Genomic DNA, 57,671 nt, shown 5'->3' on the forward strand with positions numbered 1-57,671 from the left:
GTGAGCAAAAGCATAAGAAAGAGGAAAAAGAAAAGCTGGAGCGAAAGAAAAAATCGGAGAAAGAGCGTCTTGAAAAACTCGAACAAAAGAAAGAAGTGCAAGAAAAGGAAACAGAAGAAAAACAACAAGACCAAGAATTAATTGCAAAGACCTTGGAAGAAAAGGAATCCTCCCAAGTAGAGAATGAATTAACGATCACGGAAGAGCAACTGAAACAGTTAGTAATGGATCCTTATCTTGGCTAGATGAAGCATCTTGTATAGAAATCTTTATTAAATAATAGTTTCCATGCTAATTGAATACCCTATATATTATATACATGTTCTGTGAGATATAAAGTAAAGCGATAATCTATTTCTAATTTACGGATAATTTATGTGAATATGTATATGAAGAAACAGAATGGTAATTTTATGTAGAGACAGTCTGAAAGTAACAATATACGAGCATTGTGTTTTTGCTCGCATTTGATAAGTAGGGTTGTCTCTTTTGTTGTATTAATTTTTATTGTAATACTTTTATTGTATTAATATTTTATTGATAATCGCTTTGGCAATTTTTATTTACGTATACTTGCAAGCGATTGTATGAACAAGTAGGTGGATTGCTATATTCGCTAGTAAACGTGCTCTCGCTTGGTTTCACAGGTAACGGTAACGAATTGACCTTTTCAACGACAACACGTATAATGTTTTGTAAGAATATAAATCAGATGTACCAAATATTAATCTGATTGACTTGGATTTGAAATTGAATAGTATACAAATAAGTAGTTTAACATCGACACATAGAGAAAGGATTATCACATGAAAACAGTAGTTATCGCAGAAAAACCTTCTGTAGCACGCGATATCGCACGGGTATTGCATTGTAATCAGAAAATCAATGGAGCACTGGAAGGAAAACAATATATTGTTACGTGGGGCTTAGGACATTTGGTTACACTTGCTGACCCAGAAAAGTATAAACCTGAATATAAAGAATGGAAGATGGAACATCTTCCGATGTTACCGGATCGAATGGAATTAGTGGTGATTAAACAGACAGCAAAACAATTTCAAGCAGTGAAGACGCAGATCTTTCGTAAAGATGTAGGCGATATCATTATCGCTACGGATGCGGGAAGAGAAGGGGAACTGGTTGCAAGATGGATCATTGAGAAAGCTGGCTGTAAGAAACCAATGAAGAGACTTTGGATTTCTTCTGTTACGGATAAAGCAATCAAAGACGGTTTTGCGCATCTAAAAAGTAGCAAGGAGTATGATGCCTTATATGATGCGGCAGTTGCAAGAGCAGAGTCCGATTGGTTGGTCGGAATGAATGCAACACGTGCTTTGACATGCAAATACAATGCGCAGTTATCCTGCGGTCGTGTACAAACACCAACGCTTGCCATGATTGCAAAACGAGAAGAGGAAATCCGAAAATTTCAACCTCAATCTTATTATGGTTTGCATGCAAAAGCAAATGGCGTATCGTTCACATGGAAAGATAGAAAAACAAACAACACAACATCATTCGACAAGGATAGAATGATGAATATCCTTAAAAAAGTACAAAATCAGAAAGGAACTGCAACTATTCTACAGGTGAAGAAAACGTCGAAAAAGACATTCGCTCCAGCGTTGTATGACTTAACGGAATTACAAAGAGATGCGAATAAACGATTCCATTTCTCAGCGAAGGAAACGTTGAACATTATGCAACGTCTGTATGAAAATCATAAGGTGCTAACCTATCCAAGAACGGACTCTAGATACATTACTACTGATGTAGTAGCTACAATTCCAGAGCGTCTTCGTGCATGTGCGGTAGGTCCTTATAAAAAATTGGCAGGAAGATTAGCGAATACATCAATCAAAGGAAATGGAAGTTTTGTCAATAATAATAAAGTATCCGATCATCATGCCATAATTCCAACAGAACAATTTGTCCAACTGGATCATATGACGAATGAGGAAAAGAAAATATATGATCTTGTAGTTCGTAGATTTTTAGCAGTCCTTTACCCACCGTTTGAATATGAGGAGACAACTGTAGAATTTGAACTAGCAGGCGAACTTTTTGTTACAAAAGCGAAAGTTGTAACGAAGCTAGGATTTCAAGAAGTATATGTGGCGGATCAGGAAGAGAATTATATGGACTTTGATGACGAGGAGACGGAATCGAACCTGAAGGGACAATTTGTCCGAAACGAGAAAGTGCAAACTTGGAAAGCAGGCGACCAGATTGAAGGTGTACTTGTAACAATTTCAGAAGGGAAGACAAAACCACCTGCTTATTTTACAGAAGCAACGTTACTTTCCGCTATGGAGAATCCAGTGAAATACATGGAGCATTATGAAAAGGAAGCGGCTAAGACATTGGGAGAAACAGGTGGACTTGGCACTGTTGCAACTAGAGCAGATATCATTGAGAAATTATTCTCTAATTTCCTAATTGAGAAAAAAGGAAATGAAATCTTCATAACATCAAAAGGAAAGCAGCTACTTACTTTAGTACCTGCACCATTAAAGAAACCAGAATTAACGGCAGACTGGGAAACGAAACTGGGTCAAATAGCAAAAGGAACTATGAAAAAAGCAACATTTATGAAGGATATCCGTTCCTACTCTATGGAACTTGTGGAGGAGATCAAAGGCGGGGAAGGAACCTATCGCCATGATAATCTAACGAACAGTAAGTGCCCTGTTTGTGGTAAACGAATGTTGTCTGTAAAGGGGAAAAACAGCCGTATGCTTGTCTGCCAGGATCGTTCTTGTGGATATCGAGAAACGATTGCTCGAACAACGAATGCACGCTGTCCAGTATGTCATAAGAAGATGGAACTATGCGGAAAAGACGATGCAAGTGTATTTGTCTGTGCTTGTGGTCACAAAGAGAAGTTGTCCGCATTTCAAGAACGGCGGAAAAAAGAAGGTGCGGGTGTTTCCAAAAAAGAGGTTGCTAATTACTTGAAAAAACAACAGAAGGAAGCAAACGAACCAGTAAATAATGCATTTGCAGATGCATTTGCAAAATTGAAGTTATAACCTTGTTCAAACATGCCATACTGGTGTCATGATTCATTTGCTAAAGTATAGTTGTAAACAAAACAAGACAAGTCGAGACATATATGTAAGAAGGATTCGTCTTATACAAGGCGGTTTGTGTTATGCGCAACTATGCAAGACTTATGAAAGGGCAGGTTATTAATATGATTGAATCAAGATGCGGTATTGTTTGCAGTAAATGCGAGTATAGGGATCAATTTTCTTGTAAAGGCTGTGTAAATATTGAAAAGCCAATGTGGGGAGAATGTAAGATCAAAAAATGTTGTGAGTCAAAGAAAATTACACATTGTGGATTGTGTGAGAAATTCCCTTGTGAGGACCTGATTACATTTTCTTACGATAAGGAACAAGGCGATCATGGTGCAAGAATTGAACAGTGTAGATGTTGGTACAAAGGAGGAGATGACTCATGCCAATTATAACGCCAAACTTTGTTTTTAATGGTCAATGTGAAGAAGCAATACAACTATATCAAAAAGCATTTCAGGCAGAGGTTACGGTACTTCTTCGTTATTCGGATGCTCAGGTTCAAGATCTGCAAAGAGAATTGACACAAGTGGAACAAAATTATATTTATCACGCAGAACTTACCATAGGTAACCAAAGAATAATGATGGCAGATAATTTACCAGAATCTTATATTGCAAGCGGAATGTCTCTAACAATAACGATGGATACGAAAGAAGAGGTTGAGCGAGCATTTCGTGTAATGGAAGAAAAAGCTACCATCATCTTACCACTTCATCGAACAACCTATAGCTCGTGTACTGTAAGTTTTGTAGATCAATTTGGATTTCGTTGGGTTATTATGACGGAGCAGGTGGAACGTTAACGATAGCAGATCTAATTAAAAATTATAAAAGTATTAAAAAGATTGACAAATTGAACACAGTAGAGTAGAATCATAAAAAAATAAGAATGGCATTGAGAAGGAAGAGTATATAGTCCTGGATTTCAGAGAGAAGATGGTTGGTGCAAATCTTTAGGAAAGGAATATAGAAGGCGCCTTTGAGCTGTGTGTTGAACGAGTGATCAATTAGACATTACCGGAGTTCCTACCGTTATCAAAGGAACAGCATACGGAGAAATCCTGTGTTGATGGAGAGCAGAGAAATCTGAAGTTAGGTGGTACCACGGACAATATAAACGTTCGCCCTAAGCATAATTGCTTAGGACGGACGTTTTTTTTACGCGAGCAACGAGCCAAAGTCCAACTTTCTATTAAATAAACCCTCCGGTGGATGCGCACTCGTTCTAACTAACGCTCTCAATAACACTCTTATGTAGATATGGATTCATTAGTAAAATAGAAAGGCTATGGGGAATAAACCACATAGAAGGTGAGAAAAATGAGAACATTTACAATGGATGAGATGATTGCATATTGTAATCAGTATGGCTATATTTTTCAAGGAAGTGAAATCTATGGTGGATTAGCGAATACTTGGGATTATGGTCCTCTAGGAAGTCGACTGAAGAATACGATCAAGGATGCATGGCGTTATTATTTTATTCAACGTCGTAAGAATAGTTATGAAGTGGATGCGGATATCCTTATGAATCCAATGGTATGGAAAGCAAGCGGACATCTGGATGGATTTTCGGATCCCTTACTGGATTGCAAAGAATGTAAAACAAGACACCGTGCAGATAATTTAATTGAGGAATTTGATGAAAATGCCCATGCGGATGGAATGTCACAAAATGAAATGTTATCTTATATTCGAGAACATCAAATTCCATGCCCTGTATGTGGAAAAAGTAATTTTACCGATATTCGTCAGTTTAATCTGATGTTTGCAACGAAACGTGGGGTAACAGAGGATTCTTCCAATACCATTTATCTACGACCAGAGAATGCACAGGGGGAATATGTGAATTTTGTAAATGTACAACGAACAATGCGCGCAAAATTACCATTTAGCATCGGACAAATAGGAAAAGCATTCCGTAATGAAATTACCCCAGGAAATTTCACATTTCGTACGATTGAATTTGAACAAATGGAGTATCAAACATTTTGTAAAAAGGGCGAAGATGAATCCTTATATGAGTATTTTAAAGAATACGGTTTAGAATTCTTCCAGTATCTTGGCTTAAGTAAAGAGCATCTAAGATATCATGATCACGAAAAACTAGCACATTATGCAAAAGCAGCATGCGATATTGAATATGCCTTTCCATTTGGTTGGGGAGAGATTAATGGTACGCATAATCGTACAGATTTTGATCTGACCAGACACCAACAATATACAGGGAAAACATTAGAATACATGGATCCTATTTCAAATGAACGATATATTCCATACATTATTGAATCTACGTATGGTCTTGATCGTCTTGTATTAGCCGTTTTATTCGAAAATCTAGTAGAAGAGGATCTAGAAGAGGGAGATACGAGAGTTGTTCTTAAAATCAAACCATTCTTAGCACCAATTAAGGTGAATGTATTACCATTGATTAAAAAACGTCATGCAGATAAAGCAGAAGAAATCTACACGATGCTTACGGGTGTAATGATGGCTACGTATGACGAAGCAGGGAATATTGGAAAGAGATATCGAAGGGGAGATGCAATTGGTACACCATTTGCAGTTACCATTGATGATGACACATTGGAAAAGAATACCGTTACTGTACGAGAACGTGATTCCATGAAGCAAGTAACGATACCAGTTGATGAATTAGTAGTTTATCTTCAAGAAAATATGAGATAGATAACAGTGGGAGGAAGGTTCGAAACAACAGAACCTTCCAAAATACTGTTTTACACCCTGTGGTTTCAATGCCAATGTAACTATAGAAAACGCCTTAAATCAATCATAAAATCCTCTTCGATGTGAACGATCTTTCTTGCAAGAGCTTTCACTTCTTCAGAAGCCGCAGGATATTGATTCAGATATTTACAAACGGATTTAATCCCCATATTACAACCGTCAGTCATTAAGTCAGCGATTTTGGGATCTGCATTATCCGTCATCAGTTTCATATTGGTTTTTAACCATGACATCGCAGTTGCAACAGGATTGGGCTCTTTTCCATCATCATGATATCGCTGTAAGAGTTGGTCTAATTCTGTTTGTAAGGTAATGTGCTCTTTCCTTGATTTTTCTAATGAGTCTTTGAGATCATTATTTTGTGCATGATCCACAACCTCATCAATACTTTTAATTGCCATTTTAAGTCCTGCATCACACTCATCAAGTAGATGAAGCGAATCTTCTTCAATCATATTGATACCTTCTTTCTAGTTCGTAACTGGTTGGAATGCGAAAAGCCTGATGAAAAGGAGTCAATCACTATTAAACAAAGCTTTTGGCAGATTATATAGAATCTCATATATAGTGTTTGAAAGAAATGAAAAAATATACACATTGTAGTTCTATGAATTGGATTTGCAAACGAGTGATGATGTGTTCGAAATTGTATTCCTTGAGGATTTCCTGTATTTAGTCTAGATATTGTTTACATGTGTATAGTATGAGCATTTTGTGAAATGATGATAGGGATTGATGATAGAAAAATGGACCAAACATACACAGGGAAAGAAAAACGTGTTATAGTATAAGTAGCTCATACATTCATGAGAATATTTAGAAGGAAATGAAAAAAACAAGATGTTTTATTGAAAGGAGCCTGTGTTTACAATGGGAACAAAATGGAATTTGGTTTTTCCTGGAGGAAAGAGAAATGCTCTTACTTTCAGTTATGATGATGGTTTGATCTTCGATCGTCAGTTGGTACAATTATTTAATCAATATCAGGTCAAAGGAACATTTAATCTGAACTCTGGGGAGTTTGGACGAGTTGCTGTTGATTATCAGAATGGTGTAGAAGTAGAAGATTCAACCATAAAGAGTGAGGAAGTAGCAACATTATATGAAGAACATGAAGTTGCTTCTCATACAGTGTCCCATCCATCATTAACGAATATGGATACAAGTACAATGGCATATGAAGTGATTAATGATCGGAAAAACTTAGAGGACTTGACGCATCAATTTGTCACAGGTTTTGCTTATCCATACGGTACATACAATAATGAAGTAGAGCAAGTTTTAAAAATGTGTGGTATTGAATATGCTAGAACAGTACAGTCAACCCATGGCTTTGATTTACCTGCTAATCCATTGGAATGGAATCCTACATGTCACCATAATGATGAGCAATTGATGGAATTGGCAAAAGAATTTTGTGAGAAGAAAGATCCATATGGTAGAATTCGTGTTTTTTATGTTTGGGGACATAGCTTTGAATTTGGAAGAAATAATGACTGGTATAAGATGGAGAATTTACTTGCATATATGAAGCCATATTTTCCAGACATCTGGTTAGCAACGAATCATGAGATTATGGACTATTATCTTGCTTTTAAACAAGCAAAATATACAGCTGATGGGAATAAAATCAGGAATACAAGTGGGATTGATCTCTATTTCTCAGGAGAAGAAGGAATCTTCTGTGTTAAAGCATTTTCGGAAAAGGAACTTTAAAATCATATAAAAAGCCACCCTATGGACTGGATTGCGATAAGTCTATAGGGTGGCATTACTTATGTGTTCTGTTATTATTCTTCTGACTCAATCTCTTTTTCATGTTGCTGCGGATTTCCATTATTGGAGTTGTTTGAACCATTATGACTAAATACATTGATTCCCTTTTGGAAAGGTGAGAAGATGAAACCAGCAACCACACCTAATAAAGTTGCTGCTACAACAACTAAAACCTTTTCTTCTTTGGACCAGGAACGATTTACGAATTCTGCGATACATTGTTTCATAAAATACACCTCCGATTATTTTTGTAATGAAAAGTCGATTTTAAGTTTCGTGTTCAACATAAAATTGACTTTTCATAATACAACGATTACCATACAATTTATGTCCTCGTATTATAAAACTAGTATTATTTTAAAACATTTCTAGCAATTATTCAATAGATAACGCAGAATCAATGGGGATTAATGTGCCGAACCGCTGCAAAGGGAATACCATTCGCAATCACCACAGATTTCTTTGTGTTTACCTGGCTCAAGAATATTTTTCTTTACAGAATCAAGAAAATCGGAGATGGTAAGGACTTGATCTTTTTCAAGATGGCAATACTTAAGTACCAGTAGGTCGTACCGCGTCACTTTCTCTTGAGAACGACATTGGTGGACTTCGTGATTTGCTATATTATGGGGGCAGTGGTTACATAAGAAATCAACATTTGCATGTAACTTGATTTTTTTTTGTGGCTCTTGTTGAATCTGTTTCACAAAAGAAGTCATATAATCGGTAAACTCTTTGCTATACCCTTTTCCTTGATAAAATTGTATACAAAGCCCATGATGGGGGCGAAGGTTAGGAATCATACCCTTACCTCTACTTGCATTAATTCAGGAAGAGTTTTTCTTAACCGAAGTGTAAGGAAGGTTGCAGCTAGAATCTTAATCGCATCCCCTGGCAAGAATGGATAGACACAATAAACAAGTGAAGTGGAAAGGGAGAACTTCATCACATTCATAAACCATATGGTACCAACAATATAACAAAGCATCATGCCAATAATCATAGATAAAGAAAGCTTCCACCATGTATATCCCAATTTTTTTGTAAGAAAACCGACTGCAAATGCGGCGATTATGTAACCGATAATATAGCCACCTGTTGGACCAATGACACAACGGAACCCACCTGTGAAACCTGCGAATACAGGAACGCCAGAAGCGCCTAATAAGACATATATGAATACAGAGATTGTCCCATGCTTAGGGCCGAGTAAAGCACCTGCTAGATAAGCACCGAATAAGGCTAAGTTTATGGGTACCATAGGCAATGGAATCTGAATCTGAGAACAAACAGCTAAAAGAGCTGCAAATAGAGCACTCATTGTTAAGTATTTGGTTTTGTTATTCATTGTTATTCCTCCGATTGTATGTATGTAATCCAAATTATTATATCTGATTACGTATAATGTTAACCATAATAAAGCATTGGTTTACGATAGTATAACGCGAAAAAAACGGTTTGTCAACCTTATAATATAATTGGTTAACAAACCGTTTTGGTCTATATTTTAGTCATTGAACAAAAGCCTACAGCAAAATTTCTATAACAAAACTTTGAATCTGTAGTTTTGAGCCCTATGTATCACTACAAACCCATATGTTTACTCTTTTCCGTTCCAGCAATACGTACAAAGTTTGCATGGCTCAATTCCAACTGATTCAATCATATCATCTAGACGATGATAGCGAAGGGAAGTGAAATTCAATTGTTTTCTGATCTCTTCTAACATTGCCTGATAACGATCCGATTCTGGATTCGCATATTCATCCAACGTATTCTCGGCATTATCTCCTTCTTTATCTGCAATAATTCTTCTAGTAATCAGATCCATTTCTGAAGTGGAACGAGAAAAATTCAGGTATTTACAACCGTATAGCAATGGTGGACATGCAGGTCGGATATGAACCTCTTTAGCACCACTTTGATATAAGAATTCAGTCGTTTCCCTTAATTGTGTTCCACGTACAATAGAATCATCGATTAATAACAGACTTTGGTTTTGAATTAAGTCATGTACTGGTATTAATTTCATCTTTGCAATTAAATTTCGTTTGCTTTGAATGGTAGGCATAAAAGAACGAGGCCAAGTTGGGGTGTATTTGATAAAAGGTCTCGAGAACGGGATACCAGATGCATTCGCATACCCAATGGCATGTGCAGTACCGGAATCTGGAACACCTGCAACAATATCAGGGGTAACGGTATCGCGGCTAGCTAACTTTTCTCCACAATGATAACGCATTTTCTCTACGCTGATTCCTTCATAAGAAGAGGAAGGATATCCGTAATAGATCCAGAGAAAGGTACAGATCTTCATATCTTTTCCTGGTGAACATAGAGTACGTACGCCTTCAGGAGTGATAACAGCGATTTCACCTGGACCAAGTTCTTTATATTCCGTATATCCTAGATTTAGATAAGCAAAACTCTCAAAGGAAGCGCAGAATGCATCTGCTTTTTTCCCTATAGAGACAGGTGTACGTCCATAACGGTCTCTTGCTGCATAGATGCCTTTTGCTGTCATAAGGAGCATTGTCATGGAACCTTCAATCAGTTCCTGTGCATATTGAATACCTTCAACTAGATTCTCCTTTTGATTGATGATCGCTGCAACTAGTTCCGTCGCATTAATATCTCCACCGCTCATTTCAAGAAAATGTGTATGTCCTGTTTGGAAGATTTGTTCCACGATCTGATCTGTGTTATTGATCTTTCCAACGGTTGTAATGGCGAAGGTGCCATGATGGGAACGAACAATTAACGGCTGTGGTTCGAAATCAGAGATACAACCAATACCGAGATAGCCTTCCATGTTATTCACATCCTTTTCAAATTTCGTTCGAAAAGGAGAATTCTCTATATTATGAATGGCACGATTAAATCCAGTCTTACCGTATACTGCTAAACCACCTCTTCTTGTTCCAAGATGAGAGTGATAATCTGTTCCAAAAAATAAATCAAATACACAATCTGTTTTTGATGCAACACCAAAAAATCCACCCATAATAAACCTCCAGTTAATTTTATTGTATATGTTCATGTAACGATCTCTTGCTCTTATAATGCAATCATGTTAAATCCATAGAAAATACGTGAAATCTACAGAATCTATTTAATTTTATTAGATGCAAGACAAGAAAACAACCTTTTTATAAGTATATACTAATTAATCATGAATCTTATTAATTTTACTTATGAATAACTGAGTTGATAACGAAGTTTATAACTAAGAAATTTGGTTTATGGTGAATACGGAAAGAAAGATCCAATAGTAAGAAGTTAAGTATATTAAACAGAAAGATAAAGTAAACAAAAAATAGAGTAAACAAAAAATAGAGTAAACAAGAAAGATAGTAAGAAAGTTTAAATAAATGAAAGAGAAAGTTTAGATAGAACGATCAATAAAACGTATTACCAAAAGAACCATTTACAAAATTAACAGACTTAATAGAAAAGAGGATTACCGGTTTTATGGCAATCCTCTAATAAAATCATACGATATTGAAGGAAAGAAACAATCTATTCTACTGTTACTGATTTTGCAAGGTTCCTTGGCTGATCAACGTTCAATCCACGATGAACAGAAGTATAGTAAGCAATTAACTGTAATACAACTGCTGCAGTAAATGGAGCAAACTGATCATCTGTCTTTGGAAGGATGATATGATGTGTACATAAATCATCATCAACTGGCATTTCTCCGTTCGTAATCAGAATAACCATAGCACCTCTTGCACGAACTTCACGGATGTTAGAGATCATCTTTGCATAGACATGCTCCTGTGTTGCTAAAGCAATAACAGGTACTTGATCGGTAACAAGAGAAAGAGTACCATGTTTTAATTCACCAGCAGCATAAGCTTCCGAATGGATATAGCTAATTTCCTTTAATTTTATTGATCCTTCACAAGAAAGAGCGTAGTCTAACCCCCTACCGATGAAGAAAAGGTCTTCTGCAGAAGTAAGACAATTACTGATTTCTTCAATCTTTTTATCATAGCCAATGGTTGTTTCAACTGCAGTAGTTACCTCTTGTAATTGTTTTAGGTAGGAAGCATATGTCTCCTCGTCAATCATACCGCGAATATGAGCAAACTTGAAAGCAATCATATAGATGCTAGATAATTGAACGGTATAGGCTTTTGTACTTGCTACAGCGATTTCTGGGCCTGCATGTGTATAGAAAACGTAGTCGCTTTCTCTTGCAATAGAAGAGCCTTTTACATTAACAATGGATAATGTTTTACAACCCGCTTCTTTGGATAAACGAAGAGCAGCAAGCGTATCTGCTGTTTCACCTGACTGAGAAATCGTAATTACAAGAGTATTCTTATCTAAAATTGGATTATTATAACGGAATTCAGAAGCAATCTCAACCGTTACAGGAATTCGTAATAATTTTTCGAACATGACTTTACCAATCAGTCCGGCATGCATAGCTGTTCCACATCCTACGATTATTACACGGTTAATTCCTGTAAAGACATCATCATCAATTCCATCTTCTTTGAAATCTAATTTCCCGTTCTTAATACGAGGAACGATGGTATTATGAAGAGCAGTTGGTTGTTCATGGATTTCTTTTAACATGAAGTGAGCAAACCCACCTTTTTTAGCAGAAGTGATATCCCAATCTACATGAAGCATCTTTGGTTCCATTTGATTTCCTTCAAGAGTAGTTACTTCAATTGATTGACCATCTAATTTTGCAATATGGTGTTCTGGTAAAACAAAGTAATCCTTGGAATATTTGATCAATGCAACCATGTCAGAAGCAATGATGGATCCTTGTTCTGCTTGGCATGCAACCAAAGGACTGCCATTACGAATCGCGTAGATTACACCAGGTTGATCTTTGAACAGGATACAGAATGCGTAGGCACCGTCTAGGATTGTTGTTGCTTTCTTGATCGCTTCATAAGCATCTCCCTCATAGAGATCATTGATCAACATAGCAGCTATTTCAGAATCCGTCTGTGAAACAGGATGTTTTCCTGATTTCGCAAATTCTTTCTCAATCTCATGATAATTTTCTATGATACCATTATGAATCAACGTAACATTACCAAAAGTATGAGGATGGCAGTTTGTATCGGATACCCCACCATGTGTAGCCCATCTTGTATGCCCGATTCCGCAAGTTGTTTGTTTATCAGCAATACTAGCTACTTTCTCTATTAGATTAGAAACTTTTCCAGTTGTTTTGATCGTTTTGATGGTTTCGTTTTGAAAGAAAGCGATACCAGCACTATCGTAACCTCTATATTCTAATTCGCTTAATCCATTTAATAAAACTTCAGTGGCATCTAAATTGCCTGAAAATCCAATAATTCCACACATAATACAATCTCCTTTTCAATTTGAATTAAATATTAGTCAATTCATATTCCTCTATATCAATAAGGAGCGTACAAAAATAAAACCTAAATGAAAAACTTCCATAGGATAAATAGGAGATATGAAAAAAGACAATAAAAAATAAAGCTTGGTTATATCTCTTTGTTCCCTGATTACTCAAGTATTTGAAGATATATATCGCATCCAAGAATACGAAAAGGTCCCCGCCGAATTTTCGAACACCTTTTACCTCGTTACCCTTTGCTTTTTCCGCCCAGGCAAAGGTACATGGCGCTAAGTTTATCAAGTTCGGATTATACAAGATAATATCACGACTTGAAGACATTTCTGTCAAAATAACAATCAATGGGCTAGATTGGTCTACTTTTTATAATTCCCCCTTATAATACCAGAAAAAAGGTATTCGATCCTATATAATATGTATATGATGGATCCAACTAGACTGGTACTTATTTTGTAACAATTTTTTGTTACAATCACCTTACAATATAACAGGTTTCCGTTGTAAAGTCAATATTCGCATAAAATGGTCATAGAATTGTTTCTATTGTGTTTGAAAATTCATTCATTGTATGGTACACTAACCATGGTTTCCGATAATGGAAATCAATTCATAATTATTGGAGGTGCATATGAACGAAGATAAAAAACCACTTATTATCTTAACAGGACCAACTGCAGTTGGAAAAACTGCACTATCCATACGCCTTGCAAAAGCAGTGAATGGAGAGATTATCTCTGCTGACTCGATGCAAGTATATAAGAAGATGGACATTGGTACTGCAAAGATTATGCCAGAAGAGATGGATGGTGTGAAGCACTATCTAGTGGATGAATTAATGCCGGATGATGAGTTCAACGTAGTGAAATTCAAACAGTTAGCTTTGACATATATGGAAGAAATCTATGGAAAGGGAAAGATTCCAATCATAGTAGGTGGAACAGGGTTCTATATTCAAGCGATATTGAATGATATCGATTTTACTGAAACAAATGAAGATCATTCCTACCGTGAAGAACTACAAAAGATTGCAGAAGAAAAAGGTGCTGCATACCTATATGAACAATTAAGAGTGGTGGATGAAGAATCCACAAAAATCATTCATCAGAATAATGTAAAGAGAGTGATACGTGCACTAGAATATTATCACCAGACGGGAGAGAAGATTTCTAGTCATAATGAAGAACAGAAACAGAAACAGTCGCCATATCAATTTGCGTATTTTGTATTAAACCATAATCGTGAAATATTGTATGATCGAATAGAAGAACGAATCGATTTAATGATCAAGCAAGGACTAGTTGATGAAGTCACTTCATTATATAAAGAAGGATATCGACGAGATCTTGTTTCTATGCAGGGACTTGGCTATAAGGAAATCCTAGCGTATCTTGAAGGAGAATGTAGTCTTGAGGAAGCTATCTATATATTGAAACGAGATACAAGACATTTTGCTAAAAGACAGATTACTTGGTTTAAGCGAGAGAATGATGTAATCTGGCTAGATCGTACGCAATATCATGATGATGAGAATGCAATCTTATCAAGAATGTGTGAGATTTTAAGAGAAAAAAATATAATTAACTAAGGTTTTTGTTATGAAAACAGTTAGGAGAAAACAGATGGAACAAATGAAAGAGATGTATAAAAGCTTAGGTATACAAGAAGAAGTGCTTGAATTTTGTGAAACAATTGAGAAAAAACTGCAAGAGAGATTTTATAATATTGATAAAGTTGCTGAGTTCAATCAAATGAAAGTAATTAAGGCAATGCAGGAGAATCATTTATCGGATGTACACTTCTGTGCAACTACAGGATATGGGTATAATGACCTTGGTCGTGATACGCTTGAGAATATCTATGCTTCCGTATTCCATGCAGAATCAGCTTTAGTACGTCCACAGTTAACTTGTGGAACCCATGCACTTACCGTTGCGTTATCTGGAAATCTTCGCCCAGGAGATGAAATTCTGTCCCCAGTAGGAAAACCATATGATACCTTAGAAGGTGTTATTGGAATACAACCATGCAAAGGTTCATTAGCGGAGTATGGAATTACTTATCGACAGGTCGATCTTCTAGAGGATGGAGCATTTGATTACGAAGGAATCAAAGCAGCCATGAATGAACGAACAAAATTAGTGACCATTCAGCGTTCCAAAGGCTATCAGACGAGACCAACACTTTCAGTAGCTAGAATTGGAGAATTAATTGCATTTGTTAAGGAAATTAATCCAAATGTAATCTGTATGGTGGATAATTGTTATGGAGAATTTGTTGAAACAATCGAACCGACAGATGTTGGAGCCGATCTATGCGTTGGCTCCCTAATCAAGAATCCAGGAGGTGGACTGGCACCAATTGGTGGATATATTGTTGGAAAAGAAGAATATGTAGAGAATGCAGCATATCGTTTGACTTCACCTGGTTTGGGTAAAGAAGTTGGTGCTACACTTGGTATTAATCAACAATTGATCCAAGGATTTTTTATGGCACCACAAGTTGTGTCAGGCGCATTAAAAGGAGCAATATTTGCAGCAAACATCTATGAAAAATTAGGTTTCTCTGTTGTTCCAAATGGATCAGAGTCCAGACATGATATTATTCAGGCAGTTACACTTGGCTCCGCAGAAGCAATCATTGCTTTTTGCAAAGGTATTCAAGCAGCTGCTCCTGTAGATAGTTATGTTACACCAGAACCTTGGGCTATGCCAGGATATACGTGTGATGTAATTATGGCGGCTGGAGCATTTATTCAAGGTTCATCGATTGAATTAAGTGCAGATGCTCCAATTAAACCACCATATGCCGTGTATTTCCAAGGTGGGCTTACCTGGTATCATTCGAAGTTAGGAATTATGATGTCTTTACAGAAACTATATGAAAAAGGATTGTGTAAGCTATCCTAACTTGTCGATGAAATTGTGTATACAAACATGCAAATTTGTGTTAAAATGTATGTTGGAGTATGACTATTCGTTAGTCTGCAAATGAAGTAGGGACAAGTTAAGAAAATGATAATGATGGAGATTGATTAAGATGCGAAATTCTGCCAAAAACGGTTGGTCATTATTTTTATTGTTATTAACAGGCATTGTGCTTGGAGGTTTTATTGGCTGGGTTGCCAAAGATGTAAAGTATCTGACCTGGTTGAATTATGGACAACAGTTTGGATTTAGCGAACCATTTCAATTGAATCTTGGAATCCTGAAGGTTACATTCGGGTTGACAATCAAGATTACAATGGCAAGTATTATTGGGGTATTATTAGCGATTATTGTCTATCGAAAGATCTAATGTAGATAGAACTTTTGCATAGAAAGAAAGCTATTTGCTTGATGAGAATCCTTAGAAAAGGAAGGATTATATGAAGCAAAAAGAGCATTTAACAGTAAAAGAATTACCAGTAACAGAGCAACCTTATGAAAAATGCGAACGCTATGGAGCAGCCAGTTTATCGGATGCAGAATTACTAGCGGTCATTATACGCTCGGGTTCGAAAAGGGAACGGGCAGTTGATGTTGCGAGTCGCGTCTTAACGAATCGAAAGACAGAACAGGGGATTGTATCCTTATGCCAGTATACTATGGAGGAATTATGTAAGATCAATGGTATTGGCAAAGTGAAAGCAATACAATTGCTATGTCTCGCTGAAATCAGCAAACGAATGGTGAAGGCAACCTATGGAATGAAGATTCGATTTTCTTCCCCGGAGGCCATTGCGAATTATTATATGGAACAGATGCGGCATCTTAAAGTAGAACAAGCTGTATTACTGTTCTTAGATACCAAGTGCCAGTTAATTCGAGATATGGAACTATCAAAAGGGTCAGTGAATGCTTCGATTACGGCACCACGAGAGATATTTTTGAATGCACTAAAGTATGGTGCAGTCTATATTATTTTGATGCATAATCATCCCAGTGGAGATCCTATGCCAAGCAATGAGGACATTCAAACGACCAAACGAATACGGGAAGCGGGTTTAATAATAGGAATCAAACTTATGGATCACATTATTATTGGTGATACTACGTATGTAAGCTTAAAAGAACAAGGGTATCTTGAGTAGAAGCCCGTTCAGTTTGGAAGGAGTAATAGTAAGTGGCAGCAAAAACTTATGGTATAGACTTAGGAACTAATACAATAAAAGTATACAAAAAAGGAGAAGGCGTTGTCCTTCATGAAAGAAATATTATTGCAATCGAAAACAAGAAGAATGTACTTGCCGTTGGTGATGAAGCCTATGAGATGAATGAAAAGGCTCCTGTATCCATTAAAGTAATATCTCCTGTTAGGAATGGAGTAATTGCTGATATCGGGAATATGCAGCGCTTACTAACGTATACCATTAACAAATTAAATGGTGGTAAGAAAAGTACAAGTTCATTTTTTATTGCAGTACCAACTGATATTACAGCTGTTGAGAAAAAATCATTTTATGATACAGTATTAGCATCGAATTCAAAAATCAAGGATATTAGTATTGTAGAGAAAAGTATTGCTGATGCATTGGGAGTTGGACTTGACATTACCAATGCAAGAGGTGTTATGGTAGTGAATATTGGTGCAGATACCACAGAAGTATCTATTATATCGTTAGGTGGTATTGTATTGAGTAAGTTGATTAATATCGGTGGTAATAAATTAGATGAATCAATTAAATTATATGTTAAGAAAAAATATAACCTTGCTATTGGAAGTAAAACAGCAGAGACAATTAAGAAAAATCTAACATTTGCATTACCAGGAAGCAATGAGTCCATCTCCGTTTTTGGACGAAATGTAGTGAATGGTTTACCGGCACAAATGGAGATTAATTCAGAGATGGTTTATGATTCCATTCGAGAATATCTTCATACCATTGTGGATGCGATTAAGGTGATTCTTGAGAGAACTCCTCCAGAAATCTCTTCTGACATTATTGAATCTGGTATTTATGTGACAGGGGGATCTGCAACAATCAAGGGGTTGGATCGATTAATTGCGGAAAATACAGATTTGAAAGTTAATATTTGTGACAAAGCAGACAGTACCGTTGTTGAAGGGTTAGGCAGAATAATTGAAGAACCTGATTTAAAGGAACTGGCTACCAATGTGAAACAAATAATCAATAGACGATAGACAAGGGAAGTCGAGGGGGACGTTATGAGACGTAGAACAAGGTTTTCGCTTGAACCAAAATATATCTTAGCAATTTGTTCCGTACTTTGTATTATTTTGATTTTTGTATCAGTACGGTATGAGGATAAGATACAGCCAGTTAAGAATGTAGTGACAGGGGTATTCACTCCAATGCAAAAAGGTATTAATACGGTTGGAAATTGGATCACTGATAAGATGGAACTTCTGAAGAATATTAAAGATTTGCAGAAAGAGAACAAAGAACTACAGGAACAATTAGCTGAAACAACGTATGAAAACAGAATATTACAACAAGAAGGATATGAACTTGATACATTACGTGATCTCTATGAGTTAGACAAACGCTATCCAAGTTATCCGAAAGTTGCAGCAACAATCATCAGCAAAGATACGAATAATTGGTACAGTCGTTTTGTTATTGACAAAGGTTCTGATGATGGTTTAAAAGTTGGAATGAATGTATTAGCTGGGAATGGACTTGTTGGTATTATTATTGATGTTGGACATAATAATGCAACGGTTCGCTCCATCATTGATGATGCCAATAATGTAAGTGGTATGTTTTTGAAAACGAATGATCAATGCAATGTTAAGGGAAACCTGGAATTGATTGATAATGGTATGATCGAAGTACAGGGAATCGATAAAGATGCAAAAGTAAAAGATGGGTATGAGGTTGTTACTTCAACAATCAGTCCAAAATATCTACAAGGAATACTCATTGGCTATGTATCAGATATTACGTTGAATTCGGATAATTTGACAATGTCAGGTTATCTAACTCCTGCGGTTGATTTCTCTAACTTAACAACTGTACTTGTTATTACAGAATTAAAAGAAGCTTTATACTAGAAAGGATATTGATCAATGAAACGATTTTTCATGTTTTTTATCACCATTATAGTATGTTTCTTATTACAAAGTACAGTATTTCAAGCACTATCATTAGCGGGCGTAGCGCCAAACCTCCTTCTTATTGTTACTGTTGCTGCGGGATATATGTATGGCAGAACAAAAGGAATCTATGTAGGGTTGGCATGTGGACTTTTAGTAGATATCTGTTATGGTGATATTATTGGATTATTTGGATTGATGTACATGTGTATTGGATATCTGAATGGATATGCACATAAGATTTATTTCCGTGATGACTATACAATGCCAATTATCTTAGTATCAATCAGCGATTTCTTATACGGTTTCTTTTATTATGTTTTTTTATTCTTATTAAGAAATCGTCTGAATTTTTTCTTCTATTTGCGAAGGATCATTTTGCCAGAATTGATCTATACAGTAGTCGTATCGATTGTACTATATAAGATACTTCATATACTGAATGTAAAGTTAGAGCGTTCTGCGCATAAGGAGGTTTAGGTGTGTTTGATATATTTATGGAAAAAGTAAAACGACTTTTTCAGTCGCGATTACTTCCTATTGTAATGATCTATCTTCTGTTATGTTTCGCTCTTGTTAGTCGAATCTTTACGATCCAAATCGTTGATGGAGAAGAACATGAAGTAGAAGCACAGCAAAAGATTACAAAAGAGAGAGAATTGAAAAGTACAAGGGGTAATATACTAGATCGCAATGGAGAACTTCTTGCATACAATGAAGTGTCTTATTCAATCACGTATGAAGATACAGGTGAATTGACGACCAATGCAGAGAAGAATGCAATGATTTATAAATTAATTAGGATTATTGAAAAGAATGATGATGTTCTAGCAGGAGACTTCTTTATTCAACTTGACAAAGATGGTAATTTTACTTTTCAAAAAGATGGGAGTTCCGAACTTCGCTTTAAACGAGATGTTTTCTCTTTGAGCAAAGTTGACCAGCTGACAGACGAACAAAAAGCAATGAGTGCTGAAGAAATCTTTAACTATATTCGATACGGTTCTGAAGAGAAATCAACGAAGATGTATGACATATCCGATGAGTACAGTACGGAAGATGCTTTGAAAATCATGATGATCCGTTTCAATATTCTTATGAACAAATACTCTAGATATTTACCAATAACAATAGCCACCAATGTGAATGACGAGACAGTTGCAACTGTTAGAGAAAGTATGGAAGAACTACCTGGAGTTGATGTCTTATCCCAAACACACCGTGTGTACAATAAGAGTGAATACTTTGCTCATATTTTAGGATATACAGGCCTAATATCACAGGAAAAATTAGAAGAGCTAAAAGAAGAGGGAAATGAGAATTATAGTGCAACGGATCAAGTTGGTATTACAGGTGTAGAAAAAGAATTTGAAGAGTATCTACATGGCGAAAATGGTAGTGAGACAGTTGTAGTCAATGATCAAACTCGTGTATTGGAGATTTTAAATACCAATGAACCAAAAGCTGGAAATGATGTATATCTTACCATCGATGCAAAATTACAGGAAACCTGTTACAAATTGTTAGAAAGACGATTAGCAAGTATCATTCTGAATGCATTAAAGAATAATGACAAGATGACAATCTATGATGTTTATTATGCGTTGATCAACAATAGCGTAATTGATATAACAGCATTGAATAATGATGATAGTACGAATCTGGAAAAACAGGTATACAAACTGTTCGCTTCACAACAAAAGGTTGCATTCAAAAATCTGAAAAAGGAATTATCTATATCAAATACGACGCCTAAGAAATCATTATCGGATGATATGATTGAATACATGGATTACATCTATAGTATGCTAAAAAAACAGAAGATTCTTCTGATCTCCGATATTCCTGATGGAGATGAAACGTTAGCTGCTTATAAAAGTGGAAGTATAAGTATGAGCAGTTTTTTGAAATATGCTGTTTCCAATAATTATGTTGACCTATCAAAATTAAATGTTAGTACTGAATATTATAGTACGGAAGAATTATATGAAAAACTATTGGATCTTATTATTGATACGTTAGCAGATGATAGCAGTTTTAACAAAATTATCTACCGTGATTTGGTATATTCGTACAAATTATCGGGAAAAGAAATTTGTCTTTTATTATTTGACCAGAGTGTGATAGAATATGATGAGAAGGCAATCGATGGTTTAGTGAATGGTACATTAACCCCATCATCCTTCATTCAGGCGAAGATTCGTAATCTAGAAATAACACCTGCACAACTTGCACTGGAGCCATGTTCGGGTTCGGTTGTTGTAACAGATGTAAAGACAGGAGAGTTATTGGCTTTGGTAACTTATCCAAGTTATGATAACAATATGCTTGCGAATCAAGTGGATTCTGCATATTATGCAAAACTGACGAATGATTTATCTTACCCATTGCTTAATCGTCCATTACAGACACGAACAGCACCGGGTTCTACGTATAAGATGGTTTCATCAGTAGCTGGTTTGGAAGAAGGTGTAATTGGACCAACGGAGAAAATCCAGGATAAGTATGAATTTACCGCAATCAAACCAAGTCCAAAAGACCATACAAGAAATTCACATGGAAAGATTGATGTGCCGAATGCCTTAGAGGTATCTTGTAACTATTTCTACTATGAATTGGGATATCGGTTAAGTCTAGATTCTGCTAAAAATTATAAGAGCCAATTAGGTTTGGACAAATTGAAAAAATATGCAGAGATGTTCGGATTTGGTGAAAATAGTGGAATTGAACTTCCGGAGTACGAACCACAAATTTCTAATTTTGATGCCGTTCGTTCTGCGATTGGACAAAGTGAAAATAATTATACCCCATCTCAAATCTCAAGATATGTTACAGCTATTGCGAATCGAGGAACGGTATTTAATCTTACAATATTTAAAGAAGTACAAGATTTGAATAAGAAGGTTATTGAGAAGAATAAAGCAACGATATTTAATAATGTTGAAATCAGTAATACGACCTGGAATTTAGTACAGGAAGGTATGTACAAAGTTGTAAATGGAGAAGATAGTTCAATTAAGAAACTATTTAAAGATATTGATGTAGAAATTGCTGGAAAGACTGGTACAGCCCAACAAGATAAAAAGAAACCAAATCATGCTTTGTTTGTTTCTTATGCACCATTTGATGATCCAGAAATCTCTGTTACTGTAGCAATACCAAATGGTTATACTTCTAGTAATGCTGCGGAATTAGCAAGAGATGTTTATAAATATTATTACAAGCAAGATGGATACAAAGATATGTTAAAAGGCAAAGTTGACCTACCTGAACTAAGCAGTGGCATTTCTGACTAGACTTAGAATTCGTTAGACACCATTCTGGTAGAAAGATTTTTCTACCAGATATTTTGAAAGGAGTAAGTTGATAGATGGATAATTCAGTTATGATTAAAGGGAATCAATCAGGAATAATTGTTGTATTAGATCCTGCTCTTGATTTTACAGAATTAAAATCAAAAATAGCTGAGAAGTTCAAAGCGTCAGCAAAATTTCTTGGGAATGCTAGTGTTGCCGTTACATTTGAAGGAAGAGAATTGACAACAGAAGATGAAAGAGAGATTCTAGATATTATTGCAGAAAACTCTGAACTTAATATTATATGTGTAATTGATTTGAATGAAGAACGCGAGAAGATATTTAAACAATGTTTAAATGATAAGTTGATGGAACTGTCCAATAACACTGGACAATTTTATAAAGGTAACTTACGATCTGGACAAGTTTTGGAATTTGAAACAAGCATTATCATTATTGGTGATGTAAATGCTGGTGCTAAAGTGGTTTCAAAAGGGAATGTTATTATTTTGGGAGCACTGAAAGGCAACGTATTCGCAGGAGCATCTGGTAATCAGAACAGTTTTGTTGTTGCGCTTTCCATGGATCCTGTTCAGATTCGTATAGGAGATATTATTGCGAGATCTCCAGATGATAAGTCTAAGGAAGTTTCAAAAGAGGCGAAGATTGCATATGTAGAAGAAGGTAACATCTACATTGAATCAATTAGTAAGGATGTTCTTAATGACATTCGTTTGTAAGTTTTTGAATGTATCTATAATATGATGCAAGGTTCAAAAGGTCATTTCGCGTCTTGTTTGGATAAAAGGGAATGACGTGTGACTCTCTAAACATGAGCAAGTAGCGTATATGCTACTTGTGATCCTTACATCATAATATTTGTGTTATAGAAACATTTCATCATTAGGAATAACAAAAAGTTTGGAGGAAGATTTCATGGGTGAAGTAATAGTTATAACGTCAGGAAAAGGTGGCGTTGGTAAGACGACTACCACAGCTAACGTAGGTACAGGTTTAGCAAAATTGAATAAAAAGGTTGTATTGATTGATACAGATATAGGATTAAGAAATCTTGATGTTGTAATGGGACTTGAGAATCGTATCGTTTATAACTTAGTTGATGTTGTGGAAGGAAATTGTCGAATTAAACAAGCATTGATCAAAGACAAAAGATATCAAAATCTATATTTATTACCATCGGCACAAACAAGAGATAAGTCAGCGGTGAGTCCGGAACAGATGAAAAAGTTAGCAGATGAATTAAAAGAAGAGTTTGATTACATACTAATGGATTGTCCAGCAGGAATTGAACAAGGGTTTAAGAATGCAATAGCAGGAGCAGACCGCGCATTAGTAGTAACAACACCAGAAGTTTCGGCAGTTCGTGATGCAGACCGTATCATTGGTTTGTTGGAGGCTAATGAGATTAAACAAACACATCTAGTTGTGAATCGATTACGTATGGATATGGTAAAACGTGGCGATATGATGTCAAGTGATGATGTTGTTGAAATCTTAGCAGTTGACTTGATTGGAGTTGTTCCAGATGATGAAGGTATTGTAGTTTCTACAAACCAAGGAGAACCATTAGTAGGAAATGAATCCCTTGCAGGACAAGCTTTTATGAATATCTGTAAGAGAATTACTGGAGAAAGCATTCCTTTCTTAGATTTAAATGGTAAAGCGTCATTAATGCAACGTTTGGCAAGTATATTTAAAAAATAGAGGAGGAGAAAAGACCAATGGGTATTGCAGATTTATTTAAGAAAAAAGCATCTGGCAATGTAGCGAAAGATCGATTAAAACTTGTGCTGGTATCCGATCGTGCAAATTGTTCTCCTGAGATTATGGAACAGATGAAAAATGATATTATAAAAGTTATTTCAAAATATGTGGAAATTGATGAAGAAAAGTTAGATATTGAGATTACACAAACTGACTCTGAGGAAAATAACGGCAAAGTTCCTGCCTTGATCGCGAATATTCCTATAAAGGACCTGAAATCTCCACGAAAATAAGGATGATTATTAATGTTTGATTTTAAACAATATGACTTTAAGAGAATGAATTATTCATTAGTCGTACTAATTCTTATACTGGTAGGTATAGGAACCTATTTAATACAACTAGTAGAGCCATCAGACGGGAAAAAGCAGATTCTTGGACTTGTGCTTGGCTTTATGGCAATGTCTTTTGTTGCTGTAGTTGATTACCATTATGTATGTCGCTTTATATGGTTTATCTATTTAGCGAACATTATTCTATTAGTTATGGTGTTTATACCTGGTATAGGTAAGACACAGTTTGATACACAACGTTGGATTAACTTACGTGTTTTTGATTTACAACCTTCAGAAGTATGTAAGATCATGATGATTATTGTACTGGCACAATTTTTTACTGATCGTAAAGATAAGATGGATAAGATTTCAACCGTAATCTTATCAGCAATCATGGTTATTTTACCGGTATTGTTAATACTGAAACAACCTGATTTATCTTCTAGTATGGTTATGTTATTCGTTTATGTGATCATGATCTATGCTGCTGGACTAAGTTATAAAATTATCGTGCCAATTCTAGCGGTGGGTATACCAGGTTCTATTGCTTTATTCTGGTATATTCAACAACCTTATCAGAAATTACTTGGAGATTATCAACAAGGTAGAATCTTATCATTCAAGTTTCCAGAAAAATATCCAGATCTTGTATGGCAACAAGAGAACTCTGTTGAGTTAATTGGATCAGGTCGATTGTATGGAAAACTATTTTCTGGGCAATCATTAGAGTTAAAGAGTAAAAGTCTACCTGTATCAGAAAGCGATTTTATCTTTTCTGTAGTAGGAGAACAATTGGGCTTTATTGGTGGTTGCGTCATTATTGGTTTACTAGCAATTGTAATCTTTAAGTGTTTGTCTGTAGCAAGAACAGCAAAAGACCGTACTGGTATGTTGATTGCAACTGGTATATCAGCTATGCTTATGTTCCAAGTATTTGCTAACATTGGTGTATCAACTTTTATCTTACCTAATACAGGATTACCATTACCTTTTATCAGCTATGGATTAAGTTCATTGGTAAGTTATATGATTGGTATTGGATTTATATTAAATGTAAGTTTACAAAGAAAAAATATAAGGGGGTAAATGCATATGAATATTGGAATGATTGCACATGATGCAAAAAAGAAGTTAATGCAAAATTTTTGCATTGCCTATCGTGGTATACTAAGCAAGAACGAACTATATGCGACAGGAACAACAGGAAGATTGATTGAAGAAGTTACCAATCTTAATGTTCATAAATATCTTGCGGGACATCTTGGTGGAGAACAGCAATTAGGTGCACAAATTGAGCATAACCAGATTGATATAGTTATCTTCTTAAGAGACCCATTAACGCCAAAGTCACATGAACCGGATGTTAATAATGTGGTTCAATTATGTGATACACATAACATTCCATTAGCGACGAATCTAGCAACTGCCGAATTGCTGATCAAAGCTTTGGATCGAGGTGATCTGGAATGGAGAGAAGCGTTACGATGAGACTTAGTAGAAAAATAAGAGTAGTTGGTTCCCTGTTGGTGATGTTATCGCTGACAGGGTGTTCTTCGTCTACAGAAGCACTTATGAAATATAAGGATAGTAATACTAGTACAGTAGCATTATCTGTAAGAAACGATGAGATTGACGATTATGGAAATCTATTCAGTGAGAATTTATGTGTAATACCTTTGAAGTCAGATACAGATAATGATGGAAATCTTACTGCCGAAGCTACACTTTTAGTTAATAATACAGATAAGAAAGTCCTATATGCAAGTGATATATATGAAAAATTATACCCTGCAAGTATTACAAAAGTATTGACTGCTTTAGTGACAATTAAGAATGCTGATTTATCGGATACGGTAACAGTTAGTTATGAAGCTTCTCATATTACAGAAGTCGGGGCGAGTCTATGTGGACTTAATGAAGGAGACAAGATTGTACTTGCGGATTTGCTTAATATATTCTTGATTAGTTCAGGAAACGATGCTGGTATCGCGATTGCAGAACATGTTGCAGGTAGTGTTGACAAGTTTGCTGATATGATGAATGAACAGGCAAAAGATTTAGGAGCTACCCATTCCAACTTTGTGAATCCTCATGGATTACATGATGAAAATCATTATACGACTGCATATGATATATATCTAATCTTTCGAGAAGCATTAAAACTAGAAACCTTTGTAGATATTATAAGTACCAAATCATATGAAGTATCGTATCAAAATAGTAATGGAGATACGATCAAGAAAAATTATACAACAACAAACCTTTACCTAAAAGGAAATGAAGCAATGCCAGACGGAATCACTGTAATTGGTGGAAAGACTGGTACAACGAATAAAGCAGGATCATGTCTTGTTTTGTATTCGAAAGACAAATCAGAGAAGGAGTATATCTCTGTTATCCTAAAGTCAGACTCGAAATATAGTTTGTATTCACAAATGTCTTACTTATTAAAATTTATCTATAAATGATGAAAAGGTCATGATCACTTTTGTGCAAGCACAACGTGACATGACCTTTTGACCTTTGCATCATATAATAGTTGTAAATTCTTATGACCTACTTTATAATAAACTCATAGACTTATGGTAATGGAGCATATAATACAAGTAACGGTGGCAATGTTATTAATATTTGAGCATCACATAAGGAGGAAATTCTATGGTTCAGATTATTGTTGGTGAAAAAGGTAAAGGTAAGACGAAGGTAATCATTAACCAGGCAAATGAAAAGATCTTACGATCAGAGGGCTCCGTTGTATACATAGACAAGAGTAACAAACATATGTATGAGCTGAACAACAGACTTCGATTGATAAGTGTAAAAGATTACTTTGTAGAGAATTACAAGGAGTTCATTGGCTTTATCTGTGGTATTATATCACAGGATCATGACTTAGAATGTGTTTATGTTGATAGTTTTTTGAAAGTTGCTCATATTGATGAATCAGAAGTTGAAACCGTAATTGAAAAGCTGAAGATGATTTCGGAACATTTTCATATTGATTTTGTTTTGAGTATATCAATTGCTAGTAAAGATACACCATCAAGCTTAGTAAATGATGTTTTGGTGGCATTGTAGAACAGAACGAATGTGGAATAGGATATAATAACTTAACGTAAGTGATATGTTCTATGAATGTACGTATAAAAGAGCAGATTCTTAATTTTGAGAATCTGCTCTTTTCGTATGAGTACAATGGGGAGAGTAATTCGGATGGTATTTAATCGTTTCGAAGTCTTCCAAAGAAACTTAAGGCATAAAGACCACATATACCAATAACTGCGTAGATGATTCTTGATACCAAAGTCATATCTCCAAATATTACGCGTACAAGGTCAAATCCTAAAAAACCAATTAAACCCCAGTTAATCGCTCCTATTATTACTAGAATGAGTGCAATATAATCTATGGTTTTCATAATATACCTCCTTTATCATTCTAGAGTTAGTATATCTAATTTAAAAAGAATTATACATTTGTATAAAAACATTTACTAAAAAAATACAAACAAATCTAGATTAAACATTCGATATAAAAAATAATAACTTTTATAACGAATTACATGGATAACTTTTTCATCGAACTATACAATTTCATGAATATATGATACAATAGATATAATGATTTGATTGACAAATACCAACAATATAGGATAGCAGTGAATAATTTAGAATATTTATTCATTGAATTAGGGAAAAGAAGATATCTAGTAAATTTGGCTTATTAACCAAGAAATACATATCTTTTGAACCTTAGTATTGTATTATTAAATTAACAAATGTTATACATTGGAGCAAATATGTATTATAAATATTCAGATTATTTAAAAAATAGATACGGAACGAAAGTATATAAATTACCTGTGAATCTGCCAATTACATGTCCTAACCGTGAACATGGGACTGGATGTACATTCTGTGCGGATGTGGGAACTGGTTTTGAAGCACAAGAAGCGGAAATGACTGTGGTAAATCAGTTGTTGACCAATAAAGAACATATTGCTAAACGTTACCATGCTGAAAAATACATTGCTTATTTTCAGAATTATACGAATACGTATATGCCATTAAAACAATTTAAACAATATATGAGTGCAGCTGCAAAGTTTCCCGATGTTGTAGAATTATCGATTTCAACTCGACCTGATTGTATTGAAGAGTCCTATCTTCAGTATTTAAAGGAGATTTCAGAAGCGCATCAAATATCAATAACGATTGAATTAGGCTTACAGACGGTAAATTACCATACGTTACAGAAAATAAATCGAGGACATACTTTAGCTGAATACTTAGATGCTGTTCTAAGAATCGCAAAGTATGGTTTTTGTGTGTGCACACATATAATATTAAACCTTCCTCAGGATACGATGGAGGATGTAATAGAAACAGCAAAAGTTCTTTCTGTATTACCTGTTCAGATTGTTAAGTTACATTCCTTATATATCGCTAAAAATTCTGAGATGGCAAAAGAATATATGGCAGGAGAGATCACAATCTGTTCCAAAGAAGAATATATTACACGATTGCGTATGTTCTTGGAATATGTAAGACCGGATATGGTTATAGAACGACTGTTTTCAAGAATCCCAGAAGAAGATTCGGTATTTAGCAACTGGGGGACAAGTTGGTGGAAGTTGCGAGACGAATTTGAGGAAGAGATGCAACGAAATGAAAGCTACCAAGGAAAACAATTTCGATATATCAATGGGTCTGCACTAAAAAGAGGAGGTTACTTACATGAGTCGTAGAAGCAGGAAAGTGGCCAAGTATCGGAGACCAGTCAATATAAACATAGGAGTAATCATATTTTTTGTCTTATTTGTTTATATTGGCATTAATGTAATCTTGTATATGAAAAAAGATCATTTGGCAATCTATGAAGTAGTTGAGAAAACAATTGCCGATGATAATACTTGCCAAGGAATTATATTACGAGAAGAAGAAGTTGTGAAGACTACACAAGCTGGATATGTGAATTACTATATAAAAGATGGTGAAAAGGTTGGAAAAAACTCGGTTGTGTATTCCCTTGATCAGAATGGAAATATTGCAGAATCACTTGCGCAATCCAATGAATCTTTGCGCTTATCTGCAAAAGATATTGCTAGCATTCGTTCTGATATCAGTAATTTTAAAAATACGTATACAAGCAATGATTACACAAGCGTCTATGATTTTAAATTCAATCTGGAAAATCAGATCTTAGATTGTTTGAACAATTCAAATATGAAAAGCATTGAAGATTTATCTTCTTCAAAGAAGTCAGGAACAATTTTTGATATTGTAAAATCAAAAAAGAGCGGTATCGTAACATATTACGCAGATGGTATGGAAGATTTAAAGGAAGATGATGTGAATCTGGATACTTTTAATACCGAAGAATATGAGAAGAGGATGTTACGAAGCAATGATTTGGTAGAAAAGGATAGTCCGGTTTATAAGATCGTAACCAATGAAAAATGGACTTTGATTTTGAACATTTCAAAGGAGCAGTTTGAAAAATTAGCAGAAAAGACAGCCGTTAAGATTACCTTTAAAAAGGATGATCTGACAGTAACCGCACCAGTAACTTCCTACCAAAAAGGTGATGGCTATTTTGCAAAGCTAGAATTCAATTCATATATGCTTCGCTATGTAGAAGATCGATTTGTTACGGTTGAGTTATTATTAAATTCTGCAAGTGGATTAAAGATCCCTGTTTCTTCTATAATAGAAAAAGAATTTTATAAAGTACCAAGAGACTATTTTACAAATGGTGGTGATTCTAGTGAAATCGGCATCGTGAAGGAAACCTATACGGAAAAGGGAGAAAAGAAATTCACATTTATCCCTACGGAGATCTATTACCAAGATGATGATTTTGGTTATGTTGATACAGCAGTTGTGAGTGCAGGTGATGTGATCAGTAATGTTGATACGCAGGAAACTTATACCATATCAGAAATGGATAAGTTAGAAGGTGTCTATAATGTAAATAAAGGATACTGCGTATTCCGTCGTATAGAAAAAGTATATGAAAATCAGGAATATTGTATTGTTAAATCCGATACAACATTTGGATTATCCGAATATGATCATATTGTATTAGAGGCTTCTATGGCAGTTGAATCCAATATAATATACTAATAGAGTAGATGTGACGTTCAGCCACAGGAAAGGATGAAGTAAGAATGGTAAAAGAAAACTTAGCGTATGTGGAAGAACAGATTCAAAAAGCTTGCGACAAGGTGGGAAGAAAACGTGAAGAAGTTACCCTAATAGCTGTCAGTAAGACGAAACCAGTTGCGTTAATCGATGAAGCAATCGACTATGGAATACAAGAGTTTGGTGAGAATAAAGTACAAGAAATTATGGACAAATTTGATACCGTCAAGGCTCCTGTTCATTGGCATATGATTGGTCATCTGCAACGGAATAAAGTAAAATATATCGTAGATAAAGTTTGCTTGATCCATTCTGTTGACTCGTATCGGTTAGCAGAGATGATTGATCAGGAGGCTGAAAAAAAGGGTGTTATCAGTAATATACTTCTTGAAGTAAATATTGCGAAAGAAGATACGAAATTTGGTGCAATGGAAGAAGATGTTCCTGGTTTAGTGGAGCAAATTGCAAAACTTCCACATGTACGTATTAAAGGACTTATGACAATTGCTCCTTTTGTGGAAAATAGTGAGAAAAATAGGGTCCATTTTAGAAATTTGCGAAATTTATATGTTGACATCAAAAACAAAAACATTGATAATGTTGATATGAAGATTTTATCTATGGGAATGACAAATGATTATGAAATTGCAATTGAAGAAGGTGCAACAATGATTCGTGTTGGTACTGGAATCTTTGGTGAACGTAATTATACAATATAAAAAAGGAGATATGTTATGGCTAATATATTGAAAAATTTTCTTGGCTACTTAAAGTTAGGAGAAGATGATGATTATGATGATTACGTAAATGATTATGACGAAAAAGAAGAAGAACGAGAAGAAAAGAGAAGAAGCAGACGTGAAAGTTCTGAGGAACGGATGGATGCTAGACCAGAAAGAAGTTCTCGTCTTGAAAAGATGCCAACGCGTTCTTATATTAATAAGGATAAGGATGATGAAGAACTTCATATTCCAGTATCAGAAACAAGAAAAGAACGGACACAACGTCTTGAAAGAGAACGAGGAAGTGCAAACAAGGTTGTTCCAATTCGAACAACTGCTAAGGGACTTGAAGTATGTATTATGAAACCTACTTCATTTGAAGACTCACAGGATATATGTGATATGTTATTAACGGGACGAGCTGCAGTTGTTAATTTAGAGGGATTTGATCCTCTAGAAGCACAACGTATTATGGACTTTATCTCAGGTTGTGTGTATGCAATTAATGGAAAACTTCATCAGATCTCGAGATACATATTCATCTTTTCTCCAGATTCTGTTGATATTTCTGGAGATTATCTTGATCTGGTACCAAATGAAAGCTTCGGAGTTCCAACCATCAATAAAGAATTTTAAGGAGTTATATGAGTAATTTAATCGTTAATTCACTGTATGTATTTTTTATTGTATTAGAAATAATTCTCTTTATCTACTTTTTTACTAGTTGGTTTCCGGTACACACTAAGTTTAAAGAGTTCTTGATTGTGCTTTTAGAACCTATATTAGCACCAATTCGGTTTTTATTGAAACATTCTATTTTTAATACAAAAATGATTGATTTAGCTCCAATGATTGCCTTGGTTGTTATTTTGTTTTTTCAAAATATATTTTATTATTTAAAACTGTAAGCAGAGGTTATGGAATATGACGAAAGAAGAAGAATTGCTTTGTAAACGATTAAAAGATATGGCTTATCAAACCTATAATAAAGGCTTTCGTACGTATTCAGACTTTTTGAATTTGAATGAAATAAGCTTGTTATTAACAAGGAAAAAGGAAATGCCAGACGTAGAGATGGATCTATATGGTGGTTACGAGGATGCGGAGAGAAAGATGGTTTGCTTCTATCATGATACAGAACGTGAATCTTATGAGAGAACCTTTCCTATTTATTGTGTAAAGATTAGCCCACGAAGTGAGAAATTTTGTGATGATTTAAGTCATAGAGATTATCTAGGCGCATTACTTAATCTTGGCATAGAACGATATACAATTGGTGATATCATTATTAAGGATAAGTATGGTTATGTATTTTGCAATGAGACGATGAATTCCTATATCATACAAAATCTTACCCGTATAAAACACACCGACGTAAGATGTACACAAGAAGATGATGGTTTGATAAATATTACTCCACAATTTAAAGAAATCCGTGGTACCGTTGCTTCCATCCGATTAGATGCAATTTTGTCATTAGCATTTAATGGATCAAGAAGTAGTTTGAGTAGTTTAATTACAGCTGGAAAAGTGTTTATCAATAGTCGTTTGGTTGAATCCGTTAGTCACAATCTTAAAGAAGGTGATGTAGTATCCGTTCGAGGATATGGTAAATTCATCTACCAAGAACAACAAAATCAGACAAAAAAAGGACGATATTTTGTCGTATTAAAGAAATACTGCTAGGAGGCATACAAATGTTAACACCAATTGAATTACAAAGTAAAAGTTTTAAGTCCGGTATCGGTTATGATCGTAAAGATGTGGATGCATTTATGCGGGAAGTACTAAACGGATATGAAAAATTATATAAAGAAAATGTAGAATTAAAAGATAAGATCGGTGTTTTGAATGAAGGTATACAATACTATAAAACAATAGAAAAGACCCTTCAAAAAGCATTAGTTTTGGCTGAACAAACAGCAGAAGAAACGAAGCAAGCGGCTCTTAAGAATGCGAAAGCAATTGAAAAAGAAGCGCAGGGAAAAGCAAATCTGATTATTGCAGATGCGAAGCGTGAACTTGCACATGTTAACCAAATGATTACTGGTTTAACCCAACAGTATGAAAGTTATAAAGTTCAATATAAACAGTTAGCTGCTGCGCAGATTGAACTATTACAATCACCAACATTTGAATTAACCTTAATGAATGGTGAAACATTAAAAACAAGTTATACCAATCCGGTAGATCTTAATTTAGCTTCTGAATTCTATCCAAAAGAGAATCCTATAAAAGCCCACAACGAAGTAGCGAGAAACAGCGAAGAAAAGACTGACATAGCAAAATCTACAATGCAATCTGAAGCTGAAAAGTCTCTTGTAGAACATACTCTTGCAGAACAAAAAGAAACATCTGATAAAGTAGAAAAAGCAGGAGAACTCTTTACACAAGAAGAACTAGAAACATTTGCAAAGATATCCAGATATGTGAATACAGAGAATATGGAAGAACTAAAAGCTGATTTTGGTGTAGATCAAGGTGTGATTATGCCATCTTTGAATGAAACAACGGATAAGCAAAGTGATGCGATAGTAGAGACTACAGAACAACTGAACATAGATCAGAGGAATATGGACCAGACTAGTAAAGATCAGTCAGCTATAGAGCAGACAACTACCGATTCTGCCTTCACTTTTGTTGAAGAAGGGGTATCTACTGAACCAATTATTGATAAGTCAATGGAAAAGAAGAGTCCAACATTAGAATCTGAGTTTGAATTTATAGATTTTGAAGTAAATCTTGATTAATAGAGTGATTTTCTTACTTGGGAGTACAACGATAGGGAAGAGACCGGCGATAAGGGGGATATGATGCAGAATATATTACAAGTAAATTATGAAGATACATGGTGTTACGATATTATCTTTCATGAGTCTTACGATACCTTGGGAGATGAAATAAAAAAACTTAATTTGTCAAATCGAAAGGTATGTATTGTAAGTGATTCGAATACAATGAGATACCAACAGGAAGTACGGGAACAAATCCAAGGTTTCGTAGGGTCAGTGGAGACATTTGTTTTCCCTGCGGGAGAAGAAAATAAAACGTTGGATACGGTAAGACGTTTATATGAACACTTAATCTTAAAAAAATTTGATCGTAATGATATCTTATTTGCCCTTGGAGGCGGTGTTGTAGGTGATCTGGTCGGTTACACTGCAGCTACTTACCTACGTGGTATTCGGTTTATTCAATTACCAACTACTTTACTTTCAATGGTTGATAGCAGTATTGGTGGAAAAACAGGTGTTGATTTTGATGCGTATAAGAATATGGTTGGAGCATTTCACCAACCAAAGTGTGTCTATATGAACCTTTCAACATTGAAAACTTTACCACCAGAACAATTTGCGTCAGGTATGGGTGAAGTTTTAAAGTATGGATATATACAAGATGCTGCATATTATCATTGGCTGATTGAACATCATGACAAAATCATGTCACATGACTATGAAACGATGAAAGAAATGGTGTATCATAGCTGTTATTGCAAAAAAATGGTTGTTGAACGGGATCCTTTGGAAAAGGGAGAACGTGCGCTTCTTAATTTTGGTCATACCTTAGGCCATGCAATTGAAAAGAAGATGAATTTCCAGCTGTTTCATGGACAATGTGTAGCAATTGGTATGATTGCAGCTGCGTATATGTCTGCTAAACGTGGATATATTACAGAACATGAGTTAGAGGAAGCGATATCTGTAATTAACTCGTTCTCTTTAAAAGTAGGCGTGGATACAATTGATTCGAAAGAAGTAGTGGAAGCAACGAAAAATGATAAAAAGATGGAAGCTGGTAAGATCAAGTTTATCTTGTTGCAACAGATTGGTAAAGCCATAATTAAACAAGACGTCACAGATGAAGAGATGCTTGCAGCTGTAGAATATATTAAAAAGCTTGCCTAATTAGGGGGCAAGCTTTTTTTGGAGGAATTTGTAGAATGAAGAAGAAAATGACAGGTTTAATCTGGGTTATCTTACTAGTAATTATCGATCAAATCACGAAGATTGTATCAAAAGCAAATTTAGAAGGAACCGATGGGTTTGATGTAATAAAAAAAGTATTTAAGTTTGTCTATCATGAAAACAGAGGGATGGCATTCGGAATGTTACAGAACAAAATCTGGTTGTTTGTAATATTTACTGTAATCGTTGTTATTGCACTTACGTATGTGTATTTCAAGTTACCAGAAGAAAAACGGTATCTTCCTATACAGTGGATTCTAATCTTTTTGGTAGCTGGTGCGCTAGGAAATTGTATTGACCGTGTGGTTAGAGGCTATGTGGTTGATTTCTTGTATTTTGAATTAATTGATTTCCCTGTCTTTAATGTGGCAGACTGTTATGTTACGGTTTCCTGTTTTGTTTTGGTCTTACTGTTCCTATTCTATTACAAAGATGAGGATTTGGAATTCTTATCAAAAGACAAGAAGGTTCAAAAAGAAAGTTAGGCTGTAAGAGAGGAATCTATCGCATTGAGTAAAGAAAATATAAAAGAAAATATAAAAGTAAATATTAAAGACAATATAGAAGAAATTAATAGTAATAAGAATGTTGATAAGTCTGTTCAAGAAATTTTATCTGAAGATCTGGAGAATCAATTAGATGAGGAAGACTTGATTGATCTTGAGTATGCTAGAGAAAATCAGGAAAATAATTTGATACAAGATACCTCCAGTACTATTACTTTTACAGTTGATGAGGCAACAAAAGGGATAAGAATTGATAAGTATCTGGCACAAGCATGTGAAGAAAAAGATATAACCATATCTCGTTCATATCTTCAAACATTAATCAAAGAGCAAGCAGTTTGGGTGAATGGAAAAGTTGTAAAAGCAAATTACAAAGTCTGTGTAAAGGATCAAGTAGTTTGTACTATACCTCAACCTAAGAAATTAGAGATTGAACCAGAAGATATTCCTCTTGATATTCTCTATGAAGATAATGATATTATTGTAATCAATAAGGGAAAAGGCATGGTTGTACATCCTGCTGCCGGTCATTATTCTGGTACAATTGTTAATGCATTGCTTTATCATTGCAGAGATAACCTGTCTGGAATAAATGGAGTGTTACGTCCTGGAATTGTACATCGTATCGATATGAATACGACAGGTGTTATTGTTGTATGTAAGAATGACAAAGCGCATACTTTTATTGCGGAACAATTAAAAGTTCATTCCATTACACGAAAATATGAAGCAATTGTATATAATACCTTTTCAACAATGGAGGGAATGGTAGAAGGTCCAATTGGCAGACACCCAATAGATCGAAAGAAAATGTGCATTAATCACAAAAATGGAAAAGACGCAATAACGCACTATAGAGTTATTGAAAATCTAGGGAAGGGATTTGCCCATGTGGAATGCCAGTTAGAAACAGGACGTACCCATCAGATTCGTGTTCATATGGCAAGTATATCGCACCCGCTATTAGGTGATGATGTATATGGACCAGCAAAATCAAAATACAAATTGCAAGGACAAGCTTTGCATGCCAGAGTCCTTGGTTTTATTCATCCGACCACTAAGGCGTATGTAGAATTTGAAGCACCCCTTCCAGATTATTTTGTTGAACTATTAGAAAAATTGAAGTAATATACTAGCACATCCTAGACGATTCTTAGAAATTTGACAAATACTATCTATTCATGTAGAATATGGTTATTAGTAAAGCTCTTATAGGTCTGACTTGTGTGCTATAGTTGAAAGGATAAATCCGTATCCGTTTTCTTATGAATACAGACCGAAAGGAGCTAGTATTCAGAGAAAGTATGGGGATATGTGTGATGAAAGAGATACGTCTGCATGAAGGTGAATTAAATATCATGGAATTACTATGGTCGAATAAATCACTAGCTGCAAAGGATATTGCGAAGATCATTAAAGAGTATATCGGTTGGGAGAAGAATACCACCTATACGGTGATCAAACGTTTGATCGATAAAGGAGCGTTGATTCGTGAGGATCCAGGATTTCTATGCAAAGCTGCTATTTCAAAACGAAGTGTACAGAATATAGAAACGAAAGCTTTGATTAATCAACTATATAGTGGTTCGTTAAGCAAATTTATCGTAGATTATCTTAAAGAACAAGAGCTGTCAAAAGCTGAAATTATGGAATTAGAACGCATCATTAGTGAACAGAAGTTTTGATTGAAAAAGGAGGGTCAAAAAGATATTATATATCTTTTTGACCCTCCTTCATTTTATTAATAATTATTTATATTTTAACAATTTTTATTTAATATTTGGTTTGTATGATAGATACATAAACAAGTTGAAGAACAAGAAACTGTATGATTTGAAGAAAGGACGAATATAATGTGGAAAAAATTATTTAGACAACGTAAAGTACAAACCATTATGATTTTTTTGGTTATATTGTTATGTACAGCATTATTAAATGGGGCAATGACCATATTAACATCCATTGATGAACCTTATGAACGACTGAAAAAAGAATGTCATACACCGGATATCACCGTGTTCTCCTATTCAGAAGAGAAGGAAGGAGCTAATCGGCTAGAACAACGATTTAAAAAACTATCTTCCGTTGAAAAAGTTATCTCCATTCCATATTCCTATATTGAGGATGATATGTATGTAGGTGATCAAAAAGTTGAAGCTTTCTCTGATCTTGTCAAATATGACAAAGAGGTATATGGTTCCATTCGTGTAATTGAAGGAGATGGAGTCATTAAAGAAGGGGATAAATCTTCTTGTTTAATACCAGCGTGTGTTAAGAATGAATTTGATTTAGAAATTGGAGATACGTTAACGGTAAAAAATCCTCAGGGAGACATCAATTATATCATTCGAGGCGTCTTTGTAGAACCATATTCAACTTCCACAGCGTTTGATTCTGCAATACTTATTGATGAAGTACCTACCGTATGTAAGATACAATATCTTTTAAAGATTTATGCGAAAGAAGGTTCTACCGCAGAGGATGTAAAGAATGATTACCAGGAACAATACCCAGAGCAATTTGTTGGTTTTTTGGAGAGTGTAGATGATGTAATGTCCAACGGGTTGATTACAATTAATATTGTAGCTGCTGTCTTTTTAGCAATTGGTTGTATCATGTTGGTCGTAAGTTGTCTGATTATAAACTTTATGATTCGCCATGCCATGATCACCGATGCAAAAACCATCGCTGTGTATAAGACGATTGGCTATCAGACCAATGATATACTTAAGATGTATCTAACCTTTTATTTCGTAATCGTTCTTTTCGCAAGTACCCTAGGTATATTGGTTTCAAAATTAATATCCAAAGTGATACTTTCTGGTATATTCGATAATATTGGCGAAAATGCAGCAATTAATAGTATTCGTACAGGTATCCCTTGTATAATTATTGTACTTGTATTTGTCTTAACTATTATCTTCTTAATTATTCGAAAAACAAAGAATATAAAGCCGGTTTACGCACTTAACGGATTGCAAAGTACCAATACGAAGAAAAAGAAGATGCACGGAAATGTAAATACTGCATTTTCTCCCTTTGGTATTGCAATACGTAATATCGTAAGGGATAAAAAGGGAATTATTGGAATTTTAATTACAGCTATTGTTACGGTATTTAGTATAAATTTTGCTATGATCTCTTTGGATGTTGCATTTTCTCAAAAAGAAAAGAATGATTATTGGCTGGGTATTGATGCGTCAGATGTTATTATTAATGTAACAGATTCAAGCCAATATGATTATGTAAAATCCATTGTAGAAAAAGATGAACGTGTGGAGAAAGTTCTAAATGTTGTTCAAGATGAAAGAATTTTATTTGATTGGAAAAAGGGAGTTGCATCTCCAAGTTTATCAACTTTTATCTATGATGAGTACGAGACGGTTCAATTACCAGTGATTGAAGGACACAACCCAAAAACAAAAGAAGAAATTGCCATATCCACAAAAGTAGCAGATGATTTTGGAAAAGAAATTGGTGATTATATCGAATGCTATTTGGGATATCAGTATAAGAAAAAATTTCTAATCACAGGTATTTTTCAGACATACTACCAGCTAGGAGATGCATGTCGATTACGTAGCGATTCTTACACCGCAGACGATATACCATTAAACTATAATTCCTGTTCTATTTACCTTAAATCTAAAGAGGACCAAAAAAATTTCATACATGATATGAAAGAAATCTTAGGTAATAAAGGACAGGTAATGCCAAGAACAGAAGCATTTTCATCAATAATGAACATGATCATTGCTCCACAAATCAAAGGAATCCCACCTGTTATTCTATTGGTTTTCCTTATCGGTGGAATCAATATCTTCTGTATCGTTATGCTAAAGAATGCCAATAACGAAAAGAACAATGGCATTTATAAATGTATCGGTTATTCTACGAAAGATTTGCTGTTGTCAAACCTATATTATGTTGGAATGATTGGTCTTGTTGCCATCATTATTGCAATTCCATTAACGATTGCGTCCTATGGAAGCATAATGTCACTTGCTTTACAGGTATTCGGATTTAAGAAATATCCAATTACGTTAAATGTGATTCATTTGCTCATTACAAATGTAAGTTCGTTCTTGTTGTTTATCTTAAGTACAGTAATATCAAGCCGATCCCTGCATCATGTTGATGTAAGAGATTTGATCATGGATTAGAAAAGGAGACGTTTATCATATGAAAAAAACAATCATTCAAACACAGCTGTTATGTAAAAGTTTTATAACCGATGGAGAGATTAATAATATCATAAAAAATATGGATTTAAATATATATGAAGGGGATTTTACAGTTATCATGGGAAGTTCTGGCTCTGGTAAATCTACACTACTCTATTCATTAAGTGGTATGGACCAAGTTACAACGGGAAAAGTTTTCTTTGATGGCGAAGATATTACCCGAATGAAAGAAAAGGAAATTACGAAATTACGTAAGGAAAAATTAGGCTTTGTATTCCAGGGTATCAATCTGATTCCAAATTTAAATGTATATGAGAATATATTAAGTCCAACATACAAAACAAAAAAAGACCGAAAACAAATTGAAAAACGCATTCAGGATCTTATGGAAAAATTGGAATTAACAAATCATAAGAGTAAATTTCCAAATCAAATGTCAGGCGGACAGAAACAAAGAGTTGCAATTTGCAGAGCACTGATTAATGAGCCAAAAGTATTATTTGCAGATGAACCAACAGGTGCATTGAATTCCTCACAAGGGGATAGTGTGTTAGATATCTTTACGAAAGTACATGGAGATGGACAATCCGTAGTTATGGTTACCCACGATCTGAAAGCCGCATTACGAGGAAATCGAATTCTTTATATCAAAGATGGTAGAATAGATGGAGATTTAGCCCTAGCAGAGTATGGAACAGATGATCTTGCTCAAAGAGAAGAAACGGTGTATAAATTTTTGAAGGCAAAGGGGTGGTAAAACACGATTCCTTATGGTAAATCGTACGGTATGATGCTATACTAATACTAAGAATTGTTATGATGTTACGTTATTACCTTAGTATATTGTAGGTTATTCAAAGTGCATGATACTATGCTATAAGGAGTGATTTCCATTGAATACGTTGATTAAAAAGATTACAAATTGGGGAAGAGAAGACCTACAGGTAGAAGCGATTCTACTTGTTGGGTCTTTTGCGCGTAAACAGAACAAGATTGATTCGGATCTGGATGTTTGCATTATTACAGAAGAAAAAGAAGATATGTTACATACCCTTTCTTTTATCCATACTTTTGGTGAAGTGAAACGATATGTTTTAGAATACTGGGGAGAATGTACATCTGTCCGTGTTTGGTATGAAGAAGGTGCAGAAGTGGAATTCGGGATTGTAAAACCAAGTTGGTATTCCCTTCCACTTGATCAAGGAACAAAAAGTGTCTTGCTTGATGGCTATGAAATCCTAGTAGATAAAAAAAATGTCTTATCGAATACGAATTTTCCGGTGAAACCTTTTCATGAAACGATGGAATTAAGTGAAATATATAATGAAGGATAATAAAAGATAAAACTAGGATAAACCACAAAGTATAAAAGATAATTAAGGGAAAGTCACAAAAGATACAACTAGGTGAACAATAAGAGAAGAATGGAACAAGGAGATTGTTATGTCACATACAATATTGATCATTGAGGATGAAAAAGAACTGGCTAGTATTGTTGCAGCCTATCTAAAAATAGAAGGATTTCAAGTAGAAATTGCCAACGATGGAAAATCTGGATTAGAAGCATTTCATCGTTTCAATCCCAGTGTGGTGTTATTAGATATTATGTTGCCATTATTAGATGGAATCGAAGTATGTAAGGAGATTCGAGCAGTCTCAGATGCCTCGATTATCATAATTTCTGCTAAGAATGGGGAAATGGACAAAGTTATTGCACTTGGAATAGGAGCGGATGATTATGTCACAAAACCATTTAGTCCAATTGAAGTAGTAGCAAGAGTAAAAGCGCAAATTCGTCGTTACGAAAAAATGTTGCATCAGGAAAAGGAAGAAAATCCTTCTACCCTCGTAAGTGGGGAGTTGATGTTAACCAAATCGTCCTATACAGCAACGGCAAAAGGAGAAACGTTGAATCTTACAACGAAAGAGTTTGATATGCTTTATTATCTTGCATCGAGTCCAAATCAAGTATTCTCAAAAGAACAGATCTACGAAGCCGTTTGGGGGTATAATGAGTGTGGTGATGATAATAGTGTTACAGTATACGTGAATCGAATTCGTGAAAAGTTAGACCATTATGGCCTTAATTACATAAAAACGGTTTGGGGAGCTGGATATAAGTTCTTCCCACAATAAACCAAAAGAGGAGAAAGACAGGGAATGTGGGGTACCTGTAAGGGATAAGATGAGGAAAGATACGATAAAAAAATGGAATACCATGACTGCTATTGTATTGATTATGGTCTGGGTTCTGAGTATTGGAAGTAGCGTTTGGCTGTTTATTCAAAGTGATTTTACAATCTATATGAATGATATCCGTATTCAATTGGAGATGGAGAAAGAATCCATAGAAGAAGGAATCTATGAGAAGGGTACCTATCCTTATCTTGTATTTGATTTAGCAGGAGAGGTAGTATATGCAGATGATGAATTTGATTATCTGCCGGGTGACCATGTGATTGCAGAAGAGATGCTTCAGAATGATAAGAGCTTTGCAAAGAAGTACAATGGAAAAGAAAAATGTCCACTATTGTTAAATGATAAGAATGGCGTTTGTAAAGGTTTTGTTGTATATCTAGTTTCAAAAGAACAGCTAAAAAATGCAACCTATAAAAAGAATAGCGAAAAATGCTTCTTCCCGTTGGTTTTGGGGAGTCTTGTTAGTCTGTTTCTAATCTTGTTTCGAACAAGGTATTGCAATAAAAGGATACTAAATCCCTTACAGAAAATCAGTACTTCTGCCAATGCTATTATTGCCGGAAATTATGATGTGGAAGTACATCGCATCTATGAAAGTGAACTTCAAAGTAATGAGATTGGTGATTTGACCTATTCCTTTGAACTAATGCGTGATGAATTAAAGGAAAAACAAATGTCTGAGCAAGCATTACGGAAGTCGCAACAGGAATTGATCTCTTGTATCTCTCACGATCTTCGAACACCAATATCAACAATTAAAGCATATGGAGAGGGACTCCGTGATGGAATAGCTGGCAGTGAAGAAGAAAGAAAAGAATTCTTGACCATTCTTTTGAATAAAACCAATCTATTGGAAGAAATGATTACAGAATTGTTGGAATACTCCAATACCCAATTAAATCAATTAAATATTGTACGAAAAGATATTTATTTTCAAACATATATAAAAGAAATTGCAAGAGAGTTGCGAATCTATGCAGAACAACAAGGGTTTACATTTAAACAATCCATTATACTAGAGGATTTTCTGATTAATATTGATGAAAAAAGAATAACAGAAGTCCTATATAATCTGATCGAAAATAGTATGAAATACAGTGACAAGACGAATGGTGTAATAGAGTTTTTGGTAACACGGGAAGAAAAATATGTTACATTCCATGTGAAGGATAACGGAATTGGCATTGGAGCGGATGATATTCCTTACGTATTCGATAAATTCTATCGAGCTGAAAAATCTCGAAGTTCCAATGTTCCTGGTTCTGGACTTGGCTTGTCCATATGTAAATATATTGTAAATCAACATAATGGGGACATCTATTGTCGAAGTAGAAAGTCACAAGGAAGTGAGTTCTGGTTTACAATTGGTATATAACGTTACGAATGATGAAGCCAGTAGAATGGTTGATTCCTTCTAAAAAATCGTGTATACTCTTTTCGATACGATACGATAGATAGAAAGAGGATTAGATTATGAATATTGTTTCTTTATTAGCTGGACCTATTATTGGAGGAGTAATCGGATATTTTACGAATTATATTGCAGTTAAGATGCTTTTCCGTCCTAAGAAAGCAATCCAGATTGGATCTTTTACGTTACCATTTACACCTGGTATCATACCAAAGAGAAAACCTGCTCTTGCACATGCCATAGGACAAGCAGTAGGGAATAATCTTGTGGATGAGGAAGAATTAGCGCAAGTTTTTCATTCTGAAGCGATGAAAGAAACCATTGTAATGGGTATTCGCAATGCAATGGATCAAAATCTCCTTCACGAGACGATTCATGAAGTGGGGCAAACTGTATTTCGTGAAGATGAGTACATGGAGAAGAAAGAACAAGTTGCAGAATGGATTACCAATAAGATCACGGAAGGTTTTTTGGGAATGGATGTGGGCAACTTAATCGCAACGGAAGGAGCAGCTGCAATACAACAAAAAGGTGGTATGCTTGCGATGTTCATTAATCAGGATATGATTGCTTCACTGGCAACACCTATTGGGAACAAGGTTGATCAATATGTACAAGAACAAGGAAAAGAGAAAATACGAGCTTATGTAGCCAATGAAATTACAGAAGTAGAAGGGAAAACGCCAGGAGAACTATTGAATATATCAGATTCTACAAAGGTAGACAATATGATTTCAGCCATATATGATGCCTTTGTTGAGGAACAAGCATCTAAGATTGCAGGCACATTTGATATCCAAGGTATTGTAGAAGAGAAAATCAATGCAATGGATGTTTCGGAATTAGAGACATTGATTATGTCTGTTATGAAACACGAGTTGGGAACAATCGTGAATTTGGGTGCTATAATTGGGTTCTTAATTGGGTTACTTAATTTATTATTCTAATACAGAAGAAAAGAGGCTGTTTTATGTGGATTGTGTTTGCTTTTTGTTCAGCCATATTTGCGGGATTAACAGCAATTCTTGCTAAGTGTGGGATTAAGAACACCGATTCAAATGTAGCTACTGCATTGCGAACGATTATTGTACTCGTATTTTCGTGGATTATGGTAGGAATTACAGGAAGTTACGAAGGAATAGATGCAATTGGTTTGAAAACATGGGTGTTCCTGATTCTTTCTGGTCTTGCTACAGGTGGTTCCTGGCTTTGTTATTTTCATGCATTACAAATCGGTGATGTGAACAAAGTAACACCAATCGATAAATCAAGTACCATTATTACTATGATTCTTGCAGGGGTGTTCTTACAAGAAGGCTTTCCTATTATAAAATGCTTTGCAATCCTAACAATTGGAATTGGCACATATCTAATGATCCAAAAAAAGAATGACGTTAGGATTCGTGTGGAAGAAGAAAAGAGACAAACGCGTAGTTGGATTTTTTATGCTTGTGCTTCTGCATTATTTGCTAGTTTAACGTGTATTCTTGGAAAAGTAGGTATAGAAGAAATAAACTCAAATCTTGGTACTGCTATTCGAACTGTGGTTGTTCTTGTAATGGCATGGATTGTTGTATTCGTTACAAAAAAGCAACACACCATCCGCATGATTGATCGAAAGAGTTGGCTATTCCTTGTATTATCAGGATTTGCTACAGGTGGTTCGTGGCTGTGCTATTATCGGGCATTACAGACGGGAGAAGTAAGTATTGTTGTACCAATTGATAAACTCAGTATCTTAGTCACCATAGCATTTTCCTATTTTGTTTTTGGTGAAAAGTTATCCCTAAAATCTGGATTTGGTTTGTTCTTGATTATAGTTGGGACATTCAGTTTACTTATATAAGGTACAGAGAGCAAAGCAGATTTTCATTCTTGTAAAACAGGATTTTACCCAAATAACAGGAGAAAGCGTTATTCATAAGGAGGAGAAGGATATGAATCAGTCTGATCTGAAAAGAAATTTGTATATGCTGCATGGTCCTTTAGCAAATCAAGGCTATGATTGGTGGTGGCATTCATTTACAGCATACCATGAAAAAACAGGAGAAGCGAAGGCATTCTATATTGAATTCTTTCTGATTAATCCTACATTAGCACCAGAAAGTGTTGTACTTGGACAAGATCCAGATAATCAAGCCGCGGGTATAAAACCAAGTTATTGTATGATTCATGTTGGGACTTGGGGAAAGGATCATAAGCAGTTACATGCATACTATCCAGTGGCAGATGTAAAGATGAAAGAAGATGTGTTGTCTTTAGAAGTAGATGGGAATCAATTAACCGAGCAGTTTACATGCGGTAAAGTACTTGTTACAGAAGATATGGCAATGCAACATCCGGAATATATGAGTGATGCCGGTGAAATGGAGTGGAATCTAAAGATTCATAAGAAAATCTGTTATAATGTAGGGTATGGTGCATCAAAATTTTTCCGATCTTTGAATGCGTTTGAGATGTTCTGGCATGCAGAAGGTATGAAAACCGAATATGAAGGTACGATCTGTTTTAATGGAGAATACTATCAAGTTATACCTGAAAAAAGTTTCGGATATGCAGATAAAAATTGGGGTAAGAACTTTACAAGTCCATGGGTTTGGATCAGTAGTTGTAATTTGTATAGCCACAGAAGAAAGGAACGGTTAAAAAATTCCGTCTTCGAAGTAGGTGGAGGCAGACCGAAGGTATTTGGCATTCCGATGAATCGTAAATTACTAATTGATTTTTACTATGAGGGGAAAGAATATGAATTTAATTTCTCAAAGTTCTGGATGCTTGTACGTACAAAATTCCATTGTTATGAAACAGCAAACTATGTTCATTGGAAAGTTAAAACGGAAAATGCAACGCATATACTTATTATTCAATGTCGATGTCGAAAAGAGGAGATGTTGAAGATTAATTATGAAGCACCAGATGGCTCTAAGAAACATAAGAATCTTTGGAATGGCGGTACTGGGGAAGGAAAATTGATCCTATATAAGAAGCAAGGAAATTCAAGAATCTTAATCGATCGCCTTACCTTCCATAATGCTGGTTGTGAATATGGTGAATACGAATAAACTTCGAATCCTAGGTTATAAGCTACGGAAAGAACTTGGAGTGCAATGGTAGTAGCGTTTGAAAATACGGGCAAAATAGTTGTTGTCAGTAAAACCACTTTGAGTTGCAATCTCTGTAATCGGTAGTTCTGTATTCTTAAGAAGCAAACTAGCGTGATGTAAACGAAGCTTAATAACATATTGCATCGGTGATATCTGATAAGTATTCTGAAAAATTCTTGAAAAATGTCGTTCGGATAGATATGCTATCTGTGCAAGCTGTTGTACTGTAAGGGTTTCCGTATAGTGATTTTCAATATAGGATACCGCATTTGCAATATAGATTAAATCATGATGATCTGTCTTTTCAGGAAGTTTATAAATCCTGGAAAGGTAGATGATCAAATGCAGAAAACAAGATTTCAGCATTTCTTGCCATCCTTCTTTTCGTAATCGATATTCCATCATCATCTCTTCAATCATATGAGATACCTTCTGATATTCTTCAAAATTCATTCGTAATTTACTCTGAAATTCATATTCCTTTGTTATGTAAGGCTCTAGGACAAAAAGAGCATGAAATCCTCTGGATCGCTTTATATCGCTTTCTTCTGGAAACATAAGCTCTGGGTGAAACATGATGTTACAGAGTCGAAACTCTTTGGAGTTACGAAATCCATGAGCAGTATTACTTCCGATAACAAAGATATCGCCTTTCTTAATTTCATAGGATTCTTCTTCAACCACATGTATCGCTGAGCCCTCCATAACAATAACAAGTTCTGTAAAATCTTTATGTGTATGCATAAAAAAGTCACCAGAATGATGTCCATATTGAATAAAAAAGGGGAATTTATGGTTGGTTGTGAAAAAATCTAATTTCATCTCGTACATCGGCTGAACCTCCATGACCGTTTTATGCTATTCTGTGTCTGAAAACTCGTTGTAGGTTACTATTTATGAATGATACACTATATACAGTATAGTGCTAGTATATATAGAAGTCAAACAGAAGCTTATTAGGAGGAGTACATATGATATATCAAAATCCAATTGTGAAAGGGTTCTACCCAGATCCGAGTGTATGTAAAGTAGGAGATACGTTCTACATGGTTTGTAGTTCCATGCAATATTTTCCGGGCGTTCCGCTTTTTCAAAGTAAGGACCTTATAAATTGGGAGCAGATTGGACATTGTCTTACTAGAGAAAGTCAAATTGCTTTAACAGGTGTTAATAGTTCCGGTGGTGTATTCGCGCCAACCATACGCTATCATGAAGGACGTTTTTATATGGTTACGACCAATGATACAACACATCAAAATTTCTATGTATGGACAGATGATATTATGGGAGAATGGTCGGAACCAAATTATGTGGATCAAGGTGGTATCGACCCTTCTTTGTATTTTGAAGATGGTAGGACATATTTCATGAGTAATGGAAGCGACGAAGATGGTGTACCTGGAATTGTTCAATGTGAAATTGAGATTGAAACAGGAAAAAAGCTTTCGAAAAGTAAGACCATTTGGCAAGGTTCTGGTGGAAGATACTTAGAAGGACCACATTTGTATAAGATCAATGGAAGTTATTATCTGTTAGCAGCGGAAGGTGGTACCGAGTATGGTCATATGGTGACCTATGCAAGAGGGAATTCAATCTTTGGTCCATTTACTTCATATGCATCGAACCCAGTCTTAACGAACCGTAATCTTGGTGGATATGAAATCCAGGGAATTGGACACGGGGATCTTATAGAAGATAACCATGGAAATTGGTGGATTATCTCTCTTGGTTTTCGACAAATTGGAAGATGGGATACATTCCATCATCTAGGTAGAGAAGTATTCCTTACTCCAGTAACCTTCCAAAAAGATGGCTGGTTTATTGCAGGTGAGCAGGGTACAACACAAAGAACAGTGGATACGGATCGCATCTCTGATTCTGTAGTACAAAAGAAAGTAAAGTCTGTGACATTCGCAGATACAGACTGGAAAAAGGACTGGAGTTACTTACGAATCCCAACGGAAGAAAATTATCGAATTCAAAAAGATAGGGTTCAATTACATGGTACAGATGTAACGCTGGATCAAGCAGATAGTCCAACGTTTCTTGGATTACGACAGAGAGAATTCTGTGCAAAAATCACCTGTGATGTCCAAACAGATAGTGGGGAAGCTGGAATTACATGTTACATGGATGAAAATCATCATTATGATCTTGCAATTCGTGAAAAAGACAAAGTGTTCGAAATTATCGAGCGATTGAACATAGGAAACATTAAATCCATTGAACATATTGTTATACAGAAGGGTTCGAAGATACGATTCCAAATCGTGGCGGAGAATTCAAAATATCATTTCTATTGTATACAGGAAGACAAAGAAAGTCCAATTGTTTTGGGAGAAGGGTTAACGAGATATCTATCTTCTGAAGTAGCGGGTGGATTTACTGGCGTTATGATTGGTCTATATGCTTCCGATCAAAAGGAAGGATCATTTGCAAACTTTACGAATTTTACTTGTGAATATGTATAAGCAAAGTTAGGAAACACTTAAAAGTAACAAATACGAAAAATAACAAAGATCACCCATATCTTTCAATGGAAAGGTATGGGTGATCCTTTACATTCCTAAATTAGATACAGAAAGGTCCTTCTTCTGTTTGAATTTCACAACTGCATTCTCCTTTTGTCGTTCCACATACTTGTGTGCTTTCAGGTGTACATTCAGGATTACGTGCTAATTCGGTATTATCACAGCGACGGTTTTGTAGTTCACATATTGGATTTGGTGCAACTTCAAAACGGTAATCACAGCCTTTGCTGTTGATGTAACGATCAATCACAGCATGACTGGCTACTCTACACACTTTTTCATTGACAACATCCTGGTAGCAATAGAATGGATCATCTGCTTGTAATGTACACAAAGGAACGATACATTCACCGAGTTGCGTATTACCTGTTGTAGTTTCAATAACGGAACGAACGTAATCAATATTTGGACGTAAGCAGAGAAGTTCAGGGAAGTCTCCACAAGGGATAACCTGCTGCCATTCTTTACCTTCATATTTGCAAAGAAGGTCTTTCGCCTTATGCAAATGAGCAATTTCTTGAACGAAACATTCTTCCCATAAGCAACGGATTTGTTTATCACATTCTGTTTGCATACATGAATAATACAGATAACATTCCGTATATTCATGCATTAATAATTCTTCTAACCATGTAGCAGTGGTATCTTTCAAGCTTTCGTATTGACTAACATGTTGTTCTTCGATCATACCAATTTCTTGATATAGACGACGACCAAGATCAGACTTATCATATAAAGATGCAACATTCATATAATAATTCATTGTTTGTTGTTCGGCTGCTGTAATGATGCCGATATTTAATTTCGTTAAGATGGAAGCGGTATCATTATTTACATAAGGGAAGATACTATCCTTTGGATATCGGTGTTCGGATATGGTAGGTCTAGCAGGTGTAATTTCCGTATAGCCACCAACTAATTTTTTCGGACAAATTCCATATTCATAATCAAGCAAGTTCGAATAACGGTAGAGATGATCAAAATCCTCTAATAATGCAAAGTTTAATGCATTTCTTACGAGACAATCTGGTTCTTGTTTTGCTAAAACGGAAGTAAGATCGACAGCAAGTTGTTCATACGTGATTGTATGCTCTAATATGGATTCGTTCTTTGGTTTCAAACAGCTGATTCGTTTTTGCTGCTGTTGCTCAATACGCCTTACTAGCGCTAATTCTCTACGTAAATCATTATCGGTACAATGACGGGAAAAATTCCGTGAAAACCATTGTGCTTCAAATTCCGTACCATTCATTAAAACAATTCGGCATTTGGTATAGGGATCAGTAGTTTCTTTGTTATATGGACAAGGATAAATGGTATCCCAGTTCATAAATGTCTTCTCAATTGGTAACGGTTTTTCTTCAAAAGGATTAAAACTGCTCATAAGTTCCCTCGATTTTGTGTTCCTATACATTATATGTTCAATCCGAGAAATGGTGAAATAGACTGGAAAAATGATATGTATTGTGATACAGTGTAAACGAAATTAATACGATGAAGGACATGTAGGTATAAAACAGAAAGGTTGGTAGGTAGAATGAAAGTCATTGCGCATAGAGGATTTAGTGGAATATATCCAGAGAATACGATGTTAAGTTTTGAAAAAGCAGTGGAAGCAGGCTGTGATGTGATTGAATTAGATGTGCAGGAAACGAAGGATCATGTACTTGTTATCATTCATGATGAAACGATTAAACGAACGACAGATGGAGAAGGCTATGTAAGAAAATATACCTTTGAGGAATTACGAAAATTCAATGCTGCTTCTATTAAGAAAAACTTTGATTTTTTACCTATTCCTAGTTTTGAAGAATACGTTGCATGGGCTAAGACAACTTCTGTTACAACCAATATTGAACTGAAAAATAATCGGTTTTATTATACAGATCTAGAAAAGAAAGTAATCGACTTGTTGCAATCGTATGATATGCTGAACCGTGTTATGTTCTCTTCCTTTAATCATGTTTCCATGCTGAAATGTAAACAACTTGCACCAGATGTGCCATGTGGATTTCTTACGGAAAAAGAGATTGGGAATGCGGGGTATTATGTAAAAAGTAGTGGACTGGACTGCTACCATCCGGATGTAACGAATCTAAGTGAAACAGTGGTCAAGAATTGCAAAAAACATGGTGTTGCAATCAATGCTTGGACCGTTAATGAGATGGGAGATCTTCGTAAACTCTATGATTGGGGGATTTCTGGCGCTATAACCAATTATCCGGATATTTGTAAAGCATTTGTGAATAACGCAAACAAGAATCTGTAATAAAATATGGTATTTTATGGTTGACTTTTATGGTTCGTATGCTATAATTGATAGAAATATTGGAAAGGAAGAGTGTTATGGTAGCGAAAAATCGTACATTTATTATGGAATATGTCATTGTACTCGTGGGTATTGTCTTATTAATTACCTACTTTTTTTGCTACGCAAATACATAAGCCTACCACATATTCTAATTTAACATGAATTCATGTGTCGGTGTTTTGCGATAGCAAAGCACCGTTTTTTTTTATAAAATAAGATAGTCCTCCGACTTTCCTATTTTATAAACCCTCCGAGGGGATGCACACTCGCACATAAGCTAGATGTCAGCTGAAGCTACACAGAAGTATACTTTGTGTATGATATTACCTGCTCTTGATCAAAGCAGATGATTAGCTTTACAAACAGTAAAACAGTAAATAAAGAGAGGAGAACCAATTATGCTAAAAAAACTATTCTTAGGAATCCCCAGAAAAATCATTATAACGAATACCATTATTACCTTGATTTGGTCAATTATGAATTCTTATCTGACGGTGGCTTTATCAAAAGTGGCCGCAACACAGATTGAGCATAAAGCATTTATTCATGCAGCTTGTTTTTTTATTGTATATATCCTGTTGTGGGAAATGATTGAGTTTATATGCGATTATCTACAAGGAATCCTTACGGTATATGTTCAAAATTACAGCTATTCCTATTATTATCAAAAATTGTATACAACGAAGCCAGAAGAATTGCAAAAAGGAAATACAGGGTATGTAGCAGGTATATTAACACAATTGATTGAGAAAAAAAGTACCCTACTATTCAGTCTTTTGATTACGACAATCAGTCTCGTATATATTATATATTTAATTGTTTACATAGCGCAGTATTCCTTGATTTTTTCAGGAATCATCATCTTCTTATCGTTTCTTTCTATTGTTATACGATTGGTTTGTTCAAAAAAAATAGCAGCATCATTGAAAAATATGACCGTAGTACGAGGGGAGCAAACGAGAATCTTCATGGATGGCATTAATAATATATCTACTGTTCAAAAATTACGAGGATTGTCATTCATTCAACAAAAAGCTACAAATATAGAGAAGAAGAATCTACAAGCCTCCAGACGATTTATAATTGGAAATGAGATTGGATTTACGGTATATAAGACGATCAATTATATGATCTACCCAATCTGTATGTTTGTTGCATTGGAAATTTACCAACGTGATGCACAGTTTCCCATCGTACAGTTTTTGGCATATCTATCCTTAGCAACGATTCAGTTGGTTTTCAACAACAGAAATATTGCTAACTTTATAAAAGATTTTACTGTATATTGTACATCACAAAAAGAAATGGACCGGTTGATTAGGGAACAGTCTTCCATCTATACCTCCACCTCTATAGGAGCAGATTTCCATGAAATCTCCATTCAGGAACTTACCTATCAATATGGTACACAAGAAGAAGCATTAAAGATATGCATCCCATCTTTTGTTATTCAGAAAGGGGAAAAAATCTGTATTATGGGAGAGAGTGGACAGGGAAAGACAACTTTATTAAAAATCTTATCAGGAATTATTGAGACAAAAGGCAATGTATATGTAGATGGCATTGCAGTGGATAAGAATATTGATGCTGTTTTCATTGCACAGGATACGGAAATGTTAGACTTAACATTACGGGAGAACCTGACATTTGGTAATCCTTCTATTACAGACGAGCAGCTATATAACATGCTTAAAGAAGTTGGGATGTGGGATTGGTTTGAAAAACAGGAAGAAGGATTGGATACCTTATTGGGTGAGCGTGGTGTATTCGTATCCACAGGACAAAGACAACGACTTAATGTAATCCGTGGTCTATTGATCGATAAAGAGATTTATTTGCTTGATGAACCAACAAGTAATCTAGATGAGGTAACTGAAGAACGGATTATAGCAATGATTAATCATTATCTAAAACAAAAAACGGTAATCATCGTTACACATAAAGAGAAGATTAGTCACATTTGTAATCGAAAGTATGAATTTATTGATAGTGAAATACGAGAAGTAAAAGAAGTTACGATATAAGGGAAAAAACAAAGTGTACTTCGTAAACGCTCGTATTAATAACAGCTTCAAAGTACACTTTGTCTAACTATATGTTATTTTCCAATCTTAAATACATAATCGGTATTGTACGTACGTACATAAAGTTTACTACCTTTTTTGATAATATATTCCGGAGCAGTCTTTAAAGCTATTTTGGAAATTACTTTACCATTTGTACGATTTAATTGGTAGAGATAATCCTTTTCATCGGTAAATCCATATCCGCAAATAATGACATTACCGATAATCTCAAAATTCGTACAATTAGCAACTAATGGACTAGAACGCCATAAAATCTTATATGTGGATAAATCAATTGCAGTTATGTAAGCATTCATATTGTAAGAACTCTTGGCATAGGTATCATGGCTGTTGGATACATAAAGGACATTACCTACGATCTTTGCCCATTTAATTTCTTGTTGGACATAATCATAATCTTCTTTGACGTATTTACTGGAATAGCGATAGTTGGAAAAATCAAGTTTATACACAATTTCTCCATTTTTTTTACTGTAAATATAGAGTTTGTATCCTTCTGCATAATTTCCTCCATATACACAGTAGATGTAAGAAGCATCTTCAAAAGCATTGGTGATGTAAAGATCCCCGCAATACCAATCAATATAATATGGTAAGTTCGAAGAATAGTTGTTGAACTCCCCAGGAATAACAAAAACAGGTAATTCTAAATCATTTTTTGAAAACCATTCCTCATCATCTGTTATTTTATTGGCTTTTTTTGATTTCAACGTGAGCGTCAAAGGACTAACTTTTTTTGTTTTTGTACCCTTTGTTAGTGTATACTTCATTGGCGGTTTCTTTAGTTTCTTAAATTTAATCTCTGTTTGTGTATCTTCCTCTGCATGAACTGTCTGCACAGAATAACCGAACACAAGACATAGACATAAAAAAAGTGTTACTATTCGTTTCATTTGTTATCCTCCCTATTAATTCCTATAATCATCTTGACAAATGCTTACTTATCGCACTTGTTTCCTTACATATGTTAATAGTAAATCTTTGGCTGTAATTCGTCAAGAGGTAGCTTTTCTATACATCTTTAATCACCAGAAAATCAAGTTGAATAATAAAATAGAATGCCGTATACTGGTAGTGAATTTAATGAAGAAAAGAATAGAGATACTCCTAGGTAAACAATTTCGAGGATACTTGAAAGATATAGGAGAATAAGTTAAATGGAGAAAGCAAAATGACAATTAATGAATACCAAACATTAGCGATGAAAACACGCAATAAAGAAATGTCTCAAAAAGACACATTGATTAATGGAGTAATGGGATTATGTGGGGAATCTGGAGAAGCTATTGATCTTGTTAAGAAACATCTTGCTCAGGGTCATCCCCTTAATCAAGAGGAACTTGCAAAAGAATTAGGAGATATCGCATGGTATCTTGCAGAAACGGCTTTGGCGATTGGATATTCATTGGAGGAGATTTTTCAGATGAATATTGAAAAATTAAAGAAACGCTATCCAGAAGGATTTGATCAAGAGAAATCCATTCATCGTGAGGAATAGAGGAAAAGACATAGAAGAAAAGACATAGAAGAAAAGACATAGAGGAAAAGACATAGAGGAAAAGACATAGAGGAGACGAAATTATGCCAAATATTGATTTTTTTACAGATTTGTGAAGTGACTATTCATCAGGAATATTAGCTTCTACCTCTTCTAATTTGTTATTAATAACAGATAAACCGTTTACGAAAACTTTCCGTACATATCTTACACCTAGGGAATATGGAACATTAACATGGCGATTCTGGCATACGAATACGGTGGATTCAACTTGGGATGATGGTTCTGTATCAAAAGCGGGACAAGAGGGAGGAACATGGACCGTTTTAGAAGCGTGTATATCGGATGGAGGAAGGATTGCCGATGGAACAATTGAACCGAATACGAGTATCCCCATAATTTTTGCAGGGAAAGAAACAAAGACAGTAGAGCCGGGGGAGGCATTCTTCAGTGATGAAGTAACATTTACATTAGAAGAGGGACATTATCTTGTATTTACCTGGACAATTCAAGCAAAAAAAACTGGGTATGTATTCCCGTATAATACAGAACGTTGTTTAATGTCTACCTATATCGCAGATGGTCTTGTGGCTCAACAGTGTGAAAAGGAATCGTTTGTACCATCTGATAATATGGTTGTATTGCCCCATCTATTTGCTATTCGTAAGAAGGTTACGAAAAAGATCTGCTTCATGGGAGATTCCATTACGCAAGGAGTGAATACCAAGAAGGATGCCAATGAATATTGGGTATATAAGATAGGAGAAAAGTTACCAAAAGAATTCGGTATCTGGAATATTGGAAGTGGCTGGTCACGAGCATACGATGCGGCCCAAGATGGTTCCTGGCTGAATAAAGCGAAACAAAATGATGAAGTCATTCTTTGTTTTGGCGTTAATGATATTGGTACGGGGAAACGTACATATGAGCAGCTGCTACAATCTCTTACAATAATCGTGGAAAAACTTTGGGAAGCGAATCCACATTTGCGTGTTCTTTTGTTTACGGTACCATCTTTCAATTTTGTAGGTGAAGAAGCAAAGATTTGGCGTAAGATCAATGAAACGATTAAAACGGAACCTCCAAAAGGAGTGGAACATGTATTTGATATTGCTTCAATCTTAGCATTGCCAGCACCAAATGATACACAAACCAAAGGAGAATATCAAGTAAGCGAAGAGGATTGCCATCCCAATGGAAAAGCTGGTACAGTTGTAGCAGAAGCATTTTTAAAATGGTATAGTCAATTAAGATAGGTTTAAAATTGTATTCAGGAAGGTGTTAGGAAAATAGATAACGCCTTTCTTTTTTGTTTTAATTTCATACAGTAGTTTATTCGGTCGAAAAAATAATAGAATGGTAGGATCAAACAATATAGATATGACTATTACGTCACAATGACCGTTTGGTCAGTATGACTACCTAGCCAATGTGACCAAATGGTCAATATGACTTAGTAGTCGGCATGACCCTGTAGTCAATATGACTGTTAAGTCAACATAACGGATACGTCTGCTTAAATTTGTAATTCAATAGAACCTCATTCTTGAATTCAGTATACCTTGGATGTAATATTATATTAATGGTATCAAAAGATTACATGAATAGGTTATGTAAAGTGATTTGACCAGTTATTTCAGAATAACGACCACTTATCCATTATCTATTTCATTTTATTAGGAATGTTATATAATACAATCAATCGGAGGAAATCATGAAGATTAAACTAATAATTGATAAAAGGTATGAAGAACCCCAGGTACATATTTGTAACAATGAGATGACACAAGAAGTGAAATTCTTATACAAGACCATTGATTCTACACTAAACCAAGGAATTAAGGCATACCAAGACGATTCCATTGTTATGTTGGCTAATCCGGATATTATTCATATCTACACACAAGATTCAAAAGTATATGTAACTGCTGTTCATGGAACATATCGATTACAACAACGACTATATGAGCTCGAACAGCAATTAGACAAGACGCTATTTATTCGAATATCCAATTCGGAGATTGTGAACATCAAGAAAATCAAGCGAATGGATACGAGCTTGACAGGTACAATTCGTATGTACTTAGAAGGGGAGAAGGAAGCATATGTTTCCCGTAGATATGTATCGAAGATAAAGAAAGCATTAGGAATTTGAGGTGAGTCGAATGTTAAAGAAAGCAGTTATTCGAGGATTGAATAGTTTTATGTATTCAGTAGCAATCAACGTTGTATTCGCAGTAATTATGATGGCAGTGAAGAAAGATCCAGATTTTTTACCAGTTATCCCAGATTTCGTGGCACATTTTCCAAACAAGACCTATGCATTCTTGGTTCAGTGTTTACTCATTGGCTTAACAAGTACCGCTTTTGGATTTTGGTCCATCATTATGGAGTTTGAACGAATTAGTTTACTCGTACAAAGTATCTTGTATTTCATAGCAACGACAATGGTATGGCTTCCAGTAGCAATGTATTGTTGGAACCTAGGGAAATATAAAGTATCACTGATTGCATCTGTGATCAGTTATATGATTTCCTATTCAGTAACATGGGTAATACAATATCGCACATGTAAAGAGTCCATTAACCAAATCAATAAAAAATTAGGAGAAATGAGGGTGGAAGAATGAAAAATGCAATTGAATTAAAT

58 protein-coding genes and 1 other annotated feature (2 of these 59 running past the window's edge) are annotated in these 57,671 nt (G+C 35.1%); of the genes, 48 read left to right on the forward strand and 10 right to left on the reverse strand.

Going from position 1 to position 57,671, the window contains the following annotated elements:
* From HBB17_RS05525 to HBB17_RS05545, 5 genes are all read left to right on the forward strand, one after another.
* Positions 1-245: the 3' portion of a hypothetical protein gene (locus HBB17_RS05525; protein ID WP_167956473.1), read on the forward strand. It extends 337 nt beyond the left edge of the window; 245 of the gene's 582 nt are visible here — the last part of the coding sequence; the start codon falls outside the window, past its left edge; its stop codon occupies positions 243-245.
* Positions 246-806: 561 nt separating this feature from the next.
* Positions 807-3,032 carry a DNA topoisomerase III gene (locus tag HBB17_RS05530; protein ID WP_167956474.1) on the forward strand — a complete coding sequence of 742 codons (2,226 nt, stop codon included), beginning with the start codon at positions 807-809 and terminating at the stop codon, positions 3,030-3,032.
* A 122-nt stretch (positions 3,033-3,154) separates the two neighbouring features.
* Positions 3,155-3,475, forward strand: coding sequence for a DUF3795 domain-containing protein (locus HBB17_RS05535; RefSeq protein ID WP_330588161.1), 321 nt, complete (start codon positions 3,155-3,157; stop codon positions 3,473-3,475).
* Positions 3,463-3,885 carry a VOC family protein gene (locus HBB17_RS05540; protein WP_167956475.1) on the forward strand — a complete coding sequence of 141 codons (423 nt, stop codon included), beginning with the start codon at positions 3,463-3,465 and terminating at the stop codon, positions 3,883-3,885. Before HBB17_RS05535 ends, HBB17_RS05540 begins: the two co-directional genes overlap by 13 nt.
* A gap of 83 nt (positions 3,886-3,968) precedes the next feature.
* Positions 3,969-4,214, forward strand: a binding site (T-box leader).
* A gap of 188 nt (positions 4,215-4,402) precedes the next feature.
* On the forward strand, positions 4,403-5,770 hold the full coding sequence (locus HBB17_RS05545) for a glycine--tRNA ligase (protein ID WP_167956476.1): 1,368 nt from the start codon (positions 4,403-4,405) through the stop codon (positions 5,768-5,770).
* A gap of 80 nt (positions 5,771-5,850) precedes the next feature.
* Here HBB17_RS05545 and HBB17_RS05550 read toward each other — a convergent pair whose 3' ends face one another.
* The gene (locus HBB17_RS05550) at positions 5,851-6,285 is read right to left on the reverse strand and encodes a hypothetical protein (RefSeq protein ID WP_167956477.1); all 435 of its coding nucleotides are present in this window, start codon (positions 6,283-6,285) and stop codon (positions 5,851-5,853) included.
* 415 nt (positions 6,286-6,700) lie between these two features.
* On the opposite strand from HBB17_RS05550, the gene HBB17_RS05555 reads away from it, so the two are divergent.
* Positions 6,701-7,546 carry a polysaccharide deacetylase family protein gene (locus tag HBB17_RS05555; RefSeq protein ID WP_167956478.1) on the forward strand — a complete coding sequence of 282 codons (846 nt, stop codon included), beginning with the start codon at positions 6,701-6,703 and terminating at the stop codon, positions 7,544-7,546.
* Between the two features lie 74 nt (positions 7,547-7,620).
* Here HBB17_RS05555 and HBB17_RS05560 read toward each other — a convergent pair whose 3' ends face one another.
* The 5 genes from HBB17_RS05560 to glmS all read right to left on the reverse strand — a co-directional run bounded on the left by HBB17_RS05560 (position 7,621) and on the right by glmS (position 12,946).
* Positions 7,621-7,833, reverse strand: coding sequence for a hypothetical protein (locus tag HBB17_RS05560; RefSeq protein WP_167956479.1), 213 nt, complete (start codon positions 7,831-7,833; stop codon positions 7,621-7,623).
* A 180-nt stretch (positions 7,834-8,013) separates the two neighbouring features.
* Positions 8,014-8,409, reverse strand: a complete 396-nt coding sequence (locus tag HBB17_RS05565) for a DUF1284 domain-containing protein (RefSeq protein ID WP_167956480.1) — start codon at positions 8,407-8,409, stop codon at positions 8,014-8,016.
* Entirely contained in the window at positions 8,406-8,954 is a 549-nt protein-coding gene (locus tag HBB17_RS05570; RefSeq protein WP_167956481.1) for a biotin transporter BioY, read from the reverse strand. The genes HBB17_RS05565 and HBB17_RS05570 overlap by 4 nt, the downstream gene beginning before the upstream one ends.
* 252 nt (positions 8,955-9,206) lie before the next feature.
* Positions 9,207-10,610 carry an amidophosphoribosyltransferase gene (locus HBB17_RS05575; RefSeq protein ID WP_167956482.1) on the reverse strand — a complete coding sequence of 468 codons (1,404 nt, stop codon included), beginning with the start codon at positions 10,608-10,610 and terminating at the stop codon, positions 9,207-9,209.
* Positions 10,611-11,125: 515 nt separating this feature from the next.
* Complete coding sequence (gene glmS / locus HBB17_RS05580; RefSeq protein WP_167956483.1) at positions 11,126-12,946, reverse strand: glutamine--fructose-6-phosphate transaminase (isomerizing); 1,821 nt, start codon at positions 12,944-12,946, stop codon at positions 11,126-11,128.
* Positions 12,947-13,596: 650 nt separating this feature from the next.
* On the opposite strand from glmS, the gene miaA reads away from it, so the two are divergent.
* The 15 genes from miaA to HBB17_RS05655 all read left to right on the forward strand — a co-directional run bounded on the left by miaA (position 13,597) and on the right by HBB17_RS05655 (position 27,438).
* A complete protein-coding gene (miaA, locus tag HBB17_RS05585) occupies positions 13,597-14,553 on the forward strand; it encodes a tRNA (adenosine(37)-N6)-dimethylallyltransferase MiaA (RefSeq protein WP_167956484.1) in 957 nt (318 codons plus the stop codon).
* A gap of 34 nt (positions 14,554-14,587) precedes the next feature.
* Positions 14,588-15,874, forward strand: coding sequence for a methionine gamma-lyase family protein (locus tag HBB17_RS05590; RefSeq protein ID WP_167956485.1), 1,287 nt, complete (start codon positions 14,588-14,590; stop codon positions 15,872-15,874).
* 130 nt (positions 15,875-16,004) lie between these two features.
* Positions 16,005-16,262 carry a DUF4321 domain-containing protein gene (locus HBB17_RS05595; protein ID WP_167956486.1) on the forward strand — a complete coding sequence of 86 codons (258 nt, stop codon included), beginning with the start codon at positions 16,005-16,007 and terminating at the stop codon, positions 16,260-16,262.
* Positions 16,263-16,332: 70 nt separating this feature from the next.
* Entirely contained in the window at positions 16,333-17,037 is a 705-nt protein-coding gene (gene radC, locus HBB17_RS05600) for a RadC family protein (RefSeq protein WP_167956487.1), read from the forward strand.
* A 32-nt stretch (positions 17,038-17,069) separates the two neighbouring features.
* A complete protein-coding gene (mreB, locus tag HBB17_RS05605; protein ID WP_167956488.1) occupies positions 17,070-18,089 on the forward strand; it encodes a rod shape-determining protein in 1,020 nt (339 codons plus the stop codon).
* Positions 18,090-18,113: 24 nt separating this feature from the next.
* Positions 18,114-18,962 (forward strand): rod shape-determining protein MreC, encoded by an 849-nt coding sequence (gene mreC / locus HBB17_RS05610; RefSeq protein ID WP_167956489.1) that lies wholly within the window; start codon positions 18,114-18,116, stop codon positions 18,960-18,962.
* 15 nt (positions 18,963-18,977) lie between these two features.
* Positions 18,978-19,484, forward strand: coding sequence for a rod shape-determining protein MreD (gene mreD, locus HBB17_RS05615; RefSeq protein ID WP_167956490.1), 507 nt, complete (start codon positions 18,978-18,980; stop codon positions 19,482-19,484).
* A 2-nt stretch (positions 19,485-19,486) separates the two neighbouring features.
* Positions 19,487-22,300 (forward strand): penicillin-binding transpeptidase domain-containing protein, encoded by a 2,814-nt coding sequence (locus tag HBB17_RS05620; RefSeq protein ID WP_167956491.1) that lies wholly within the window; start codon positions 19,487-19,489, stop codon positions 22,298-22,300.
* Between the two features lie 74 nt (positions 22,301-22,374).
* On the forward strand, positions 22,375-23,040 hold the full coding sequence (locus HBB17_RS05625; RefSeq protein ID WP_167956492.1) for a septum site-determining protein MinC: 666 nt from the start codon (positions 22,375-22,377) through the stop codon (positions 23,038-23,040).
* A gap of 196 nt (positions 23,041-23,236) precedes the next feature.
* The gene (minD, locus tag HBB17_RS05630; protein ID WP_167956493.1) at positions 23,237-24,025 is read left to right on the forward strand and encodes a septum site-determining protein MinD; all 789 of its coding nucleotides are present in this window, start codon (positions 23,237-23,239) and stop codon (positions 24,023-24,025) included.
* Positions 24,026-24,042: 17 nt separating this feature from the next.
* Positions 24,043-24,318, forward strand: a complete 276-nt coding sequence (gene minE / locus HBB17_RS05635) for a cell division topological specificity factor MinE (RefSeq protein ID WP_167956494.1) — start codon at positions 24,043-24,045, stop codon at positions 24,316-24,318.
* Between the two features lie 12 nt (positions 24,319-24,330).
* Complete coding sequence (locus HBB17_RS05640) at positions 24,331-25,446, forward strand: FtsW/RodA/SpoVE family cell cycle protein (protein ID WP_167956495.1); 1,116 nt, start codon at positions 24,331-24,333, stop codon at positions 25,444-25,446.
* Positions 25,447-25,452: 6 nt separating this feature from the next.
* Positions 25,453-25,848: a methylglyoxal synthase gene (locus HBB17_RS05645; RefSeq protein WP_167956496.1), complete on the forward strand. Its 396-nt coding sequence runs from the start codon at positions 25,453-25,455 to the stop codon at positions 25,846-25,848.
* A complete protein-coding gene (locus HBB17_RS05650; RefSeq protein ID WP_238483680.1) occupies positions 25,827-26,828 on the forward strand; it encodes a D-alanyl-D-alanine carboxypeptidase family protein in 1,002 nt (333 codons plus the stop codon). The genes HBB17_RS05645 and HBB17_RS05650 overlap by 22 nt, the downstream gene beginning before the upstream one ends.
* A 190-nt stretch (positions 26,829-27,018) precedes the next feature.
* On the forward strand, positions 27,019-27,438 hold the full coding sequence (locus HBB17_RS05655; RefSeq protein ID WP_167956497.1) for a twitching motility protein PilT: 420 nt from the start codon (positions 27,019-27,021) through the stop codon (positions 27,436-27,438).
* Positions 27,439-27,580: 142 nt separating this feature from the next.
* Here HBB17_RS05655 and HBB17_RS05660 read toward each other — a convergent pair whose 3' ends face one another.
* Positions 27,581-27,778, reverse strand: a complete 198-nt coding sequence (locus HBB17_RS05660; RefSeq protein WP_167956498.1) for a DUF378 domain-containing protein — start codon at positions 27,776-27,778, stop codon at positions 27,581-27,583.
* Positions 27,779-28,159: 381 nt separating this feature from the next.
* Here HBB17_RS05660 and HBB17_RS05665 point away from each other — a divergent pair, with 381 nt between their 5' ends.
* The 19 genes from HBB17_RS05665 (at position 28,160) to HBB17_RS05755 (ending at position 46,552) form a co-directional block, all read left to right on the forward strand.
* The gene (locus HBB17_RS05665) at positions 28,160-29,107 is read left to right on the forward strand and encodes a TIGR01212 family radical SAM protein (RefSeq protein ID WP_167956499.1); all 948 of its coding nucleotides are present in this window, start codon (positions 28,160-28,162) and stop codon (positions 29,105-29,107) included.
* Positions 29,097-30,485, forward strand: coding sequence for an HlyD family efflux transporter periplasmic adaptor subunit (locus HBB17_RS05670; protein WP_167956500.1), 1,389 nt, complete (start codon positions 29,097-29,099; stop codon positions 30,483-30,485). Before HBB17_RS05665 ends, HBB17_RS05670 begins: the two co-directional genes overlap by 11 nt.
* Before the next feature lie 44 nt (positions 30,486-30,529).
* Positions 30,530-31,222, forward strand: coding sequence for a YggS family pyridoxal phosphate-dependent enzyme (locus tag HBB17_RS05675; RefSeq protein WP_167956501.1), 693 nt, complete (start codon positions 30,530-30,532; stop codon positions 31,220-31,222).
* 15 nt (positions 31,223-31,237) lie between these two features.
* Positions 31,238-31,861, forward strand: a complete 624-nt coding sequence (locus HBB17_RS05680) for a cell division protein SepF (RefSeq protein WP_167956502.1) — start codon at positions 31,238-31,240, stop codon at positions 31,859-31,861.
* 8 nt (positions 31,862-31,869) lie between these two features.
* On the forward strand, positions 31,870-32,133 hold the full coding sequence (locus tag HBB17_RS05685) for a YggT family protein (RefSeq protein ID WP_167956503.1): 264 nt from the start codon (positions 31,870-31,872) through the stop codon (positions 32,131-32,133).
* Between the two features lie 16 nt (positions 32,134-32,149).
* Positions 32,150-32,911, forward strand: a complete 762-nt coding sequence (locus HBB17_RS05690) for a YlmH family RNA-binding protein (RefSeq protein ID WP_167956504.1) — start codon at positions 32,150-32,152, stop codon at positions 32,909-32,911.
* An 11-nt stretch (positions 32,912-32,922) separates the two neighbouring features.
* Positions 32,923-33,975: a DivIVA domain-containing protein gene (locus tag HBB17_RS05695; RefSeq protein ID WP_167956505.1), complete on the forward strand. Its 1,053-nt coding sequence runs from the start codon at positions 32,923-32,925 to the stop codon at positions 33,973-33,975.
* A 63-nt stretch (positions 33,976-34,038) separates the two neighbouring features.
* Positions 34,039-35,130 carry a 3-dehydroquinate synthase gene (aroB, locus tag HBB17_RS05700; protein WP_167956644.1) on the forward strand — a complete coding sequence of 364 codons (1,092 nt, stop codon included), beginning with the start codon at positions 34,039-34,041 and terminating at the stop codon, positions 35,128-35,130.
* A 35-nt stretch (positions 35,131-35,165) separates the two neighbouring features.
* Positions 35,166-35,675: a signal peptidase II gene (lspA, locus tag HBB17_RS05705; protein WP_167956506.1), complete on the forward strand. Its 510-nt coding sequence runs from the start codon at positions 35,166-35,168 to the stop codon at positions 35,673-35,675.
* A 231-nt stretch (positions 35,676-35,906) separates the two neighbouring features.
* The gene (locus HBB17_RS05710) at positions 35,907-36,824 is read left to right on the forward strand and encodes an RluA family pseudouridine synthase (protein ID WP_207717326.1); all 918 of its coding nucleotides are present in this window, start codon (positions 35,907-35,909) and stop codon (positions 36,822-36,824) included.
* Between the two features lie 137 nt (positions 36,825-36,961).
* On the forward strand, positions 36,962-37,381 hold the full coding sequence (locus HBB17_RS05715; RefSeq protein WP_238483682.1) for a BlaI/MecI/CopY family transcriptional regulator: 420 nt from the start codon (positions 36,962-36,964) through the stop codon (positions 37,379-37,381).
* 168 nt (positions 37,382-37,549) lie between these two features.
* Positions 37,550-39,859, forward strand: a complete 2,310-nt coding sequence (locus tag HBB17_RS05720; protein WP_167956507.1) for an ABC transporter permease — start codon at positions 37,550-37,552, stop codon at positions 39,857-39,859.
* A gap of 19 nt (positions 39,860-39,878) precedes the next feature.
* Positions 39,879-40,637, forward strand: a complete 759-nt coding sequence (locus HBB17_RS05725) for an ABC transporter ATP-binding protein (RefSeq protein WP_167956508.1) — start codon at positions 39,879-39,881, stop codon at positions 40,635-40,637.
* A 136-nt stretch (positions 40,638-40,773) separates the two neighbouring features.
* The gene (locus tag HBB17_RS05730; protein ID WP_167956509.1) at positions 40,774-41,214 is read left to right on the forward strand and encodes a nucleotidyltransferase domain-containing protein; all 441 of its coding nucleotides are present in this window, start codon (positions 40,774-40,776) and stop codon (positions 41,212-41,214) included.
* Positions 41,215-41,323: 109 nt separating this feature from the next.
* Entirely contained in the window at positions 41,324-42,016 is a 693-nt protein-coding gene (locus HBB17_RS05735) for a response regulator transcription factor (protein ID WP_167956510.1), read from the forward strand.
* A 49-nt stretch (positions 42,017-42,065) separates the two neighbouring features.
* The gene (locus HBB17_RS05740) at positions 42,066-43,454 is read left to right on the forward strand and encodes a sensor histidine kinase (protein ID WP_167956511.1); all 1,389 of its coding nucleotides are present in this window, start codon (positions 42,066-42,068) and stop codon (positions 43,452-43,454) included.
* 98 nt (positions 43,455-43,552) lie between these two features.
* Complete coding sequence (locus tag HBB17_RS05745) at positions 43,553-44,437, forward strand: DUF445 domain-containing protein (RefSeq protein WP_167956512.1); 885 nt, start codon at positions 43,553-43,555, stop codon at positions 44,435-44,437.
* A gap of 23 nt (positions 44,438-44,460) precedes the next feature.
* Positions 44,461-45,336: an EamA family transporter gene (locus HBB17_RS05750; protein ID WP_167956513.1), complete on the forward strand. Its 876-nt coding sequence runs from the start codon at positions 44,461-44,463 to the stop codon at positions 45,334-45,336.
* A gap of 91 nt (positions 45,337-45,427) precedes the next feature.
* On the forward strand, positions 45,428-46,552 hold the full coding sequence (locus HBB17_RS05755; RefSeq protein WP_167956514.1) for a tocopherol cyclase family protein: 1,125 nt from the start codon (positions 45,428-45,430) through the stop codon (positions 46,550-46,552).
* A gap of 15 nt (positions 46,553-46,567) precedes the next feature.
* Here the strand turns inward: HBB17_RS05755 and HBB17_RS05760 are convergent, their stop codons facing one another.
* Positions 46,568-47,425, reverse strand: a complete 858-nt coding sequence (locus HBB17_RS05760) for an AraC family transcriptional regulator (protein ID WP_167956515.1) — start codon at positions 47,423-47,425, stop codon at positions 46,568-46,570.
* Between the two features lie 140 nt (positions 47,426-47,565).
* Between HBB17_RS05760 and HBB17_RS05765 the strand changes: the two genes are divergently transcribed.
* Complete coding sequence (locus tag HBB17_RS05765; RefSeq protein WP_167956516.1) at positions 47,566-49,065, forward strand: glycoside hydrolase family 43 protein; 1,500 nt, start codon at positions 47,566-47,568, stop codon at positions 49,063-49,065.
* Between the two features lie 100 nt (positions 49,066-49,165).
* Here the strand turns inward: HBB17_RS05765 and HBB17_RS05770 are convergent, their stop codons facing one another.
* The gene (locus HBB17_RS05770; RefSeq protein ID WP_167956517.1) at positions 49,166-50,509 is read right to left on the reverse strand and encodes a hypothetical protein; all 1,344 of its coding nucleotides are present in this window, start codon (positions 50,507-50,509) and stop codon (positions 49,166-49,168) included.
* A gap of 153 nt (positions 50,510-50,662) precedes the next feature.
* Here HBB17_RS05770 and HBB17_RS05775 point away from each other — a divergent pair, with 153 nt between their 5' ends.
* Both HBB17_RS05775 and HBB17_RS05780 read left to right on the forward strand, forming a co-directional pair.
* Entirely contained in the window at positions 50,663-51,394 is a 732-nt protein-coding gene (locus tag HBB17_RS05775; protein WP_167956518.1) for a glycerophosphodiester phosphodiesterase, read from the forward strand.
* Between the two features lie 440 nt (positions 51,395-51,834).
* Positions 51,835-53,460, forward strand: coding sequence for an ATP-binding cassette domain-containing protein (locus tag HBB17_RS05780; RefSeq protein WP_167956519.1), 1,626 nt, complete (start codon positions 51,835-51,837; stop codon positions 53,458-53,460).
* Positions 53,461-53,534: 74 nt separating this feature from the next.
* Here HBB17_RS05780 and HBB17_RS05785 read toward each other — a convergent pair whose 3' ends face one another.
* Entirely contained in the window at positions 53,535-54,416 is an 882-nt protein-coding gene (locus HBB17_RS05785; RefSeq protein WP_167956520.1) for a PQQ-binding-like beta-propeller repeat protein, read from the reverse strand.
* A 278-nt stretch (positions 54,417-54,694) separates the two neighbouring features.
* Between HBB17_RS05785 and HBB17_RS05790 the strand changes: the two genes are divergently transcribed.
* From HBB17_RS05790 to HBB17_RS05810, 5 genes are all read left to right on the forward strand, one after another.
* Positions 54,695-55,021 carry a nucleoside triphosphate pyrophosphohydrolase family protein gene (locus HBB17_RS05790; RefSeq protein WP_167956521.1) on the forward strand — a complete coding sequence of 109 codons (327 nt, stop codon included), beginning with the start codon at positions 54,695-54,697 and terminating at the stop codon, positions 55,019-55,021.
* Positions 55,022-55,179: 158 nt separating this feature from the next.
* On the forward strand, positions 55,180-56,277 hold the full coding sequence (locus tag HBB17_RS05795; protein ID WP_207717321.1) for an SGNH/GDSL hydrolase family protein: 1,098 nt from the start codon (positions 55,180-55,182) through the stop codon (positions 56,275-56,277).
* Positions 56,278-56,735: 458 nt separating this feature from the next.
* Positions 56,736-57,176 carry a LytTR family DNA-binding domain-containing protein gene (locus HBB17_RS05800; protein WP_167956522.1) on the forward strand — a complete coding sequence of 147 codons (441 nt, stop codon included), beginning with the start codon at positions 56,736-56,738 and terminating at the stop codon, positions 57,174-57,176.
* A 10-nt stretch (positions 57,177-57,186) separates the two neighbouring features.
* Positions 57,187-57,651, forward strand: coding sequence for a DUF3021 domain-containing protein (locus HBB17_RS05805; protein WP_167956523.1), 465 nt, complete (start codon positions 57,187-57,189; stop codon positions 57,649-57,651).
* A protein-coding gene (locus HBB17_RS05810; protein ID WP_167956524.1) for an ABC transporter ATP-binding protein crosses the window boundary here: on the forward strand, positions 57,648-57,671 show its start. The gene runs 705 nt beyond the window's last position; the window shows 24 of its 729 coding nt (coding positions 1-24); it begins with the start codon at positions 57,648-57,650; the stop codon falls past the right edge of the window. The genes HBB17_RS05805 and HBB17_RS05810 overlap by 4 nt, the downstream gene beginning before the upstream one ends.

The sequence above is a fragment of the Anaerosporobacter faecicola genome, assembly GCF_012070565.1.
GTDB classification, from domain to species: domain Bacteria; phylum Bacillota; class Clostridia; order Lachnospirales; family Lachnospiraceae; genus Anaerosporobacter; species Anaerosporobacter faecicola.

Bases quoted from the DNA above. Each gene is read 5' to 3' on its own strand.
- HBB17_RS05655 (WP_167956497.1), top strand. From the start codon at position 27,019: ATGGTTCAGATTATTGTTGGTGAAAAAGGTAAAGGTAAGACGAAGGTA.
- HBB17_RS05625 (WP_167956492.1), top strand. From the start codon at position 22,375: ATGGATAATTCAGTTATGATTAAAGGGAATCAATCAGGAATAATTGTT.
- aroB (WP_167956644.1), top strand. From the start codon at position 34,039: ATGCAGAATATATTACAAGTAAATTATGAAGATACATGGTGTTACGAT.
- HBB17_RS05740 (WP_167956511.1), top strand. From the start codon at position 42,066: ATGAGGAAAGATACGATAAAAAAATGGAATACCATGACTGCTATTGTA.
- HBB17_RS05650 (WP_238483680.1), top strand. From the start codon at position 25,827: ATGGAGAGAAGCGTTACGATGAGACTTAGTAGAAAAATAAGAGTAGTT.
- HBB17_RS05530 (WP_167956474.1), top strand. From the start codon at position 807: ATGAAAACAGTAGTTATCGCAGAAAAACCTTCTGTAGCACGCGATATC.
- HBB17_RS05780 (WP_167956519.1), top strand. From the start codon at position 51,835: ATGCTAAAAAAACTATTCTTAGGAATCCCCAGAAAAATCATTATAACG.
- mreC (WP_167956489.1), top strand. From the start codon at position 18,114: ATGAGACGTAGAACAAGGTTTTCGCTTGAACCAAAATATATCTTAGCA.
- HBB17_RS05665 (WP_167956499.1), top strand. From the start codon at position 28,160: ATGTATTATAAATATTCAGATTATTTAAAAAATAGATACGGAACGAAA.
- HBB17_RS05725 (WP_167956508.1), top strand. From the start codon at position 39,879: ATGAAAAAAACAATCATTCAAACACAGCTGTTATGTAAAAGTTTTATA.
- HBB17_RS05785 (WP_167956520.1), bottom strand. From the start codon at position 54,416: ATGAAACGAATAGTAACACTTTTTTTATGTCTATGTCTTGTGTTCGGT.
- lspA (WP_167956506.1), top strand. From the start codon at position 35,166: ATGAAGAAGAAAATGACAGGTTTAATCTGGGTTATCTTACTAGTAATT.
- HBB17_RS05750 (WP_167956513.1), top strand. From the start codon at position 44,461: ATGTGGATTGTGTTTGCTTTTTGTTCAGCCATATTTGCGGGATTAACA.
- HBB17_RS05565 (WP_167956480.1), bottom strand. From the start codon at position 8,409: ATGATTCCTAACCTTCGCCCCCATCATGGGCTTTGTATACAATTTTAT.
- HBB17_RS05685 (WP_167956503.1), top strand. From the start codon at position 31,870: ATGAGTAATTTAATCGTTAATTCACTGTATGTATTTTTTATTGTATTA.
- HBB17_RS05695 (WP_167956505.1), top strand. From the start codon at position 32,923: ATGTTAACACCAATTGAATTACAAAGTAAAAGTTTTAAGTCCGGTATC.
- HBB17_RS05805 (WP_167956523.1), top strand. From the start codon at position 57,187: ATGTTAAAGAAAGCAGTTATTCGAGGATTGAATAGTTTTATGTATTCA.
- miaA (WP_167956484.1), top strand. From the start codon at position 13,597: ATGAACGAAGATAAAAAACCACTTATTATCTTAACAGGACCAACTGCA.
- HBB17_RS05550 (WP_167956477.1), bottom strand. From the start codon at position 6,285: ATGATTGAAGAAGATTCGCTTCATCTACTTGATGAGTGTGATGCAGGA.
- HBB17_RS05590 (WP_167956485.1), top strand. From the start codon at position 14,588: ATGGAACAAATGAAAGAGATGTATAAAAGCTTAGGTATACAAGAAGAA.
- HBB17_RS05560 (WP_167956479.1), bottom strand. From the start codon at position 7,833: ATGAAACAATGTATCGCAGAATTCGTAAATCGTTCCTGGTCCAAAGAA.
- HBB17_RS05720 (WP_167956507.1), top strand. From the start codon at position 37,550: ATGTGGAAAAAATTATTTAGACAACGTAAAGTACAAACCATTATGATT.
- HBB17_RS05595 (WP_167956486.1), top strand. From the start codon at position 16,005: ATGCGAAATTCTGCCAAAAACGGTTGGTCATTATTTTTATTGTTATTA.
- minD (WP_167956493.1), top strand. From the start codon at position 23,237: ATGGGTGAAGTAATAGTTATAACGTCAGGAAAAGGTGGCGTTGGTAAG.
- HBB17_RS05800 (WP_167956522.1), top strand. From the start codon at position 56,736: ATGAAGATTAAACTAATAATTGATAAAAGGTATGAAGAACCCCAGGTA.
- HBB17_RS05765 (WP_167956516.1), top strand. From the start codon at position 47,566: ATGATATATCAAAATCCAATTGTGAAAGGGTTCTACCCAGATCCGAGT.
- HBB17_RS05690 (WP_167956504.1), top strand. From the start codon at position 32,150: ATGACGAAAGAAGAAGAATTGCTTTGTAAACGATTAAAAGATATGGCT.
- HBB17_RS05790 (WP_167956521.1), top strand. From the start codon at position 54,695: ATGACAATTAATGAATACCAAACATTAGCGATGAAAACACGCAATAAA.
- HBB17_RS05760 (WP_167956515.1), bottom strand. From the start codon at position 47,425: ATGTACGAGATGAAATTAGATTTTTTCACAACCAACCATAAATTCCCC.
- HBB17_RS05660 (WP_167956498.1), bottom strand. From the start codon at position 27,778: ATGAAAACCATAGATTATATTGCACTCATTCTAGTAATAATAGGAGCG.
- mreD (WP_167956490.1), top strand. From the start codon at position 18,978: ATGAAACGATTTTTCATGTTTTTTATCACCATTATAGTATGTTTCTTA.
- HBB17_RS05670 (WP_167956500.1), top strand. From the start codon at position 29,097: ATGAGTCGTAGAAGCAGGAAAGTGGCCAAGTATCGGAGACCAGTCAAT.
- HBB17_RS05555 (WP_167956478.1), top strand. From the start codon at position 6,701: ATGGGAACAAAATGGAATTTGGTTTTTCCTGGAGGAAAGAGAAATGCT.
- HBB17_RS05755 (WP_167956514.1), top strand. From the start codon at position 45,428: ATGAATCAGTCTGATCTGAAAAGAAATTTGTATATGCTGCATGGTCCT.
- HBB17_RS05645 (WP_167956496.1), top strand. From the start codon at position 25,453: ATGAATATTGGAATGATTGCACATGATGCAAAAAAGAAGTTAATGCAA.
- HBB17_RS05675 (WP_167956501.1), top strand. From the start codon at position 30,530: ATGGTAAAAGAAAACTTAGCGTATGTGGAAGAACAGATTCAAAAAGCT.
- glmS (WP_167956483.1), bottom strand. From the start codon at position 12,946: ATGTGTGGAATTATTGGATTTTCAGGCAATTTAGATGCCACTGAAGTT.
- HBB17_RS05545 (WP_167956476.1), top strand. From the start codon at position 4,403: ATGAGAACATTTACAATGGATGAGATGATTGCATATTGTAATCAGTAT.
- HBB17_RS05575 (WP_167956482.1), bottom strand. From the start codon at position 10,610: ATGGGTGGATTTTTTGGTGTTGCATCAAAAACAGATTGTGTATTTGAT.
- HBB17_RS05745 (WP_167956512.1), top strand. From the start codon at position 43,553: ATGAATATTGTTTCTTTATTAGCTGGACCTATTATTGGAGGAGTAATC.
- HBB17_RS05775 (WP_167956518.1), top strand. From the start codon at position 50,663: ATGAAAGTCATTGCGCATAGAGGATTTAGTGGAATATATCCAGAGAAT.
- HBB17_RS05715 (WP_238483682.1), top strand. From the start codon at position 36,962: ATGAATACAGACCGAAAGGAGCTAGTATTCAGAGAAAGTATGGGGATA.
- minE (WP_167956494.1), top strand. From the start codon at position 24,043: ATGGGTATTGCAGATTTATTTAAGAAAAAAGCATCTGGCAATGTAGCG.
- HBB17_RS05735 (WP_167956510.1), top strand. From the start codon at position 41,324: ATGTCACATACAATATTGATCATTGAGGATGAAAAAGAACTGGCTAGT.
- HBB17_RS05640 (WP_167956495.1), top strand. From the start codon at position 24,331: ATGTTTGATTTTAAACAATATGACTTTAAGAGAATGAATTATTCATTA.
- HBB17_RS05540 (WP_167956475.1), top strand. From the start codon at position 3,463: ATGCCAATTATAACGCCAAACTTTGTTTTTAATGGTCAATGTGAAGAA.
- HBB17_RS05770 (WP_167956517.1), bottom strand. From the start codon at position 50,509: ATGAGCAGTTTTAATCCTTTTGAAGAAAAACCGTTACCAATTGAGAAG.
- HBB17_RS05680 (WP_167956502.1), top strand. From the start codon at position 31,238: ATGGCTAATATATTGAAAAATTTTCTTGGCTACTTAAAGTTAGGAGAA.
- HBB17_RS05535 (WP_330588161.1), top strand. From the start codon at position 3,155: ATGCGCAACTATGCAAGACTTATGAAAGGGCAGGTTATTAATATGATT.
- radC (WP_167956487.1), top strand. From the start codon at position 16,333: ATGAAGCAAAAAGAGCATTTAACAGTAAAAGAATTACCAGTAACAGAG.
- HBB17_RS05570 (WP_167956481.1), bottom strand. From the start codon at position 8,954: ATGAATAACAAAACCAAATACTTAACAATGAGTGCTCTATTTGCAGCT.